General features: G+C 70.9%; 54 protein-coding genes (1 of these 54 only partly in view). 33 read left to right on the forward strand and 21 right to left on the reverse strand.

Features of this window, described 5'->3' with window-relative positions:
- The first annotated feature begins 222 nt into the window (after nt 1–222).
- On the forward strand, nt 223–618 hold the full coding sequence (locus ITJ59_RS15490) for a hypothetical protein (RefSeq protein WP_194652201.1): 396 nt from the start codon (nt 223–225) through the stop codon (nt 616–618).
- Between the two features lie 103 nt (nt 619–721).
- On the opposite strand, the gene ITJ59_RS15495 is transcribed toward ITJ59_RS15490, so the two are convergent.
- The gene (locus ITJ59_RS15495; protein WP_194652202.1) at nt 722–2,107 is read right to left on the reverse strand and encodes an FAD-binding oxidoreductase; all 1,386 of its coding nucleotides are present in this window, start codon (nt 2,105–2,107) and stop codon (nt 722–724) included.
- Between the two features lie 137 nt (nt 2,108–2,244).
- On the opposite strand from ITJ59_RS15495, the gene ITJ59_RS15500 reads away from it, so the two are divergent.
- Nucleotides 2,245–3,198, forward strand: a complete 954-nt coding sequence (locus ITJ59_RS15500; RefSeq protein ID WP_194652203.1) for a manganese catalase family protein — start codon at nt 2,245–2,247, stop codon at nt 3,196–3,198.
- Between the two features lie 19 nt (nt 3,199–3,217).
- On the opposite strand, the gene ITJ59_RS15505 is transcribed toward ITJ59_RS15500, so the two are convergent.
- The 5 genes from ITJ59_RS15505 to ITJ59_RS15525 all read right to left on the reverse strand — a co-directional run bounded on the left by ITJ59_RS15505 (nt 3,218) and on the right by ITJ59_RS15525 (nt 6,844).
- Nucleotides 3,218–3,652: a VOC family protein gene (locus tag ITJ59_RS15505; RefSeq protein ID WP_194652204.1), complete on the reverse strand. Its 435-nt coding sequence runs from the start codon at nt 3,650–3,652 to the stop codon at nt 3,218–3,220.
- A 113-nt stretch (nt 3,653–3,765) separates the two neighbouring features.
- Nucleotides 3,766–4,518, reverse strand: a complete 753-nt coding sequence (locus ITJ59_RS15510; RefSeq protein WP_194652205.1) for a hypothetical protein — start codon at nt 4,516–4,518, stop codon at nt 3,766–3,768.
- Nucleotides 4,515–5,156, reverse strand: coding sequence for a hypothetical protein (locus ITJ59_RS15515; RefSeq protein WP_194652206.1), 642 nt, complete (start codon nt 5,154–5,156; stop codon nt 4,515–4,517). Before ITJ59_RS15515 ends, ITJ59_RS15510 begins: the two co-directional genes overlap by 4 nt.
- A gap of 37 nt (nt 5,157–5,193) precedes the next feature.
- Nucleotides 5,194–6,066, reverse strand: coding sequence for a DUF808 domain-containing protein (locus ITJ59_RS15520; RefSeq protein WP_194652207.1), 873 nt, complete (start codon nt 6,064–6,066; stop codon nt 5,194–5,196).
- 127 nt (nt 6,067–6,193) lie between these two features.
- Nucleotides 6,194–6,844, reverse strand: a complete 651-nt coding sequence (locus tag ITJ59_RS15525) for an Ltp family lipoprotein (RefSeq protein ID WP_228511654.1) — start codon at nt 6,842–6,844, stop codon at nt 6,194–6,196.
- A gap of 298 nt (nt 6,845–7,142) precedes the next feature.
- Between ITJ59_RS15525 and ITJ59_RS15530 the strand changes: the two genes are divergently transcribed.
- Complete coding sequence (locus tag ITJ59_RS15530) at nt 7,143–7,412, forward strand: hypothetical protein (RefSeq protein ID WP_194652209.1); 270 nt, start codon at nt 7,143–7,145, stop codon at nt 7,410–7,412.
- Between the two features lie 3 nt (nt 7,413–7,415).
- Here ITJ59_RS15530 and ITJ59_RS15535 read toward each other — a convergent pair whose 3' ends face one another.
- The 3 genes from ITJ59_RS15535 to ITJ59_RS15545 all read right to left on the reverse strand — a co-directional run bounded on the left by ITJ59_RS15535 (nt 7,416) and on the right by ITJ59_RS15545 (nt 8,999).
- Nucleotides 7,416–7,811, reverse strand: a complete 396-nt coding sequence (locus ITJ59_RS15535; RefSeq protein WP_194652210.1) for an arsenate reductase ArsC — start codon at nt 7,809–7,811, stop codon at nt 7,416–7,418.
- 7 nt (nt 7,812–7,818) lie between these two features.
- Nucleotides 7,819–8,232: a VOC family protein gene (locus tag ITJ59_RS15540; protein ID WP_194652211.1), complete on the reverse strand. Its 414-nt coding sequence runs from the start codon at nt 8,230–8,232 to the stop codon at nt 7,819–7,821.
- Between the two features lie 143 nt (nt 8,233–8,375).
- Nucleotides 8,376–8,999, reverse strand: a complete 624-nt coding sequence (locus ITJ59_RS15545; RefSeq protein ID WP_194652212.1) for a TetR family transcriptional regulator — start codon at nt 8,997–8,999, stop codon at nt 8,376–8,378.
- Between the two features lie 68 nt (nt 9,000–9,067).
- Between ITJ59_RS15545 and ITJ59_RS15550 the strand changes: the two genes are divergently transcribed.
- From ITJ59_RS15550 to ITJ59_RS15595, 10 genes are all read left to right on the forward strand, one after another.
- On the forward strand, nt 9,068–9,826 hold the full coding sequence (locus tag ITJ59_RS15550) for an SDR family NAD(P)-dependent oxidoreductase (protein WP_194652213.1): 759 nt from the start codon (nt 9,068–9,070) through the stop codon (nt 9,824–9,826).
- Nucleotides 9,827–9,954: 128 nt separating this feature from the next.
- Nucleotides 9,955–10,368 carry a hypothetical protein gene (locus ITJ59_RS15555; RefSeq protein ID WP_194652214.1) on the forward strand — a complete coding sequence of 138 codons (414 nt, stop codon included), beginning with the start codon at nt 9,955–9,957 and terminating at the stop codon, nt 10,366–10,368.
- A gap of 174 nt (nt 10,369–10,542) precedes the next feature.
- Nucleotides 10,543–11,370, forward strand: coding sequence for an ABC transporter ATP-binding protein (locus ITJ59_RS15560; protein ID WP_194652215.1), 828 nt, complete (start codon nt 10,543–10,545; stop codon nt 11,368–11,370).
- A 13-nt stretch (nt 11,371–11,383) separates the two neighbouring features.
- Nucleotides 11,384–12,226 (forward strand): ABC transporter permease, encoded by an 843-nt coding sequence (locus ITJ59_RS15565; RefSeq protein WP_194652216.1) that lies wholly within the window; start codon nt 11,384–11,386, stop codon nt 12,224–12,226.
- Nucleotides 12,227–12,394: 168 nt separating this feature from the next.
- Complete coding sequence (locus tag ITJ59_RS15570; protein WP_228511655.1) at nt 12,395–13,531, forward strand: ABC transporter substrate-binding protein; 1,137 nt, start codon at nt 12,395–12,397, stop codon at nt 13,529–13,531.
- 48 nt (nt 13,532–13,579) lie between these two features.
- Complete coding sequence (locus ITJ59_RS15575; protein WP_194652217.1) at nt 13,580–14,644, forward strand: LLM class flavin-dependent oxidoreductase; 1,065 nt, start codon at nt 13,580–13,582, stop codon at nt 14,642–14,644.
- Nucleotides 14,641–15,351: an isochorismatase family cysteine hydrolase gene (locus tag ITJ59_RS15580; RefSeq protein WP_323749525.1), complete on the forward strand. Its 711-nt coding sequence runs from the start codon at nt 14,641–14,643 to the stop codon at nt 15,349–15,351. The genes ITJ59_RS15575 and ITJ59_RS15580 overlap by 4 nt, the downstream gene beginning before the upstream one ends.
- Nucleotides 15,348–16,682, forward strand: coding sequence for an NtaA/DmoA family FMN-dependent monooxygenase (locus ITJ59_RS15585; protein WP_194652218.1), 1,335 nt, complete (start codon nt 15,348–15,350; stop codon nt 16,680–16,682). The genes ITJ59_RS15580 and ITJ59_RS15585 overlap by 4 nt, the downstream gene beginning before the upstream one ends.
- Nucleotide 16,683: 1 nt before the next feature.
- Nucleotides 16,684–18,408, forward strand: coding sequence for an MDR family MFS transporter (locus tag ITJ59_RS15590; RefSeq protein ID WP_323749526.1), 1,725 nt, complete (start codon nt 16,684–16,686; stop codon nt 18,406–18,408).
- Nucleotides 18,409–18,422: 14 nt separating this feature from the next.
- Nucleotides 18,423–18,923: a flavin reductase family protein gene (locus ITJ59_RS15595; protein ID WP_194652219.1), complete on the forward strand. Its 501-nt coding sequence runs from the start codon at nt 18,423–18,425 to the stop codon at nt 18,921–18,923.
- Nucleotides 18,924–19,027: 104 nt separating this feature from the next.
- On the opposite strand, the gene ITJ59_RS15600 is transcribed toward ITJ59_RS15595, so the two are convergent.
- Together ITJ59_RS15600 and ITJ59_RS15605 are read right to left on the reverse strand one after the other, a co-directional pair.
- A complete protein-coding gene (locus ITJ59_RS15600) occupies nt 19,028–19,615 on the reverse strand; it encodes a TetR/AcrR family transcriptional regulator (RefSeq protein WP_194652220.1) in 588 nt (195 codons plus the stop codon).
- A gap of 74 nt (nt 19,616–19,689) precedes the next feature.
- The gene (locus ITJ59_RS15605) at nt 19,690–21,879 is read right to left on the reverse strand and encodes an MDR family MFS transporter (RefSeq protein ID WP_194652221.1); all 2,190 of its coding nucleotides are present in this window, start codon (nt 21,877–21,879) and stop codon (nt 19,690–19,692) included.
- Between the two features lie 96 nt (nt 21,880–21,975).
- Between ITJ59_RS15605 and ITJ59_RS15610 the strand changes: the two genes are divergently transcribed.
- From ITJ59_RS15610 to ITJ59_RS15620, 3 genes are all read left to right on the forward strand, one after another.
- Nucleotides 21,976–22,440 (forward strand): MarR family winged helix-turn-helix transcriptional regulator, encoded by a 465-nt coding sequence (locus tag ITJ59_RS15610; protein ID WP_194652222.1) that lies wholly within the window; start codon nt 21,976–21,978, stop codon nt 22,438–22,440.
- 106 nt (nt 22,441–22,546) lie between these two features.
- Nucleotides 22,547–24,346 carry a DEAD/DEAH box helicase gene (locus ITJ59_RS15615; RefSeq protein WP_194652223.1) on the forward strand — a complete coding sequence of 600 codons (1,800 nt, stop codon included), beginning with the start codon at nt 22,547–22,549 and terminating at the stop codon, nt 24,344–24,346.
- A gap of 218 nt (nt 24,347–24,564) precedes the next feature.
- Nucleotides 24,565–25,920, forward strand: coding sequence for a fibronectin type III domain-containing protein (locus ITJ59_RS15620; RefSeq protein ID WP_194652224.1), 1,356 nt, complete (start codon nt 24,565–24,567; stop codon nt 25,918–25,920).
- A 171-nt stretch (nt 25,921–26,091) separates the two neighbouring features.
- On the opposite strand, the gene ITJ59_RS15625 is transcribed toward ITJ59_RS15620, so the two are convergent.
- Complete coding sequence (locus ITJ59_RS15625) at nt 26,092–26,982, reverse strand: NAD-dependent epimerase/dehydratase family protein (protein ID WP_323749527.1); 891 nt, start codon at nt 26,980–26,982, stop codon at nt 26,092–26,094.
- Between the two features lie 161 nt (nt 26,983–27,143).
- Here ITJ59_RS15625 and ITJ59_RS15630 point away from each other — a divergent pair, with 161 nt between their 5' ends.
- The 7 genes from ITJ59_RS15630 (at nt 27,144) to ITJ59_RS15660 (ending at nt 36,133) form a co-directional block, all read left to right on the forward strand.
- Nucleotides 27,144–27,866, forward strand: a complete 723-nt coding sequence (locus ITJ59_RS15630) for a TetR/AcrR family transcriptional regulator (protein ID WP_194652226.1) — start codon at nt 27,144–27,146, stop codon at nt 27,864–27,866.
- A gap of 322 nt (nt 27,867–28,188) precedes the next feature.
- The gene (locus ITJ59_RS15635; RefSeq protein ID WP_194652428.1) at nt 28,189–30,138 is read left to right on the forward strand and encodes a glycosyltransferase; all 1,950 of its coding nucleotides are present in this window, start codon (nt 28,189–28,191) and stop codon (nt 30,136–30,138) included.
- The gene (locus ITJ59_RS15640; protein ID WP_194652227.1) at nt 30,135–30,545 is read left to right on the forward strand and encodes an ATP-binding protein; all 411 of its coding nucleotides are present in this window, start codon (nt 30,135–30,137) and stop codon (nt 30,543–30,545) included. Before ITJ59_RS15635 ends, ITJ59_RS15640 begins: the two co-directional genes overlap by 4 nt.
- 17 nt (nt 30,546–30,562) lie before the next feature.
- Entirely contained in the window at nt 30,563–33,046 is a 2,484-nt protein-coding gene (gene opgC, locus ITJ59_RS19690) for an OpgC domain-containing protein (RefSeq protein ID WP_194652228.1), read from the forward strand.
- A 71-nt stretch (nt 33,047–33,117) separates the two neighbouring features.
- Nucleotides 33,118–34,158 (forward strand): LacI family DNA-binding transcriptional regulator, encoded by a 1,041-nt coding sequence (locus ITJ59_RS15650; RefSeq protein ID WP_323749528.1) that lies wholly within the window; start codon nt 33,118–33,120, stop codon nt 34,156–34,158.
- A gap of 230 nt (nt 34,159–34,388) precedes the next feature.
- The gene (locus ITJ59_RS15655; protein ID WP_194652229.1) at nt 34,389–35,033 is read left to right on the forward strand and encodes a 2'-5' RNA ligase family protein; all 645 of its coding nucleotides are present in this window, start codon (nt 34,389–34,391) and stop codon (nt 35,031–35,033) included.
- Nucleotides 35,030–36,133 carry a LacI family DNA-binding transcriptional regulator gene (locus tag ITJ59_RS15660; protein ID WP_194652230.1) on the forward strand — a complete coding sequence of 368 codons (1,104 nt, stop codon included), beginning with the start codon at nt 35,030–35,032 and terminating at the stop codon, nt 36,131–36,133. The genes ITJ59_RS15655 and ITJ59_RS15660 overlap by 4 nt, the downstream gene beginning before the upstream one ends.
- On the opposite strand, the gene ITJ59_RS15665 is transcribed toward ITJ59_RS15660, so the two are convergent.
- Nucleotides 36,055–36,879, reverse strand: coding sequence for an inositol monophosphatase family protein (locus tag ITJ59_RS15665; protein ID WP_228511656.1), 825 nt, complete (start codon nt 36,877–36,879; stop codon nt 36,055–36,057). The genes ITJ59_RS15660 and ITJ59_RS15665 overlap by 79 nt on opposite strands.
- 240 nt (nt 36,880–37,119) lie before the next feature.
- Here ITJ59_RS15665 and ITJ59_RS15670 point away from each other — a divergent pair, with 240 nt between their 5' ends.
- From ITJ59_RS15670 to ITJ59_RS15680, 3 genes are read left to right on the forward strand one after another with little or no spacing between them, the layout of a single operon-like run.
- Nucleotides 37,120–38,070 carry a carbohydrate ABC transporter permease gene (locus ITJ59_RS15670; RefSeq protein ID WP_194652231.1) on the forward strand — a complete coding sequence of 317 codons (951 nt, stop codon included), beginning with the start codon at nt 37,120–37,122 and terminating at the stop codon, nt 38,068–38,070.
- Nucleotides 38,070–38,900, forward strand: coding sequence for a carbohydrate ABC transporter permease (locus tag ITJ59_RS15675; RefSeq protein WP_194652232.1), 831 nt, complete (start codon nt 38,070–38,072; stop codon nt 38,898–38,900). The genes ITJ59_RS15670 and ITJ59_RS15675 overlap by 1 nt, the downstream gene beginning before the upstream one ends.
- 41 nt (nt 38,901–38,941) lie before the next feature.
- Entirely contained in the window at nt 38,942–40,291 is a 1,350-nt protein-coding gene (locus tag ITJ59_RS15680) for an ABC transporter substrate-binding protein (RefSeq protein WP_194652233.1), read from the forward strand.
- 131 nt (nt 40,292–40,422) lie between these two features.
- On the opposite strand, the gene ITJ59_RS15685 is transcribed toward ITJ59_RS15680, so the two are convergent.
- From ITJ59_RS15685 to ITJ59_RS15705, 5 genes are all read right to left on the reverse strand, one after another.
- Nucleotides 40,423–41,535 (reverse strand): Gfo/Idh/MocA family oxidoreductase, encoded by a 1,113-nt coding sequence (locus tag ITJ59_RS15685; protein WP_323749529.1) that lies wholly within the window; start codon nt 41,533–41,535, stop codon nt 40,423–40,425.
- The gene (locus ITJ59_RS15690) at nt 41,532–42,377 is read right to left on the reverse strand and encodes a ThuA domain-containing protein (protein WP_194652234.1); all 846 of its coding nucleotides are present in this window, start codon (nt 42,375–42,377) and stop codon (nt 41,532–41,534) included. The genes ITJ59_RS15685 and ITJ59_RS15690 overlap by 4 nt, the downstream gene beginning before the upstream one ends.
- 47 nt (nt 42,378–42,424) lie before the next feature.
- The gene (locus ITJ59_RS15695) at nt 42,425–43,315 is read right to left on the reverse strand and encodes a carbohydrate ABC transporter permease (protein WP_194652235.1); all 891 of its coding nucleotides are present in this window, start codon (nt 43,313–43,315) and stop codon (nt 42,425–42,427) included.
- Entirely contained in the window at nt 43,312–44,172 is an 861-nt protein-coding gene (locus tag ITJ59_RS15700) for a carbohydrate ABC transporter permease (protein ID WP_194652236.1), read from the reverse strand. The genes ITJ59_RS15695 and ITJ59_RS15700 overlap by 4 nt, the downstream gene beginning before the upstream one ends.
- Nucleotides 44,173–44,320: 148 nt before the next feature.
- Entirely contained in the window at nt 44,321–45,532 is a 1,212-nt protein-coding gene (locus ITJ59_RS15705) for a sugar ABC transporter substrate-binding protein (RefSeq protein ID WP_194652237.1), read from the reverse strand.
- Nucleotides 45,533–45,706: 174 nt separating this feature from the next.
- Here ITJ59_RS15705 and ITJ59_RS15710 point away from each other — a divergent pair, with 174 nt between their 5' ends.
- Nucleotides 45,707–46,726 carry a LacI family DNA-binding transcriptional regulator gene (locus ITJ59_RS15710; protein WP_194652238.1) on the forward strand — a complete coding sequence of 340 codons (1,020 nt, stop codon included), beginning with the start codon at nt 45,707–45,709 and terminating at the stop codon, nt 46,724–46,726.
- Between the two features lie 193 nt (nt 46,727–46,919).
- On the opposite strand, the gene ITJ59_RS15715 is transcribed toward ITJ59_RS15710, so the two are convergent.
- The gene (locus tag ITJ59_RS15715; RefSeq protein WP_194652239.1) at nt 46,920–47,366 is read right to left on the reverse strand and encodes a MarR family winged helix-turn-helix transcriptional regulator; all 447 of its coding nucleotides are present in this window, start codon (nt 47,364–47,366) and stop codon (nt 46,920–46,922) included.
- Nucleotides 47,367–47,481: 115 nt separating this feature from the next.
- Between ITJ59_RS15715 and ITJ59_RS19695 the strand changes: the two genes are divergently transcribed.
- Nucleotides 47,482–48,465 (forward strand): helix-turn-helix transcriptional regulator, encoded by a 984-nt coding sequence (locus ITJ59_RS19695; protein ID WP_194652240.1) that lies wholly within the window; start codon nt 47,482–47,484, stop codon nt 48,463–48,465.
- 4 nt (nt 48,466–48,469) lie between these two features.
- On the opposite strand, the gene ITJ59_RS15725 is transcribed toward ITJ59_RS19695, so the two are convergent.
- Complete coding sequence (locus tag ITJ59_RS15725; RefSeq protein ID WP_194652241.1) at nt 48,470–49,501, reverse strand: LacI family DNA-binding transcriptional regulator; 1,032 nt, start codon at nt 49,499–49,501, stop codon at nt 48,470–48,472.
- A gap of 145 nt (nt 49,502–49,646) precedes the next feature.
- On the opposite strand from ITJ59_RS15725, the gene ITJ59_RS15730 reads away from it, so the two are divergent.
- From ITJ59_RS15730 to ITJ59_RS15745, 4 genes are all read left to right on the forward strand, one after another.
- Nucleotides 49,647–50,945 (forward strand): ABC transporter substrate-binding protein, encoded by a 1,299-nt coding sequence (locus ITJ59_RS15730; RefSeq protein WP_194652242.1) that lies wholly within the window; start codon nt 49,647–49,649, stop codon nt 50,943–50,945.
- A gap of 2 nt (nt 50,946–50,947) precedes the next feature.
- A complete protein-coding gene (locus tag ITJ59_RS15735) occupies nt 50,948–51,970 on the forward strand; it encodes a carbohydrate ABC transporter permease (protein ID WP_194652243.1) in 1,023 nt (340 codons plus the stop codon).
- Complete coding sequence (locus tag ITJ59_RS15740) at nt 51,970–52,851, forward strand: carbohydrate ABC transporter permease (protein ID WP_194652244.1); 882 nt, start codon at nt 51,970–51,972, stop codon at nt 52,849–52,851. Before ITJ59_RS15735 ends, ITJ59_RS15740 begins: the two co-directional genes overlap by 1 nt.
- Nucleotides 52,852–52,958: 107 nt before the next feature.
- Nucleotides 52,959–55,415, forward strand: a complete 2,457-nt coding sequence (locus tag ITJ59_RS15745; RefSeq protein WP_194652432.1) for a glycoside hydrolase family 3 N-terminal domain-containing protein — start codon at nt 52,959–52,961, stop codon at nt 55,413–55,415.
- A gap of 41 nt (nt 55,416–55,456) precedes the next feature.
- On the opposite strand, the gene ITJ59_RS15750 is transcribed toward ITJ59_RS15745, so the two are convergent.
- Entirely contained in the window at nt 55,457–55,951 is a 495-nt protein-coding gene (locus ITJ59_RS15750; protein ID WP_194652245.1) for a GNAT family N-acetyltransferase, read from the reverse strand.
- 52 nt (nt 55,952–56,003) lie between these two features.
- Here ITJ59_RS15750 and ITJ59_RS15755 point away from each other — a divergent pair, with 52 nt between their 5' ends.
- Nucleotides 56,004–56,145: the beginning of a TetR/AcrR family transcriptional regulator gene (locus ITJ59_RS15755; RefSeq protein ID WP_323749530.1), read on the forward strand. It continues 446 nt past the right edge of the window; 142 of the gene's 588 nt are visible here — the first part of the coding sequence; its start codon is at nt 56,004–56,006; its stop codon lies beyond the right edge, outside the window.

Here is a 56,145-nt window from a genome sequence, read left to right on the forward strand (position 1 = left end):
AACACACCCTGGTGCAGGGTGGAGAACCAGCGATGTGCGGCTGGTGAGCGCTCCGGGTGATTCCCGGCCTGTGCAAGTGATTCGGGGACCTCGGCGAAAGGGTTTGGACCGGTTTGCTGTCGTTACCGCTCTGTGACCTTTCGGCCTGTCCGGACAGGTCCGCCGTGCGCATGTACGTTCGCTGTGTGGCCGCTGGACGCGGCCGAACGAGAAGGGCTCACCATGGCAAACACGAACAGCCGTCCGACCAGCGTCACCGTTTCATTCGTCATCTGGCTGGTGGTGGTCCTGGCGAACATCCTGCAGGGCATCATCAGCCTCACCTCGGGCAGCTCCTCCGACGTGGCATCCAGCGTCGGCACTGCTCCGCTCATCGGCGGGGCGATCTTCGCCTTCATCCTCGCCGTGATCGAGCTCATCATCGTCTTCAAGATGCGCGACGGTCGCAACTGGGCCCGCATCGTGCTCACCGTCCTCGCGATCCTGCAGGTCATCGGCGTGGGCGTCGGTGCGGCCTCGGGTGGCAACGCCTTCGGTTGGATCGGTGGCGTCGCCGTGCTCGTCGCGACGATCCTGATGTACGTCGGTGGCGCGAACGGCTACTTCCGCCGTCGCTGAACGCATCTGCGTGACGCATGCCGGTCGCTGAACGCGACCAACGGACGGACGGGAGGCCCGGTGCCAGCTGGCACCGGGCCTCCCGTCCGTCGTCTTCGTGCGTTCAGAACGCCTTGCCGGGATTCAGGGTGCCCGCCGGGTCCAGGGCGTCCTTCACCGACCGGTGCATAGCGAGGACGCGGTCGCCGAGCTCCTGCCGCAGGCCGGGCAGCTTGAGCAGGCCGACGCCGTGCTCGCCGGTGACGGTCCCGCCGAGCGCCAGGCAGTCCGCCACGATCTGGTCGAAGGCCTGCTTCGCCCGCGCCTTCGCGACGTCGTCACCCTCGGGCGCGATGATGAGCGGGTGCAGGTTGCCGTCGCCGGCGTGGGCGATGTTCGCGATCGTGACCTCGTGGGCCGCCGCGGTCGACTGGATCCGCCGGAGCATCTCGGGCACCGCGCTTCGGGGCACGCAGATGTCCTCCGTCAGCACCGGCCCGAGCCGTTCGAGCGCCGGGTACGCCAGGCGCCGTGCCTGGAACAGCCGGTCGATGTCGTCCGGGTCGGTCGCCCGCTCGACGTCGGTCCCGCCCGCCTGCGCGAAGACGTCGGCGACCTGGTCGGCGATCTCGTCACCCGCGGCGCCGCGCTCGTCGACCCGCGCCAGCAGCAGGGTGTCGACGTCGGACGGCAGCCCGAGGTGCATCCAGTCGTCGACGGCCCGCAGGCACGTCCGGTCGACGATCTCGAGCGCGGCGGGGATGATGCCGGCGCGCGAGATCGCGGCGACGGCGTCCCCGGCGGCACTCAGCGAGGGGAAGTACCCGATCACCGCACGTTCGTCGCGTCCGGCCAGGGGGAGCAGCTTCACGGTGACCGACACGACGATGCCGAGCGTGCCCTCGGACCCGACCATCAGACCAGCCAGGTCGTAGCCGGCGACGCCCTTCGCCGTGCGGCGACCGAGCTCGACGACGGAACCGTCGGCCAGCACGACGGTCAGCCCGAGCACGTAGTCGCGGGTGACCCCGTACTTGACGCAGCAGATCCCGCCGGCGTTCGTCGCGACGTTGCCGCCGATCGTGGAGATCGCCGAGCTCGCCGGGTCCGGCGGGTACCAGAGTCCGTGCTCGGCGACGGTGGCCCGCAGCGCGTCGTTGATGACGCCGGGCTGGGTGACGGCGTAGCGCTCGTCGGTGTTCACCTCGAGCACCGCGTCCATCAGCTCGAGCGACAGCACGACCGAGTCGGCCACCGCGTTCGCGCCGCCGGACAGGCCGGTGCCGGCGCCGCGCGGCACGACCCGGACGCCCGCCGCAGCGGCCCACCGGACGGTGGCGACGACGTCATCGGTGCTGCGAGCGAGGACGACGGCGAGCGGTGCCGTGGAGTCGGCCCACTCGGCGTCGTCGTGGCTGTACCGCTCGAGCGAGACCGGGTCGCGGAGCACCTGGCCCACGCCCAGCAGCTCGTCGAGGGTGGTGGTGTCGACGTCGGAGCTGACGGTCATCGGGATGGGTGTCCTTCCGGGCGCTGCGGTGCGCGGTCGACGATACCGCGCTCAGCGGACCACCCGTGTCGGCTGCCAGCCGCCCCGGACGACGGTGAGGCGCGCGGCGGACCCGTCGCAGGGAGCAAGGAGCATCCATGTACTTCCACGCACAGACCTGGATCAACGAGATCGCCGACGGGGAGCCCGATCCCGCGGCCGCCAATGCCCTGCAGGAGGGGCTCGGCGGGCAGTTCGGCGAGATGCGCACGATGATGCAGTACCTCTTCCAGGCGATGAACTTCCGCGGCCCGGCGGCGAAGCCGTACCGCGACCTCATCCAGGGCGTCGGCACCGAGGAGATCAGCCACGTGGAGCTCATCGGCACCACGATCTCCCGCCTGCTCGACGGCTCGCCGGAGTACACCGGCAAGCTCACCGACCCACTCGACACTCCCGGTGCGAAGGGCGCGACCCCGCTCAGCATCGCGCTCGACACGAGCAACATCCACCACTACCTCGTCGGCGCCCAGGGCGCCCTGCCGGTGGACGCTGCCGGCAACCCGTGGAGCGGCAGCTACGTCTACAACTCGGGCAACCTGCCGCTCGACCTGCTCTACAACCTGATGCTCGAGTCCACCGGCCGGTTGCAGAAGTGCCGGATCTACGAGATGACGGACAACCCCACCGCGCGAAGCACCGTCGCCTACCTGATCGTCCGCGACCAGGCGCACGAGAACGCGTACGCGAAGGCGCTCGAGACGCTCGGTGTCGACTGGAAGACACTGCTGCCGATCCCGAAGACCAACGCGGAGCGGTTCCCGGAGGTCAAGGAACTCGTCGACCTCGGGCTGCAGAGCAAGCAGTACAGCTTCGACCTCGACGGGGCGTCCGAGGCGGGCAAGATCTTCCGCGGGGCATCGCCGTCGAAGGACGGGACGGAGCTGTCCGCGACCGAGCAGGCTCCGGCTGGGGTGCCGTCGTTCATCGCTCCGGAGCGACTCGAGGAGTTCGCTCCCGGGCTCGACGCGGATCTGCTCGCGCTCATCCAGGCGACGGCTGAGCTGGAACTCGACGTCGCGGAGACGCCTCTCTACGGGCCGGTGGCCTGAACCTGCGCGGGCTCGCGGATCAGTCGAGGCAGAACTCGTTGCCCTCGACGTCCTGCATCACGATGCAGGACTCGTTGACCTGATCCGCGAGCATGCGGCGGAACTGCGTCGCGCCGAGCGCGACGAGGCGGGCGCTCTCCGCATCGAGTGCAGCAAGGCGCTCCTCGCCGACCATCCCGGTGCCGACCCGCACGTCCAGGTGCACGCGGTTCTTCACCGTCTTGCCCTCGGGGACGCGCTGGAAGAAGAGCCTCGGGCCGGCGCCGGTCGGATCGACGCAGGCGAAGGCCGAGCCCTGGTGCTCGGGCGGGAGCGAGGCGTTGAACGCCTGCCAGTCGTCGAACCCGGGCGGGGGAGCAGGGACCTCGTAGCCGAGGACCTCGCACCAGAACCGGGCGACCCGCTCCGGTTCGGCGCAGTCGAACGTTACCTGGACCTGTCGCACCGTTGCCATGCGCGCCAGGGTAGGCGGGTGGTGCGGGCGGCGCACCCGTTCTGCGACGGCCCACGAGTCGTTCGACGCGTGGGCCGTCGGAACACTCGTGTACCGATGGCGGAACAGAAGTGTCAAAGCGCGCCGATGACGAACTGCTCCCGCACGACCGCTACCGTCGCTGCGTCCACCCCGGCAGTCAGGTGGAGAGCCGGCCGGCCGAGGACCAGTCCGAGCGCAGACCGGACTCGAATGATCTCGGTCCTGGTGAGGCGATCGCCCACCCTGTCTCGCCGGGTGACGAGGGACGCGAGGATCGCGAGGTCGTTCAGGTGTCTGTCCGCGCGTGCACCTTCGCCGATGAGGAGCGCGGACGCCTTGGCGATCAGCGCTCCCTGCAGGGTCGGTCGGTTCACACGCCCCGTCCGGCCCGAGACCTCGACGTCGATCGTCTCCGATCGGTCGAGTGCCCCTTGACCGCCCGGCGCTGCGATCGTCCGACCACCCGTCACGCCGACCCGGTTGTCCGCTCGCTCGCCGAGGAAGCGTGGGATGAGGACGTCGATCTGGGCGTCGCCCTTCAGCCATCGGTGTTGCACGCCACGTGTCCCCTCGAGCACGGGTGGTGCTTCGCCGGCAGACTCGAACCCCAGCGCGCTGAGCACGGCGGTGAAGTCGTGGAGGACTCGCGGTCGTGCGCGGACGTCGAGCACGGCGTCAGCGTCCTGAGTGGGCCGGGGCGGGACAGCGCCTCGCTCCCAGCACAACGAATGCACCATCTGCCCGCCGACGAGTGCCCATCCACTCGGGTGGCGTTCGTGGACCTGGAACAGCGCGTGCCACGCTGCTGCCTGGGCCGACGTCATGGCCGGTGCGACGATCGTCACGACGCGGCCTGGAGGAGTGCCGCGACCCGGGACCGTTCGCGGATTCCGTCGTGCACCGCGAGGTCGACCAAGAGCAACCCGAGCGGAAGCGGCGACGGGGGTTTCTGCTCAGAGACGTGCAACAGGACGTTGGGCTGGTCGGAGGGGCGGAGGAGGTAGTCACGCCGGAGCGCATCGGCGTCGCTGGCCGCGATTCGAGCCTCGAGTTGCCCCGCCGCGGCGATCTCCGAGCGGGGATCGCTGAAGCCCGACTTCACCAGGCGACCGTCGGCGGCGAGGTCCTCGAGGTCGGCGTCGGCCGCTCGGAGACGAAGCGCGGGGACCGGGCGGATCCAGGCTCCGAGGATGCGGTCCGGTTCGGCGCTCCGCACGAGTTCGTCCCGGTAGCGGCGAAGACGGGCTCGCTCCGGCGCGGAGAGGCCATCGATCGGCTGACCGGAGAGCGAGGCCAGCAAGTTGCTGCGCATCCGTGCACCGAGCGGCCGACTCGCGGCAGGACGATGTTCCGACGATTGGTCGACGAGCCACTGGCCGCCGACCTGGCGTGCACGGATCGATCCCCCTTCGATCAGCGCCCGCACGCGTCGCGGTGACAACCCCGCGCGGACCGCGAACTCGGCGACACTCTCCTCAGCCATGCACACAAGTGTACCGATGGCGGAATAGAAGTGTAAGTCAGTGCTTTCCGCGGAGGCGGCCGATGCCGAGGACGATCGCCACCACGACCATGCCGAGGACGACGCCAGCGACCGCCGAGACCGCGGTGTCCACGATCCAGGTCACCACCGGGCCAGCGGCCTCGATCGCGTGCTCGATCGTGTGCAGCAGGTCGTACGGGCCGTGCCAGAAGGTCTCGGCGAGGTTCGCGATGACGAGGTGCCCGCCGACCCACAGCATCGCGACGGTGCCGATGACGCTGATGACCCGGAAGACCGTCGGCATCGCCCGCACGATCCGGGCGCCCGTGCGACGGGTCCGCCGGACCGAGTTCTTCATCATCTGGAGACCGACGTCGTCGATCTTCACCAGCAGGGCCACGGCGCCGTAGACGACCGCCGTCATGACGAGCCCGATCACGATCAGTGCGCCGAGCGTCGGCCAGAGCCCCAGGTCCGGATCGAGACCGGCGAGGGCGATGAGCATGATCTCGGTGCTCAGGATGAGGTCGGTGCGGATGGCGCCGAACACGAGCTTCGGTTCGGTGACCGAGTCGTCGGACTCTGCCCCGTGGTGGACACCGAACCACTCGGTGACCTTCTCGGCGCCCTCGAAGCACAGGTACGTCCCGCCGATGAGCAGGAGGTACGGCAGGACCCAGGGCGCGAACGCGGTGAGCAGCAGCGCCAACGGGATGATGATGACGAACTTGTTGAACAGGCTGCCGAGCGCGATGCGACCGACGACCGGGAGCTCTCGGGCTGGTGCGAGTCCCTGGACGTACTGCGGGGTGACCGCGGCGTCGTCGATGACGACCCCCGCGGTCTTCGCGCTCGCCTTCAGGGCCGCGGAGAGGATGTCGTCCACCACGGCGAGCAATCCGACTGACATGACTTCGTTCTCCGCTCGTCCGGGCCTGTGACGGTGCTCAGCGTAGTGGGCGTCCGCGGTGGTCTGACGCCACTGCCCGCGCGCGACGAAGGCCCCGTCCTGGAACGGGGCCTTCTCATCGGGTGGGTCAGCCGTTGAGGTGCGCGATGGCGAAGTCCGCCTCGGCAGGGGTGAACTTCTCGCCGTACTCGCTGACGAGCTGGTCGCGGATCGCGGCCGGAGACATCGACATGTTCGCCTGGTAGTCCTTGGCCTTCGCCAGTGCGTTCGCGTTCCAGTCCGCCTTGATCGTGTCGATCGCGTACTGGGCTGCCTCTGGCGAGAACTGCTCGCCGTACTCCGAGGTGAGCTGGTCGTACAGCCCGGCCTTGCTCATGTGCATCATCTCGGAGTAGCTCTCCGCCTTGGTCAAGGCCGAGGCGTACTCCACTGGCGTCGCGGGCTTCTCCGGAGCCTCTTCGGTCGACTCGGATTCCTCTTCGGCGGGCTCCGCAGCGGCCTCGGAGGGCTTCGTTGCTTCCGACGGTTCCTCGGCCTCGGCGGCCGCGGTCGGTTCTGGTGACTCTGCGACGACTGCGGACTGCTGGGTTGACTCCGAGCCGCTGACGACCGCGCCGATCCCGGCCGCGACGCCGATGGAGCTGAGCGCGGCGACGATTCCGAACACCAGACCGGTCACGGCCAGGCCCTTCGGCTGTTGCTTCCGGAGGGCGAGGACTGCCAGCACGATGGCGACCGCACCGACGATCGCACCGAAGACCGGAACGAGTCCGACCAAGAAGGCGCCGATCCCGACGAGCAACGCAGCGAGGGCGAGTCCGGAAGTTCGTTTCGGACTGAGCGGTGCTCCCGGGTACGGAGCGAACGTCAGCTGTGGGGCGCCGGCGGGTTGTGGATACGGGGGAGGGGTCTGTGACGTGCCGCCCCCCTGCGGCTCGGGTGTTGTCATAGTCTCAAGTATCTCAAAGGTGAGAATCACCTCAAGATTTGCCTCAGAACTGCTGTGCCCCAGTTCGGGTGTCGTCCTGATGGGCCGACCCTGAACGCCGCCGCTTCGCCGTCCGTAGGCTGATGCCATGGCTGACTTCACCGCTGCACAGGCCGCCGTCGTCCGGATCGAACGCGCGGAGGCGGGGCGCTGGGACCTCACGGTGATCAGCGACGCCGGCGTGAAGATGGGGCACGGCGTGTACCTCTTCGACGCCGCGCACGACGATGCCGAGGACGAGCAGGCAGCGGCCCTCGACTTCGTTCGCGAGTACGGCTTCCGCTTCGAACGGGACGCCGTGCAGGCCGACGGCCCCGATGCGCTCTGGGCGCCGCTGCTGCCGTCCGACCAGCAGTAGCGGCTACAGCGACGCGATCAGCCGCTCGACCCGCGCGCGGATCTCGTCGCGGATCGGTCGGACCTGCCCGATCGGCAGACCGGCCGGGTCGTCGAGTGCCCAGTCCTCGTACCGCTTGCCGGGGAACACCGGGCAGGCGTCACCGCAGCCCATGGTGATGACGACGTCCGACTCGCGGACGGTCTCGGTCTCGAGCACCTCGGGCTGGGCGCCGGCGATGTCGATGCCCTGCTCGGCCATGGCCGCCACGGCGACGGCGTTGATCCGGTCGGCCGGTTCGCTGCCCGCCGAGAAGACCCGGACACGGTCGCCGGCGAGGTGTCGCAGCCATCCGGCGGCCATCTGCGAGCGGCCGGCGTTGTGCACGCAGACGAACAGGACTGCAGGGCGATCGGTCATGGACCCATCATCTCAGCGCTGACGCCTCGAACCCGATCAGCCACGTGACGCCGAACGCATCGCGCACGGTGCCGTCCCAGTCGCCCCAGGGCCGCTCCTGCAGCGGGTCGACGACCGTGCCGCCCTCGGCGAGCTGGTCGAACCACCTGCGCAGGACATCCGGCTCGTCGGCGCCGAGGAGCGAGAACAGCAGGCCGGTCGCCGCGAACGGCTCGTCGGTGCCGCTCGCGTCGGCGGCGAAGAGCTGGAGCCCGCCGGTGAGCTGCCCGTGCGCCACCGCGTCGGCCGGGCCGTCGGTCCGTGAGAAGTCGGCGTAGGTCGCGATCCGGACGTCACCGCCGAAGACGCCCTGCCAGTGCTCGAGGGCCTGCCTGGCGGTACCGGCGAACTGGAAGTACGGCGACGGTCCGGTGGCGTTCATGCCCGGACGATACCGCTGGACGAGGGCGCGCGCACCGACGCGCTGTCGCGCGACGTCCGCGGGGAGCGCGCGATGGGTTGAGCCGAGCCAGGTGACGGCCGCCCCGGGCCTCCCGTCCGTCTCGCCCGCGTCCAGGGCGCGTGTCAGGTGAGCAGGGCGAGCGCGCGGTCCACTGCGTCCTCCGGACGGCCGTCGCCGTGCAGTGCCCACCAGGTGAGGGCGGCGCTCGCCGCGGCTGCCAGGGCGTGTGCGCGCACCGACACTGCGAAGTCGTCGGGCGTCGCGCCGTCCCGTTCGGCCACGAACCGGACGATCGCGTCGGTCAGGGCCGTGACCGTGGCTGCCCCGACGTGCTCGAGCGAGGGGTTCGCCCGGATGACGCGGAGTCGGTGGCGGGTGACCTCGACGGCGTCGTCGGGGAAGGTCGCGCCGATCCGGTACGCGGCGCGCAGGGCGATCGACGACGACTCCGAGGTCGGCCGTGCGCGCAGTGCCTCGCCGAACCGCGTGGCGAACTCGTCGAGCCCGCCCCAGACGAGTGCCGCCTTGTTCGGGAACAGCCGGAACAGCGACCGACGACTGACCCCGGCGGCAGCGGCGACGTCGTCCATCGAGACGGCGTCGAAGCCCTGCTCGTCGAACAGTCGCAGCGCCACGAGGGACACCGCGTCCGGGTCGATCGTGCGGGGGCGCCCCGTCGGTCGGTCGTTCGACGCGCGGTCGTTCGTCGAGCCGGCGTTCGTCGAGCGGGCGTTCGTCGAACCCATGGAGTCCTTTCGGCACTGAGTGCTATAACCATCATGGCGCAGCGAGCGCCTCTCACTGAGGAGACGACATGACCGACACCACCGCCGGACGGTTCACCGGCAGGACCATCATCGTCACCGGGGCGGGTTCCGGCATCGGACGCGCCACGGCGACCCGGATCGCGAACGAGGGCGGGCGGGTGATCGCGACCGACGTCGTCGCCGAACGCCTCGACGCGCTCCGCTCCGAACTCGAGGGCCTCGAACTCGAGACCGTCGTCGGCGACGTCGCCGAGACCGAGACGATCGACGCGCTCATCGCTGCGGCGGGGGAGCGCATCGACGGGTTGGCGAACGTCGCCGGCATCATGGACGCCTTCCTGCCGCCGAGCGAGGTCGACGACGCCACCTGGGACCGCGTGTTCAGCGTGAACGTCACCGGGCCGATGCGCCTCACCCGCGCCGTCCTGCCGCACATGATCGCCGCCGGTCGCGGCGCCGTCGTGAACGTCGCGTCCGAGGCCGCACTCCGCGCCTCAGCCGCGGGTGCCGCGTACACGGCGTCGAAGCACGCCATCGCCGGGTTCACGAAGAGCGTCGCGTTCTTCCACGGCCCGCAGGGCATCCGTGCCAACGCCGTCGCGCCGGGGGCGGTCGCGACGAACATCGAGGCGCCGATGCGCAGCGAGTACGCCGCCAGCCGGGTCGGCCCGATCATGCAGGTCGCGATCCCGCCGGTCGCGCAGCCCGAGCAGCTCGCCGCGGCGATCACCTGGCTGCTGAGCGACGACTCCGCCAACGTGAACGGAGCCGTGCTGCCGAGCGACGGCGGGTGGTCGGTCGTCTGACGCGGGAGTCCCTCGAGACGCCGTCGTCGTGTCGAGACGCCTCGGAAAACGGCGGCGTCGCGAGCATTCGGCGGCGTCTCGGTGAGACGACGGCGTCTCGAGATGTCTCGCCCGCCTACACTGCCGACATGACCGAGGTCCCCGCCGCGCGCTCCGAATGGGGCCGATTCGCCCCCGACTCCGTCGAACGCCGGATGCTCGGGGACACCGGGACCGCGCTCGGGCTGGTCCTCCGCCCCCGCACCGTCGTGCTCGACCGTGCCCGGGTCGAGGTCGAGGGCATCGACGACGCCGACCGCGTGGTCGTGCAGCTCGTCGCGAACCAGGGCGCCTACAAGCCCGCCTGGCGCAACAAGGTGATGGCGGACCTGTTCAAGCTGCTCTGGCTGCGGCAGTCGGTCCCCGGGGTCGAGCGGGCCGTGCTGGTCGTCGCCGAACCTGCGGCGCGGGCGCTCGCCGGATGGGTCGCGGTGGCCGCCGAGGACCTCGGCATCGAGGTGCTCGTCTGGGACGGACACACCGCGGTGGCGCCGCCGCGCTGACCCGCGCACGCGTTCACACGTTCGCAACACATGTGGTCCGACTCCGTAACACGGGCGTCCTAACCTCGTCACCAGCAGCGGATTTCCGCGTCGCAGACGAACCCGAGCTCGCGACGCACGCTCTCCGCCATACGAGACCGAGCCTGCGTGCTCGCCGACGGTATGGAGGAACGGATGACCACATCAGCGGTCCGCGTGGACGCGGTGCGCAAGGTGTACGGCAGCGGCCCGAGCGCCATGGTCGCGCTCGACGACGTCGAACTGACGATCGAACCCGGGAAGTTCGTGTCGCTCATCGGCCCGAGCGGCTGCGGCAAGTCGACGCTGCTCCGCCTGGTGGCCGGGCTCGAGCCCGCCGACCGCGGTGACGTCCGGGTGCACGGTGTCACCCCGGCGCAAGCGTGCGCAGCGAAGCTGATCGGCCTCGTGCCCCAGACACCGGCGCTGCTGCCCTGGCTCACCGTGCTGCAGAACGTCTCGCTCGCCGGTCGCGTGAACCCGGGAGCCGGCCGACGTCGTGCCGCCATCGAGGACCTCGAGGAGCGCGGCACCGGCGCCGGCCCGGACATGCGCGAACTGCTGCGGATGGCGGGACTCGGCGAGGCGATGGACAAGCTCCCCGCGCAGCTGTCCGGCGGCATGCAGCAGCGTGCCGCGATCGTCCGGGCCTTCGGCCTGCGCCCCGACGTGCTGCTGATGGACGAGCCGTTCTCGGCGCTCGACGAGTTCACCCGCGAGAGCCTGCAGGACCAGCTGCTCGACCTGTGGGACGAGCTGCGTACGACGGTGCTGTTCGTGACGCACTCGGTGTCCGAGGCGGTCCGGATGTCGGACACCGTCGTCGTGATGGCACCCCGCCCGGGCCGGATCGTGGACGTCATCGACATCGACCTGCCGCGGCCGCGCAACCAGCGCCTGTTCGAGGAGCAGCGCTTCCACGAGTACGAAGACCTGGTCCGGACCCGCTTGCACAGCGCCTGGCGCACGGCCGATGCGGCCTGAGGGAGACGGCACCATGAGCGCGACCACAACCTCCACGCCCGCCGCGACCGCCACCACGGCCGACGCCGAACGCCGCACCACTCGCCGACCGGTGCCGGGCTGGATCCGACCGACCGTCTGGCTGCCCCTCGTCGTGATGCTCGCCGTCCTGGCGGTGCTCTGGCAGATCGGCGCGACGGCCATGCCGTACCTGCTGCCGCCGTTGCCCGCAGTGGGGGAGACCCTCGCCACGCAGCTGCCCTACTACCTGCAGAACGCCGGCATCACCCTGGTGGAATCGCTCGTCGGCCTGGCCATCGGGTTCCTCGCCGCCTTCGTGCTCGCGGTGCTGACGAGTGAGCTGCCGATCGTCCGACGAGCGGTCATGCCGATCGCGATCGTGCTGAACGTCACACCCCTCGTCGCGATCGCCCCGGCCCTGGTCGTGGCGTTCGGGTTCGGACCGCTGCCGAAGCTCGTCATCACGGCCCTCATCTGCTTCTTCCCGATCCTGATCAACACCGCCGCGGGTCTGCGATCCGTGCCGCAGCCCGTGCTGCAGGTCTACAAGACGATCGATGCGTCCCGGTTCGAGATGCTCGTGCACCTGCGCATCCCGAACGCCCTGCCGTTCGTGTTCGCGGCGCTGCGGATCGTGTTCCCGCTGTCGATCATCGGCGCGGTCGTCGCGGAGCTGTCCGCCTCGGGCTCCACCGGGGGACTCGGCACCGTGATCAGCACGGCGTCGTCGATGAACCAGCTCGAAGTCGTCTACGCGGCCATCGCGATCCTCGCGGTGATGGGCGTGGTCCTGCTCGGACTCATCACGGTCGTCGAGCGCCGCGTCCTGCACTGGCACCGCACCGCGAACGACTGACACGCGGCCTGCCGGCCGCACCACGCGGCCGCCCCGCGGCCCTGCCGCACCACCCGCCGGCGCGAGCCTGCCCGCGCGACGTCAGCCGCGCCTCCAGGCCGACGTCCGGCGACCACCGACCCACCCGCACCCGCCCTGCACCACCCATCCCTTCCCACAGGAGTGACCATGCAGCACAGCACCATGCAGCACAGCACCACCCGCCGCACCAAGGCCGCACTCGCGGCCCTCGCCACCGCCGTCGTCGCCCTCGCGCTCACCGGCTGCAGCACCGGCTCGAGCGCCGGCACCACATCGTCCGGGGGCAGCGCGATCTCGGCCGAGCGGTGCAAGGAGAACAAGGCCGCCGGCACGATCACCTACCTGTCCGGTTACCAGTACCAGTCGTCGGCGTCGATCCTCGAGTACATCGCCGCGGACGAGCTCGGGTACTTCAAGGACCTCTGCCTCGACGTGACCCTGAAGCCGGGCTCGGGTGACACCGCCCAGAACACGAAGCTCCTCGCCAGCGGCCAGGCCACCGTGTCCGCCGTCGCCGAGCAGGACCTCATCCAGGCCCGCGCGAACGGCATCGACATCACCGGGATCTCGTCGTACTCGAACGCCGGCCTCGACGTCCTGATGACGAACCCGGACATCACGAAGCTGCCCCAGCTCGACGGCCAGGTCGTCGGCCACAAGGGCTACGTGCCGGCGTCGGTCCGGGCGATGATGGAGAAGGCCGGTGTCGAGTGGGACTCCCTCACGCTCGTGAAGGAGGGCTACGACCCGTCCGTCCTGCCGCGCAAGCAGAACGGCCTCGAGGCGCTGACCGGCTTCGTGTCGAACGAGCCGAACCTGCTCAAAGCGGCCGGTGACGACGTCACCGTCTGGCAGCCCGTCGACTACGACATCCCCTCGTCGATCGGCGCGATGGCCGTGAACCCCGCCTTCGCGAAGGCGCACCCGACCGCAGTCGAGGACGTCCTGCGCGCAGCCCTGCACGCCTACGACTTCTGCTCCGCGAGCGAGGCGAAGACGAAGCAGTGCGTCGGGTACGCCGCGAAGCTGTCCGGCGCGACCTACGACGTGGCCCAGAACACCAAGATCTGGACCACCGAGACGAAGGTCATCGCGGACAACCCGACGCCGGACCAGCCCCTCGGCGGGATCGACCCGGAGAACGTGACGAAGCTCGTCGACATGCTGCACCGGTTCGACATCGTCAAGAGCTCGGTGACCGCCGACGACGCGAAGGGCTGGTTCACGAACGAGTACATCGACGCCATCACGAAGGACGGCGAGACCGTGTGGCCCGCACCGTGAGCCCCTTCGTCACCGAGTGTTCCGCAACGACCAGAAAGGCGGCGTGAGATGCCCGCGAAGGAGTACGGGATCTTCCTCCCGATCGGCAACGGCGGGTGGATGCTCTCCACCACGGCACCCCACCCCGAGGCGACCTACGCCTGGAACAAGCGCGCAGCGCTCCACGCCGAGACGATCGGCCTGGACTTCGTGATGTCGATGGCGAAGTGGCGCGGCTTCGGCGGCTCCACCGACCACTGGGGCCGTTCGCTCGAATCGATGACGATGATGGCCGGCATCGCCGAGGCCACCGAGCGGGTCAAGATCTGGGCGACGATGCACGCGAACGTCCACAACCCGGCGGTCGCGGCGAAGATGTACACGACGCTGCAGGACATCTCCGGCGGCCGGGCCGGCATGAACATCGTCAACGGCGCCTACGCGGCCGAGTTCGAGCAGTTCGGGATCTGGGACGCGGCCCTCAGCCACGCCGACCGGTACCGGATGACGGAGCTGTGGACCGAGGCGGTCACGCGCCTGTGGACCGAGGACAGCGTGACGATGCACACGCCGTACTTCGACCTCGACGCGTGCGAGTCCCGCCCGCACCCGGCATCGCGGCCGACCATCATCAGCGCGGGCAAGTCCGAAGCGGCGCGGGCGTTCCAGGCGAAGCACGCCGACGGAGCCTTCCTGGCAGCGGACAGCCTGGACGAGATGCGCGACCTGTCCCGCGACGTCCACGACCGCGCCGCCGTCGAGGGACGCGAGTGCCGCACCTACTCGATGCTCACGGTGGTGCAGGGCGAGACCGACGCCGCCGCGCAGCGGAAGGTGCGCGAGTGGGGCGCCGGCGTCGACCGTCAAGCGCTGGCGTCGATGCGGGCGTCGTGGGGTGTGCCCGCCGAGCAGGCGCGGGCCTGGGCGGACGGCGCCGCCGGTGAGGACGCGTTCCAGACCGCGTACGTCGCCGGGTCGGCCGAGACCGTCACCGAGCACATCGAGTACATCGTCGACCGGGGCGAACTCGACGGTCTGATGCTGATCTTCCCCGAGTACGACCAGGACATGGTGCTGTTCGGGGAGACCGTCCTGCCGGCGCTCCGCCAGCACGACGCGGCGGTCGTCCGGTGACCGGGGGACTCGACGCGGGCCTCGACCCGCGGCTGGCACAGCTGGTGTCAGCAGCGCTCCCGCCCGCGCTCGTCGTCGTGGACGTGCAGCGCGACTTCGGTGAGTCGGCACGGATCGCACCGTACGGACTCGACGACCGCGCGTCCGTCGCGGTGGACGCCGCCGTCACCCGCATCGACTCGCTCGTCGACGAGGCCCGCGCAGCGGGCGTCCCCGTCGTCTGGGTCGAACTCGGCAGCGACCCGGCCCGGCCGTGGCGCTCCAGCACGTGGCTGCGCGGGGGTGACCCGGACGGACCGATGCCGGACGACGAGCCTTGCCGGATCGGCACGGAGGGCGCCGAGTGGTACCGCACGGCGCCCGCGCCCGGTGAGACACGCGTCGTCAAGCGCGGCTACAGCGGGTTCCTGGGCACCGACCTGGAGGCCCGGCTCACCTCCGCAGGGATCGGCTGGGTCACCGTCGTGGGACTCACGACCGAGTGCTGCGTCCTCGCCACCGCACAGGACGCGATGCAGCTCGGCTGGCCCGTGGTGGTCCCGCAGGACGCCACCGCCGCGTACGACACCGACGTGCACGACGCCGCGCTCACCCTGATCGACCTCAACGTGGGCGTCGTGACCGACGCCGACGAGACGGTGGCACTGTGGCGAGCGTCCGCCTCCGCGTCTGCGGCCGCGTCCGCGTCGCCGGTGGGTGTCCGATGAGCGGCATGCACCTGGCCTACGACCTGTCCTTCACCCACACCGAGGGGCGGTGGGCAGCGGCCGGCAGCTGGGTCGGCCAGGACTTCCCCGACGTCCGCATGTACATGGAGGTCGCCAGGACCGCCGAACGCGCGGGCGTCGACATGCTGTTCTTCGGCGACGGGTCCGGCGTGCCGAGCACCTGGCGCGGCAGCATCGACCCGGCGGTCGAGTGGGGGATCCAGTGGCCACGCCAGGACATGTCGCCCGTGATCGCCGCGATGTCGACCGTCACCGAGCACATCGGGTTCGGGCTGACCTACTCGTCGACCTTCACGCACCCGTTCTCCGTCGCGCGGCTGCTCAACTCGCTCGACCACGTCACCGGCGGCCGGATGGCGTTCAACGTCGTCGCCTCGTCGCGGGGTGCCGACGCCGCGAACTACGGGTCCGACCACCTGATCGACCACGACCTGCGCTACGAACGGATGGAGGAGTTCATCGGCGTCTGCCGTGCGCTCTGGGACTCCGTCGCACCCGACGCGATCGTCCGCGACCGCACGACCGGACGGTTCGCCGACCCGGCCGGGGTGCACCCGATCGACCACGACGGCCGCTTCTTCAAGGTCCGCGGGCCGCTCGCGAGCGTCCCGAGCCCGCAGCGGCACCCCGTGGTCGTGCAGGCCGGCAACTCGCCCCGCGGCATCGCGGCGAGCGCGTCCTTCGCCGACCTGGTGTTCGGCTTCGGGGCGAGCGTCGCCGGACAGCTCCGGCACCGGAACGCCCTCGACGCAGCGCTCACCGACGCCGGGCGCGACCCGTCCGGCGTCGGGATCCTCTGGGCGACCCAGGTCATCGTCGGTGCCACCGACGCCGAGGCCGCCGCCCGCCGCGACTCGCTGCTGTCGTTCTGGAACCGCGAGGCCGTCGGCACCTTCATCTCGCACAACGCCGGGTACGACTTCTCCACGCTGCCGGCGACGTTCCGGCTCGGTGAGCTGCGTGACGAGATCGTCGCCGCGCAGGCGAGCCCGGCCGGCCTGGTCGGCAGCCTGGTGACCGAGTTCGGCGAGGACCACACCATGGACCGCGACGACTTCTTCGAGCACGGCTGGCGCGCCGCGACGGGCCTCGACCACATGCTGGTCGGCGACGCCGCGGGGGTCGCCGACGCCCTGCAGGAGAACTTCGGGGCCACCGGCGGCCGCGGCGGCTACATGCTGTCCAGCCCGCTCGGCATGCCCGCCGGGTTCGCCGACCTGAGCGAGCTGCTCGTGCCGGAGCTGCGCGCCCGCGGCGCCCTGGCACCGCGGTACCCGGGGTCGACGCTCCGCGAGAACCTGGCGGTGTGAGGTGACCCCGGTCCGTCGGTGGCTCGCGCTCGGCGGGCTCTGCCTCGGCTTCTTCATGCTGCTGCTCGACAGCACGATCGTGTCCGTCGCCCTGCCCGACATCGGCAGCGACCTCGGGGCCGACCCGTCCCTGTCGGTGTGGGTGAACAGCGCCTACCTGTTCGCGTTCGCCGTGCCGCTCCTCGTCGCCGGGCGGCTCGGCGACCGGTTCGGGCACCGCCGGGTGTACCTGCTCGGGCTCGCGGTGTTCACCGTCGCGTCGGTGGGCTGCGCGTTCGCACCGGGCATCGGCGCGCTCATCGCCTGGCGCGCCGTGCAGGGTGTGGGCGCCGCGCTGCTGACGCCGCAGTGCCTGACCGTCATCCGTTCGCTCTTCGACCCGCCCCGGCTCGCCGTCGCGCTCGCCGTCTGGAGCGCCGGCGGCGGTGCGGCGACCGTCGCCGGTCCGATCGTCGGGGGCGTGCTCGTCGAGTCCTGGGGCTGGCCGTCGGTGTTCCTCGTCAACGTGCCCGTCGGCATCGTCACCGCGATCGCCGTCCTGCGGTTCGTTCCGGTGTCCCGACGGATCGCGGTACCCCTGCCGGTGCTCGCCGTCGTCGGGGTGACCGCCGGCGTGTTCGCGGTGGTCGTCGGCGTGCAGGGGGCCGGCGACGGGGTGCTCGCCGCACCCCTGCCGCGGGTCGGGCTCGTCCTGTTCGGAGTGATCGTCGTCGCCGCGGTGCTCACCCTGCAGCGCCGGGCGGGCGACCGAGCCCTCGTCCCGCTCGGGCTGTTCCGCGACCGCGGGTTCGTGACCGGATCGTGGGGTGCGACCGCCGCGTCCTTCTGCGTCGGCTCCGCGCCGATCCCGCTCATGCTCGACCTGCAGGACGGACGGGGCCTCGGCGCCGGAGCGGCCGCCCTGGTGCTCGTGCCGATGGGGATCGCCTGCCTGGCCGCCGCCCCGTTCGTCGGGCGCATGACGAACACCGCCGGCCCCCGGGCGACGGCGTTGGTCGGCGCCGTCCTGCTCGTCGTCTCGGTGGCGGTCACCGCCGTGCTCGTCGGGACCGCTGCGCCCCTGTGGACGATCGCCGCGGCGTTCACCGGCTTCGGCGTCGCGAACGCGTTCGTCTGGTCCCCGTTCTCCCTGGCAGCGGTCCTCGGGGCGGGGCCGGCGACGATCGGCGCGGCGTCGAGCACGTTCAACACCGTGAAGCAGCTCGGTGCGGTGCTCGGCAGTACCATCACCGCGGTCCTGCTCGCGGTCTCGACGGACTCGGTGGCGCTCGGCGTGCTGGCCGTGGCAGCGCTGGGCTCGGTGGTGGCTGCGGCTTCCCTGCGAGGGCGTCCGGGGGGACGGCGTGCCTCGGCGGTGCTGTCCGGCGCGGTCGTGCACGGCGCCGGCGTCGGGCACGGGCTGGGGTTCCCGACCGCCAACCTGCTGCCGGACGACAGCAGTGCGGTGCCGGCGGACGGTGTCTACGTCGGTTGGCTCGCCGCGTCGACCTGGTCCGGTGCCCGCGAGGCCCTCGTGTCGATCGGCAGCAACAGCACCTTCGCCGACCGGACGCGCACCGTCGAGGTCCACGTGCTCGACTTCGACGGCGACCTGTACGACACCCCTGTCGAGCTCACCGTCGGCCGTCGGCTCCGGCGGCAGCGCACGTTTCCCGGGCCGGACGCCCTCGTCGCCGCCATGCGTGCCGACGAACGCCGCGCCCGCACCCTGCTCGCCCGCTCCTGAACGAAGGAACCCCCATGCAGCACGACTTCATCGAGGACCCGCTCGACATCCGTGAGGCGATCGCCGAGGTCCCCTCCGTCGTGGCCGCCATCGCGGCCCGGGTCGACGGCGAGCCGGTCGTCATGGTCGCGACGTCGTTCACCGTCGGGGTCTCGTACGACCCGCCCCTCGCGACGATCGCCGTGCAGCACTCGTCGACGACCTGGCCGGACCTGGCGGCGGCGCCGGTGCTCGGCATCTCCGTGCTGGCCGAGGGGCACGCGGCGCAGACCCGGCAGCTCGCCTCCCGCGACCGGGCACAGCGGCTGGTCGGCGTGCCGCACGTCGACACCGGGTCGGGAGCGGTGCTGCTTGACGGCGCCCACTCGTGGCTGGAGTGCTCGGTCGAGGCCGTCCACCGCGCGGGCGACCACGACATCGTGGTGCTGCGGGTGCTCCGCTTCGCCCGCGACTCCGCGAACGCAGCGCTCGTCTGGCACCGACACGCTCGGCGGCGAGTGAGCGCCACCACCTGACGTTCTTTCCCAGAACGCGTGCGGTGGGAAGCGGAACCGGGCGTACCTGGTCAGAAGTTCTGACCAGGTACGCCCGAAACGACTCGGTACGCGGCACGACCCCGTCAGGCGGCCAACGCCGCCATCTCGCGCACCACCGCCCGGAGCCGCACGGCGAGCTCGTCGTTGGTGCGCACGGAGTCGCGGTGGGCGGCCTCGCTGAGCGCCGACATCACGAGGGTCACGGCCGTGCGGGCGGTCTGGTCGTCGGTCCTGGTCCCCACGACGCTGAGCAGGGACTGACGCGACTCGGCCATCCACTGCATCACCATCGAGGACATCTCGGGTCGGAGCACGAGCAGCTCCTTCATCCGACGGCGGTCCTGCGACAGCGGCACGGTCGCGGCGACGAGGGTGCAGAGGTCGTCGACCAGTCCACCGTCGGCCTGGGCGAACCAGGCCGCGGAGTGTTCAGGGACCTCGACCGAGTCGAGGCCGAGGGCGGCGTGCGCCTTCGACGAGAAGTAGTTGAAGAAGGTCCGCGGCGAGACGTCGGCATCGGCGCAGATCTGCTCGATGGTGACGCCGTCGAGCCCGTGCGCGGAGACAAGGGTCAGGGCGGCATCGTGGAGCGCCTGCCGGGTCTGCTGCTTCTTGCGTTCCCGCAGGGTGCACGGCTCCGTCGCCACTGCAACTGCCGGGGTGCTGATCACGGGGACTCCTGGTGGTGGTGGGTGGGAGGGCCGCCCGTGCCGGAAAGGGGGCACGGCACGGACGGCCCGGTCGGTCACCGACGGTGCGTCGGTGTGGATCCGGTCGAACCCGATCCGGTCGGCACGGACCCGGTCATCGGCCCGGTGAACGAGCCGGCCTCGGCCGCGGCGAGACCGGCGTCGGCCTCGAGCTGGGCCTCGGCGGACAGGTCGGCACGCTCCTGCAGGGCGGAGCGCTGGCGCAGCGGCGGCACCCGGAAGAACCAGGTGAGCACGAACGCGAGCAGGATCACGCCGAGGCCGACCCAGTAGATCGTCACGGACGAGGCGTTGAAGCCCGCCATGAACGGCCGGGTCAGGCGGCTGTCGGCACCGGTCAGGAACGACGTGTCGTTCGTGCTGGTGGCGCTGTCGCTCGTGGTGTTGCCGTCGTCGATCTTCTTCGCGAGCTCCGGGGTGAGCTCGTCGACCCAGTACGCGCGCTGCGAGGCGTTCGACCAGTCGACGGACACGGTGCCGTCCTGCACGCTGGCGTGTGCCTGGTCGGCGACCTGCTCGAGGGCGGACTGCTCGGCCGCGGGCGTGGCCGCTGCGACCTGCTGGTCGATGACGGCCTGCGCCGAGGCGGCGGGCACGGCACCGGCGGTGACCTGCTGCTGCACGGCTGCGGTGACCTGCTCGGTGACCGCGGCGTCGGCGGCCTGCTTCGCCTTCGCCGACGCGGCGTCCAGCTGCGACTGCACGGTCTTCGTCAGCGGGGTGACGACGGGCGTCCAGATCTTGTCCATGGCACCCTGGTTCGCCGCCGCGCTGGCGACGGTCGGGTTGAGGGCGGCGTCGAGCGCCGGGCCGAGGTCCTTCTCGTTCGCGGTGGCGTGCAGGATGTTCGCCGGCATCACCGAGAACAGGATCGAGAGCAGGACCGCGGTGCCGAGCGTGCCACCGATCTGGCGGAAGAACGTGGCGGACGACGTGGCGACGCCCATGTCACGGGCCTCGACGGAGCCCTGCGACGCCAGGGTCAGCGACTGCATGACCGAGCCGAGGCCGAGGCCGATCAGGAACATGCCGATCATCAGGAACCACAGTGGCTTGTCGATCGACATGAAGGTCAGCACGACGTAGCCGGCGGAGACGAGTGCGGTGCCGATGACCGGGAAGATCCGGTAGCGGCCGACGCGGGCGACGATCTGACCGCTCGTGATCGAGGCGATCATCAGCCCGCCGACCAGGGGCAGCGTGGCGAAGCCGGACTCGGTGGGGGTGAGCCCGACGACGATCTGCAGGTACAGCGGGATGGTCAGCATCGCGCCGAACATCGCGAAGCCGACCAGGAACCCGATGACGGTCGCCATCGAGAAGGTGCCGGACCGGAAGAGCTTGAGCGGGATGATCGCCGCGTCGCCCATCTTCGACTCGATGAGCAGCAACCCGACCAGGCCGACGACACCGACGACGTAGCAGGCGATGGCGGCGGGGGAGCCCCAGCCCCAGATGCGACCCTGTTCGGCGACGAGCAGCAGCGGCACGAGGGTGACGATGACGGCCGTCGCGCCCCACCAGTCGACCTTCGGCTTCGCGTCGTCGGCACCGTGCACCTTCGGCAGGTGCAGGAACACGATGACCATGAGCAGCGCCGCGACGCCGATCGGCACGTTGATGAGCAGCACCCAGCGCCAGCCGGTGATCCACAGGATCTCGGAGGAACCGGCGAGCAGACCGCCGATGAGCGGGCCGATGACGGACGAGATGCCGAAGACGGCGAGGAAGTAGCCCTGGTACTTGGCGCGTTCGCGCGGGGCGAGGATGTCGCCCATGATCGCGAGCGGCAGCGACATGAGTGCGCCGGCACCGATGCCCTGCACGGCGCGGAAGGCCGCGAGCATGAGCATCGACGTGGACATCGACGACAGGACGGCGCCGAGGATGAACACCACGATGCCGAAGATGTAGAGCGGACGACGGCCGAAGATGTCGGAGAGCTTGCCGTAGATCGGCGTCGCGATGGTCGAGGTGATCAGGTAGGCCGTGGTCACCCAGGCCTGCTGGTCGAGGCCGTGCAGGTCGTCGCCGATGGTGCGGATCGCCGTGCCGAACACCGTCTGGCCGAGGGACGACAGGAACATGCCCGCCATCAGGCCGTAGATCACCAGGAGGATCTGGCGGTGGGTCATCAGGGGCTGCTGGCCGGTCCCACCTGAGGCTGCTGGGGCCTCGGCGGTGTGCCGACCGTGCTGCACCTGGACGGGTGCGGTGGCGGTCATCGAACTCCTTTTTCTGGCTGTGTAACTTTGCAGACCGCGCAACGATACATCTGTTGCTTCCAGCAAGCAACTAAATGTGGCCACTACGCTGGACTCATGTCCGACGACCGGCGTGCCGCCGAGCGACTCCTGCGATCCCAGCTCGACCGGCTGTGGGTCCGGCAGACCCTGCGTTCCTCGCTCATCGAGTCGAGCGGGGGACTCGATCCGACGGCACGCGTGATCCTGCGGGCCGTCGCCGGTCACGGTCCCGTGCGGGCGACCGCGATCGCCGACGCCACCGGCCTGTCCCGTCCGGTGATCAGCCGCCGGGTGGCCGCGCTGGTCGACGCCGAGCACCTGGTCGGCTCGCCCGACCCCGCCGACGGCCGGGCCACCCTGGTCTCGCTCGCACCCGCCGGCAAGCGGCTGCTCGACCAGCTCGACGCGGCCGGTGCCGAGGTCTTCGACGACCTCACCGAGGAGTTCGCCTCGGACGAGCTGCGCTCGCTCGCCGAGATGCTCACCCGGCTGAACGACCGGGCCGACGCGGTCCTCGGGATCGGCACCACGCGCCCGTGACGTGACCACGCTGAGGCCGGGAGGCCCGGGGCGGGCCCGCCCCGTTCCTCCCGTCCGCACGCCCTCCGGTCACTGCGGAGCGCGCATTCGAGATACCGTTGGTGGTATGAGCACGGATACCACCCCCACCACTGAGACCCTCGACGACGGGCCCGTGGTGACGTTCGCCGATCTCGGCCTGAGCGATGCTGTGCTCAAGGCCGTCAAGGACATCGGTTACGAGACCCCTTCCGCCATCCAAGAGGCGACGATCCCCACGCTGCTCGCCGGCCGCGACGTCGTCGGCCTGGCGCAGACCGGCACCGGCAAGACCGCGGCCTTCGCGCTGCCGATCCTGTCCCGAATGGAGTCCGGCAGCAAGAAGCCGCAGGCGCTCGTGCTGTCCCCGACGCGTGAGCTCGCACTGCAGGTGTGCGAGGCGTTCGAGCAGTTCGCGTCCCACATGAAGAACGTCCACGTCCTGCCGGTCTACGGCGGCCAGGCGTACGGCGTGCAGCTCTCCGCCCTGCGCCGTGGCGTCGACGTCATCGTCGGCACCCCCGGTCGCATCATGGACCACCTGGCGAAGGGCACGCTCGACCTGTCCGAGCTGAAGTACCTGGTGCTCGACGAGGCCGACGAGATGCTCAAGATGGGCTTCGCCGAGGACGTCGAGACGATCCTGGCGGACACCCCCGACGACAAGCAGGTCGCGCTCTTCTCGGCGACGATGCCCGCCCAGATCCGCCGCATCTCGCAGCAGTACCTGACGGACCCCGCCGAGATCACGGTCAAGACCAAGACGAAGACCGCCGCGAACATCACGCAGCGCTACCTGATGGTCTCGTACCCGCAGAAGGTCGACGCCCTGACCCGCATCCTCGAGGTCGAGGACTTCGAGGGCATGATCATCTTCGTCCGCACCAAGAGCGAGACCGAGACCCTCGCCGAGAAGCTCCGGGCCCGCGGGTACGCCGCCGCCGCGATCAGCGGTGACGTCGCCCAGGCCCAGCGTGAGCGCACGGTCAACCAGCTGAAGTCCGGCAAGCTCGACATCCTGGTCGCCACCGACGTCGCCGCCCGTGGCCTCGACGTCGACCGCATCACGCACGTCGTGAACTTCGACATCCCCGTCGACATCGAGTCCTACGTGCACCGCATCGGCCGCACCGGTCGCGCCGGTCGTTCCGGTGACTCGATCAGCTTCGTCACGCCGCGCGAGCGTCGCCTGCTGTCCGCGATCGAGCGCCACACCAAGCAGCCGCTCACCCAGATGCAGCTGCCCACGATCGACGACGTCAACGAGACGCGCCTGACCCGCTTCGACGACGCCATCACCGCGGCGCTCGAGGACCAGGGCCGGATCGCGGCCTTCCGCGACGTCATCGCGCACTACGTCGAGCACCACGACGTCCCCTCGGACGACGTCGCCGCCGCCCTGGCCGTCGTGGCGCAGGGCGACTCGCCGCTGCTGCTCACCGCGGCCGACGACGCGCTCCGCTCGCAGATGGAACGCGACGCCCGCCGCAGCGAGCGTGACGACCGTGGCGGTCGCGACGACCGCGGTGGCCGCAGCGACCGTGGCGGCGACCGCGACCGTGGTGACCGCGGCGACCGTGCCCCGCGTCGTTCGCAGCCGATGACCGCCTACCGCATCGAGGTCGGTCGTCGGCACCGCGTCGAGCCGCGCCAGATCGTCGGTGCACTCGCGAACGAGGGCGGCCTGCGCCGCGACGACTTCGGCGCGATCCGCATCCAGCCGGACTTCTCCATCGTGGAGCTGCCCGCCGACATGGACACCAGCGTGCTCGACCGCCTGACCGACACCCGGATCAGCGGCAAGCTCATCGAGATCCGTCCGGACCGCCGTGGTGGCGGCCGCCGCGACGACCGCGACGAGCGTCCGGAGCGCAAGCCGCGCTACTGACGCGACCCCCTGTGGACGGGAGGCGCGGTGCCAGCTGGCACCGCGCCTCCCGTCCGTGTGTGTGGTGACGTTCCGTGCGTGGGGTGACGTTCCGGCTCCACGCTTGCGGTGCGGGGAACCGCACATCACGCCCGAATCCGTTCCCCTCGGCTCCCGAGCGGTGCTGTGATACCTGGAGCCGCGACGCAGGGAGCCGCGGAGAAGGCAGGGGAACGCACGTGTACCGAGCACTCATCACCGTCGCCGCAGCGGCGGCGCTCGTCATCGGGGGAGTGGCGCCGGCGACTGCAGCCTCCTCGTCCCCGTCCTCGGTGCCGGGGGCACCGACCTCCGTCCGGGTGTCCGGTGCCGCCGACAGTGCGACCCTGACGTGGGGCGCTCCGAAGTCCGGTGCGAAGGTCACCGGGTGGAAGGTCACGATCGCCCCCGCGCAGCAGCAGCCCGACAACGGTGTCGACCGGCTGCCGGCGAAGGCGCGGTCCGACCGGTTCGGTGAGCTCAGCCCGAAGACGACCTACCGGTTCTCCGTCCGGGCGATCGGCGCGAAGAAGACCGGACGCACGATCCTGGTCCGGTACACCACGCCGTCGATCGTCACCACGACGCAGTCGCTGTACGCGCTCGACGCGTCGGGCAACGTCGTGCGGTTCGGGACGGACGGAGCCGACGCCGGCACGGAGGGCGCTGGCACGGTCGTCGCGTCGAACGGCGTCGGCTTCGCCGCGGACGACGTCGGCGACGTGTTCACCCCCTCGGCGGACCTGACCTCCATCCTGTTCCACCCCGCCGACGGCGGCGCGACCCGGACCCTGGCGACCGGACTGCACCTGACGCCCGACCTGCGCACCGACGTCGCGGGCAACCTGTACTGGATCGACTCGGTGTCCGGGGCGGTGCAGAAGCTCCCCGTCGGCGGCGCCACCGCAACGACCGTGCTCGACCTGGGCGGCACGGCGAGCGGCAGCGACCGGCGTTACTGGACGGTCACCCCGGACGGCAAGGTCGTCGTCTTCGGTGGGCCCGCAAGCAAGATGTACGTCAAGGGCACCGGCATCGCACCCCGCTCGCTCACCTCGATGTCCGGTCTCGGCATCGGGTACCCCGCCGCGGTCCTGGCCGACTCGCACGGCAACGTCTACCTCGACATCCTTTCGCCCGGCGCCGCCGGGTCGTGGGCCTGGTACCTGCTGAAGCCCGGTGCCACGGCGCCGAGCGTCATCGAGCCGCGGCTGGCGTTCGAGTACGGTGCCGCCAACGCCGACGGGTTCTCGCTGCTGCAGTCCGCCGAGTGGTGCGCTGCCCCCGCCGAGTACCCGACCAGCCACACCGGCTGCAAGGTGGACCGTTCGATCCCGGACATGCTCGTGACCGGCGCCGAGGGGACGTCCACCGTGCCGGTGACGGGTCTGACCGCGGGATCGCGGGGACCGAACACGGGAGCCGCTGCGGACGACGGGGACGTGTTCGTGGACATCGACAGCGGGCCCTCGGCCGGGCTGTGGCGCGTGCCGGCCGCCGGCGGGGCTGCGCAGCAGTTGTCGTCGGCGCAGTACTCGCGGTTGCTGGTGATCTGACCGGGCGGGGGGGGCGAGGTTCCGAAATCTCGGAACCTCGGCGCTCCCTCAGCCCGTCCGTGGAACCTCGGCGGCACACACGCGGCGTGTTGTGGAACCTCGGCACGGCACCCGGCACCCCGCACCCGGCACACGGCACCCGGCACCCCACACGCCGCACCCCGTGCCGCTTCACGACACCCCGGCGACGGTCCGGCGGCACACCTCGTCCCACGGGGTCGGCTCGATGCCGAACCTCGTGCGGCTCTCGGCGTCGTCGACCACGTACGGCGCCGTCCACTGGTAGCTCATCTCGGCCAGCTCCCGCATCATCGGCGACACGAACCCGAGTGCACGGACCACCCCTGCGGGCATCCGCCGAACGGGCACGGGTGCCTTGCCGGCGGCGGCGAGCACCTCGGTCAGCGCCTGCCGCTGGGTCCTCGGAGCGTTGCTCGGCACCATCCACGTGCGGCCGTGCGCGCGCTCGTCCGAGGCTGCCGCCACCAGTGTCCTGGCGACGTCGAGCACGTCGGTGAACGTGTGCGGCAGGTCGGTCCGGCCGATCATCGTGACCGCCTTGCCCCGCAGCGCGGCGGGCAGCACCCGGGTGACGTGCCCGTTCGCGCCGATGCCCGGGCCGACGTAGTCCGACGCGCGGACCTCGACCGCACGGACACGTCCGGCACGGTGCGCTGCCAGCGCATCCGCCCAGAGCCGTGCGCGGAGGATCCCCTTGTGGTCCGTCGCAGCGTCCGGGGTGTCCGGACGCATCGGGCCGTCGACCGGGCCGTACGGGTACAGGTTGCCGGTGATCGCGTAGGCCGCGCCGGTGCGTTCGGCCGCGGTGAGCATCGACGCCGCGAGTGGCGGCCAGGTGCGTTCCCACTGGGTGTAGTCCCCGGGGTTGGCGCAGTTGTAGAGCACGCTGGCGCCGTCCGCGGCCCGGGTGAGCGCGTCGACGTCGGAGGCGTCGAGCGCGACGTGGCGGACCCCCTGCAGGCCGGTGTCGCGACCGGACCGGGTGGCGACCGTGACCTGCTCGCCGCGTTCGGCGAGCAGCGCGGCGACGTGGCGGCCCACCGGGCCGGCGCCGATGACGAGGGTGGTGGTGCGACATGGGTTCCTGCTTCCGTCGGTTTCCGAGAGCACTGCTCTCACAACCAGGATGCACGCCGTCGACCAGGAATGCAAGAGCACCGCTCTCGTTTGTGTGCGGTGCTCTCGTGTGGCAGGGTGACCGGATGGCACCGACAGCACGCGAGCTCGCCCGCCAGACGGTCCTGGCAGACATCCTGGCCGCTGCCCGCATGCGCCTCACGGACGAGGGCCCGGTGGCGCTCAGCCTGCGAGCCGTCGCCCGCGACGTCGGGATGGTCTCGTCGGCCGTGTACCGCTACTTCCCGAGCCGCGACGACCTGTTGACGGCCCTCCTCATCGCCGACTACGACGAGCTCGGTGCAGCGGTCGAGGACGCCGACGCCGCAGCCGGCCCGGTCCCGGGCGCCCGCTGGGTCGCCGCGTGTCGCGCGATCCGCTCGTGGTCCGTCGCCCACCCGGGCGACTTCGCACTGCTGTTCGGGTCGCCCGTGCCGGGCTACGCCGCGCCGCGCGAGACGGTCGTACCCGCCGCGCGGACAGCGCTCGCCCTGGCGCGCGTGGTGGCGGATGCGGTCGCGTCCGCGTCGGGGGCGGACGGGAGGCCCGGATCACCGAGCGCGCCGACGGCGGCTCCCGGGGCGGCCGGCCCCGCAGTCGCTGACGCTGTGACGACCCTGCGGTCGTTCGGCATCGAGCTGCCCGACGAGGTCCTGGTCCGCACACTGATGGCCTGGTCGACGGTCTTCGGGACGATCTCGTTCGAGCTCTTCGGGCACTTCGTGAGCTCCGTGTCCGACGGCGACGCCTACTTCGACCAGGTGATCGCACGGCTCGCCGACGACCTGGGGTTCGCCGCCGCGTTCTGATCCCCTCGGATCCACGCCACTGTCCCCAGATCGCAATCGTCGCCTGACAGCGTGCCCGCCCGTGCGGTAGACAGGTCACACGCCCGGGTCGTGCCCGACGACCGGAGCGGACGACCGGCACGGTGACCCCCTGGATCACCAGTCGGGCGGAACCACACCCGGGCGCGCGCTGCGGCCGGGGCCGCGCGGATCAGGAGGCACGCTTGCGACGCAGCACGGTGGACCACGCCGCCGACGGGGCGACCCGGTGACCGCACTCGACCTCAGTCGGCAGGACCGCCGCCGCCTCTCCACCGGAACCGCTCGACGTCGTCTCGTCACGGTGCGGACGGTCGCGCTCCTTGCCTCGATCGCCGGCCTGAACTACATCGTGTGGCGCTGGGCCGCTTCGGTGAACTGGCACTCGTGGTGGATCGCCGTGCCGCTCGTCCTCGCCGAGACCTACAGCGTCATCGACTCGCTCCTGTTCGCCTTCGGTGCGTGGCGGCTGCGGGAGCGCGGCGAGCCGCCGACGAAACCGTCGTCGGACGTCACCGTCGACGTCTTCATCACCACCTACAACGAACCGGTCGAGATGGTCGTGCGCACTGCCCGCGCGGCGAAGGCGATCACGCACCCCCACACGACCTGGATCCTCGACGACGGCAACCGCCCCGAGATGCGTGCGGCCGCCGAGTCGCTCGGCATCGGGGTGATCACCCGCGGCGCCGACTGGATCGACCGGCCGCGGCACGCGAAGGCCGGCAACCTCAACAACGCCCTCCTCGCCACCCAGGGCGAGTTCCTGCTCATCCTCGACGCCGACCAGGTACCCGAGCCAGCGATCCTCGACCGCACGCTCGGCTACTTCAAGGACCCGGCGATGGCGCTCGTGCAGACGCCGCAGTGGTTCGAGAACGTGCCGGACGAGGACCTGCTCGGCAGCCAGGCGCCGTTGTTCTACGGGCCGATCCAGCAGTCGAAGGACGGCTGGAACGCCGCGTTCTTCTGCGGGTCGAACGCGATCCTGCGGCGCGAGGCCCTCATGCAGCTCGGCATCTCCCGCTACGTGCGCGAGGTCGAGGCCTCGGTGCAGCGCACGATCACGACCTCGCGCAAGCTCCTGGCCCGTTCGCGCGAGACGGAGACCGACCCGCGCGTGCTGAGCGCCCTCGACGACGCCGAGACCGTCGTCGACCGTGCTCGCGACCAGGTCCGGGACGGCGAACCGCTCGGTGACGTGACCTACGCGTTCCAGCGCGGGATCGACACGATCGCGTTCCGGTTCGCCGCCGCCGACCTCGAGGCGGTTCGCAACGACCTGCAGGAGCTCGCGGCGATGTCGACGGACGCCAACACCTTCGCCGGGCTCGACGACGCCGCCCTCGACGTCCTCGGTCGGCGTGATGCCTCGCCGGTGGCAGCCATCGAGTCGATCGCCGTGCTCGCCCGGGCGCTGGACGTCAACCGCGACGACGAGGCGCAGCCGATCATGCCGCTGGCGACCATCTCGGTGACCGAGGACATGGCCACCGCGATGCGCCTGCACGGCCTGGGCTGGAAGTCGGCGTACCACGACGAGATCCTGGCGAAGGGCCTCGCGCCCGAGGACCTGCCGACGATGCTCGTGCAGCGACTCCGCTGGGCACAGGGCACCATGCAGGTGTTCTTCCGCGAGAACCCCCTGGTGCAGAAGGGGCTGTCGTGGGGGCAACGCCTGATGTACTTCTCGACGATGTGGAGCTACCTGTCCGGGTTCGCGGCGATCGTCTACATCGCGGCCCCGGTGCTCTGCCTGTCCTTCGGGGTCGTCCCCGTCCAGGCCTACAGCGTCGACTTCTTCGCCCGGCTGATCCCGTTCCTCGTGCTGAACCAGCTGCTGTTCTGGGTGGTGGCCGCCGGCAGACCGACGTGGCGCGGGCAGCAGTACTCGCTCGCGCTCTTCCCGGTGTGGATCGAAGCGGTGACGAGCGCGTTCGAGAACGTGTTCCGCGGCAAGCCCCTCGGGTTCCGCGTCACGCCGAAGGTGCGCGACGAGACCGAGCACACGCCCCGGTGGGACCTGGTGAAACCGCAGCTCGTCGCCATGGGTGCGCTCGTCGCGGCGCTGGTCCTGATCGGCATCCGTTACCTGACCGGCCAGGCCTCGGGGATCGCGCCGCTCGTCAACACCGCCTGGGTCGTCTTCGACCTGTGCATCTTCAGCATCGTCATCCGGGCCGTGCTGTACCGCGGCCCGAGCAGCGGAGTCCAGTCAGAACACGAGTCGAGCACCGCCGGAGGACCACTGTGAGCACCGAGACCACCTTCGACGTCGCCGCGACGCCCGTGTCGCTCGACGAGGTCCAGGACCGCTTCGGTGCCTGGTGGGACGGACTCGGCATCGACGACCTCCGGCTCCGGTTCGCCCTCGAGACCGCACTGGCCGAGGTCGCCGCGAACATCGTCGAGCACACCGCCCGGTCCGACCAAGAGGCCGGCCGGCGGTACACCGTGCGCCTCGATGCGACCGATCGGAGCGTGACCGCCGAGCTCACCGACAACGGGCTGCCCGTCGACATCGACCTGAGCGCCGTGACGATGGCCGACGTCGAGCAGGAGAGCGGGCGCGGCCTGGCGCTGGCGATCGCCGCCCTCGACCGTCTGGAGCACCGGCACGAACTCGGACACAACGTCTGGACGCTGGTGTGCGACCGGTGAGGCTGCAGGTGGCCCGCGTGGTCGCCGTCCTCGTCACGATCACGACCCTGCTGCTCGGCGGTGCGTTGCCGGCGTCCGCGGTGACGGTGCACGCGGCCGGGGCAACGGAGCCGAAGAGCGGCACCACGTGGTTCGGACCGGACCTCGACTGGGGTGACGACTCACCCGCCGGGTACGAGGGGCGGCTCGGTGCGACGCCGTCGATGTACGGCGTCGAGATCGACTACCCGCTCGACCGCTCGGCCCGGCGGGAACTGCTCCGTGCCACCCGGGCCGCGGCCACCCAGGGTGCCGTCCTGGTCGTCAGCCTCGAGCCGGGGCAGTCGCTCCGTTCCCTCGACGCGGCCGATGCCCGCGCCGCGAACACCGTCTTCCAAGCGGTGCACGACCAGTACGACACCCAGGTGCTCGTGCGGTTCGCTCCGCAGATGAACGGCACGTGGGTGCGCTGGGGCCAGCAGCCGACGCAGTTCGTGCAGGCGTTCCGCACGCTCGCGACCGCGGTGCACGGCGGCGACTCCGACGCGCTCATGGTCTGGTCGCCGTCGTACGGCGCCGGGTACCCCTTCGGTGAGTCCGCCGGGCGCCTGGCGGACCTGTCGGCCACCGACGTCGCGAAGCTCGACACGAACGGCGACGGCGAGCTGACCGCGGCGGACGACCCGTACGCGCCGTACTGGCCGGGCGACGACTCGGTCGACTGGGTCGGGTTGTCGATGTACTCCTTCGGCAAGGGCAAGTCCACCGAGGCTGCCGGGCGGGACCTCCCCCTGACCCGGAACGACGTGCCGGAGCGTGGCGAGGTCGAGTCCCGGTTCGACGAGACCTGGGGCTACGACCAGCAGCAGGCCGACAGCTTCTACGACCGGTTCGCCGTCGACGGTGATCGCTCGATGCTCCTCGACACCGGGGCGCTCTACGACCACACCCTCCGCGGTGACGCCGAGCTGTCGATCAAGCAGGGCTGGTGGCGACAGGTCATCGCCGCGGTCCAGGACCGCCCGCTCGTCCGGGGCGTGACCTTCCTCGAGACGAACCGCCGCGAGCCCGAGGCCGGCAACCGCGTCGCGGACTGGCGGGACACCGCGGTGCCGGGCATCGCGGGGTCGTTCCGCACCGACCTCGAGCGGAGCGGCCACTTCGCGTTCGGCCCGGTCACCGAGCGCGTCACCACGCAGCAGGGCAACGCCGCCACGAACCAGCAGTACGACACCGGTGGCGACCAGATGGCGTGGATCGTCTGGGTGGCGGTCGGTCTGGCCGTGGTGTTCCTGCTGAGCGGGCTGTTCGGGCGCCTGCTGCCGAGTTGGCGGTACCCCGACGACGGCAAGCCAGGGCGTGACCTGCGCCTCGACCTGTTCCGCGGGTTCATCATCCTCGCGGTGGTGATCACGCACATCGAGATCGGCGGCCCGTACTCGTACCTCACGCTGCACGCGGTCGGCGCGATCACGGGCGCCGAGATGTTCGTGTTCCTGTCCGGCATGGTCCTCGGCATGACGTACCCGTTCGCCATCGCGAAGTTCGGTGAGTGGGCGGCAGCCATCGGGGCGTGGAAACGTGCGCGCAAGCAGTACCTCGTCACGCTCGTCGTCATCGCGGTGGTCTTCGCGCTGAGCTTCGTCCCGTTCCTGAACACCGACGCCATCACGACGTTCACCGACCGGGGGACCGGTACCGGGGGCGTCGGAGCCGAGGGCCGGGTCTACGACCTGTACCCGAACGCGATGCAGCTGCTCGGCTACCCGCCGCCCTGGTACGCCATCCGGCAGTTCCTGCTGCTCGAGATGGGGCCGTGGCCGTTCAACATCATGGGGTTGTTCGTGGTGCTGAGCCTGTTCATCCCGCCGCTGCTCTGGCTGATCCGCCGGGGCTTCTGGTGGGTGGTGCTCGTCGTGAGCTGGGCGCTGTACGTGTTCCAGGCGCTGACCCCCGAGTTCCGGCCGCTCAACTCGCAGTTCGAAGCGGTGTTCCCCCTGCTCACCTGGCAGGTCGTGTTCACCCACGGCCTCGTGCTCGGGTACTACCGACGGCAGATCATCGGGGCACTGACCGGACGCCTGGGCAAGGTCCTGCTCGGCATCGGGATCGGCGGCTACGCGGCGTTCCTGGTGTACGTCTGGGCCGCGAACCAGGCCGGGTTCACGCCGGTCCCGTTCCCGGCGTCGATGTACGACGACCTGTACAACACGGCCTACCAGCGGGTCGACCTGCAGTGGGGCCGGCTGGTCGACATCGCGTTCTTCGCGATCGTGTCGTACGCGATCCTGACGGTGTTCTGGAAGCCGATCTCGAAGGCGATCGGCTGGCTCTGGATCCCGATCGGGCAGGCGAGCCTCTACGTGTTCGTGTGGCAGGTCTTCTTCGCACTGGCCATCGCGTCGATCCCGGGCGTCGACTGGGGCAACGGCTGGATCGGGTTCGCGACGCACACCGTGCTGATCCTGCTGGCCTGGTACATGGTCCGGAAGAAGTTCCTCTTCTCGGTCATCCCGCGCTGACGCGCCCGCCCGGGCGCGGCGCGGGCGGGGAGCGGGGGCCGCGCCGTGCCGTGGCCGGTAGCGTGGCCTGCGTGCAGAACGGCATGGGCCACCACGACTCCGCCCCGACCATCCACGACGTCGCCGCGGTCGCCGGTGTGTCGAAGTCCGTGGTGTCGCGCGCCCTCGCCGGTTCCTACGGCGTGGCGCCGGCGACGGTCACCCGGGTCAAGCGCGCGGCCGCCGAGATCGGCTACGTCGCCAACGCGAACGCCCGCGGCATGTCGGCACGCCGCACGCACACCCTGGGCGTCCTGGTCCGCGACGCATCGACGCCCTTCTACGGACACCTGCTCACGGCCTTCCAGCTGCAGGCCGCGGCCCGTGGCTACCGCGTGGTGACGGCGACGGGGGCCGGGTCCTTCCCGATCGAGGACGAACGCCGTGCCCTCGAGACCCTGGTGTCGCTCCGGGTCGAGGGGCTCATCGTCTGCAGCGGTGCCCTTCCGGTCGAGGACGTCCTGCCGTTCGCCGGACGCATCCCCACCGTGATCGCGGGCCGGCCGGAGGCGAACGCCTCGGTCAGCAGCGTCTACTGCGACGAACGTGGCGGCGGTCGTGGGCTCGCGGACCACGTGGCGTCGCTCGGACACCGCCGGGTCGCGGTGCTCACGGTCGCGCCGTCGGCCTCGATCACACAGTCCGCCCGGACCGACGCGATGGTCCGCCAGCTCCGGAAGCACGGGGTGGACGTGGTCCGCATCCGCTCCGAGGACCACGGCGCCGACCCGCACGACGTCGATTCGTTCGTGGAGCACGTCGTCGGGCTCGGCGGGGTCACGGCGATCATGGCGCCCAGCGACCTGTGGGCGATCGGCGTGCTCGAGGCGATGGCCCGCCGGGGACTCCGTGCGCCGCAGGACTTCTCGGTGACGGGGTACGACCACGTGTGGCCCTACGCCACCGAGCTCCTCGGCATCACGTCGTGGCGGCAGCCGCTCGACGTCATCGGGACGCTCTCGGTCGACGACGTGGTGGACCAGATCGACGGTCGGTCGAGCGGCACCATGCACCGTGCGATCGACGGCGAGCTCGTGCCCGCCCGCACCGCCGGGGCACCGACGGTCCGCTGACCCGGGCCTCGCTGCCCCGCGCACCGTGCGAGGTCGCACCGTGCGAGGTCGCACCGTGCGAGGTCGCACCGTGCGAGGTCGCCCCGCCCCACCGCTCGCCCGACGCCGCCCAGCTGCCCGTCACCCACCGTTCACCCGCCCGTCGCCGTCCATTCGGGTGCGCCCCGGCCGCCACCCGGACACGATAGGGAACGTTCCCTACTGCCTGCTCCCGACGACAAGGACCCCCCATGGCCGCGAAGACCCCGCGCGACGACAGCGACCCCTACCGCTACGGCATCTACCTGCGCCCCGACGCCCGCACCTGCCGCGCCGTCACCGTCGTCACCGACCAGCTCCGCGCCCAGTACGACCTGCGCTCCGCCGGCGCGTTCCCCCCGCACGCCACCCTCGTCGGCAGCCAGCCCTTCGGCCACTCCGAGCCCGAGGTCGTCGATGCGCTCAGCGCGCTCCTGGCCGGCCGCCCGGCGTTCGACGTCCACAACGCCGGGGTCCGGGCACGGGGCATCGGCTACGTCTACGAGGTCGGCCTGCACCCCGACGGCTCCGTGAACGAGGACTTCGTCCGACTCGCCGCCGACGTCGACCGCGTGGTCGCCCCGTTCCGCCGGCCGATGGGCTCCCCGGAACCGAACGATTACGACCCCGCCCAGTACGGTCCGCACCTGTCCCTGGCCTCGCACGACCTGTACGTCCGCCCGGACCTGCACGACGAGGTGGGCGACTTCATCCACGAACTCGCCCAACCGGTGCCGGACGGCTTCCGTGGCGACACCGTCGTGCTGTACCGCACGGCCTGCCCGGACTGGTCCGGTCGCTGGTGGCAGACGATGACGTGGGAGCACGTGCGCACCTGGAAACTCGGCGTCGCATGACCGCGACCCTCCGCGACGTCGCCCAGCGCACCGGCTTGTCGCGGTCGCTGGTCTCCCTGGCGCTGCGGGGCGACGACGGCGTGTCCCAGCCCCGTCGTGCGCTGGCCGTGCGCGCGGCGGGTGAGCTGCGCCTCCCGGTCGGTGCCCTGGCGAGGCGGCGCGCGGAGGGTGGGCCACTCGTCCTCGGCGTGCTCGCGACCGAGGTCGCGAACCCGTTCCACGAGGCGGTGCTGCACAGCGTCTCCGCGACCGCTGCGACGCTGGGGTTCGCGTTGCGGATCGTCGACGGCCGGCGGGACGGCGCACGGTTGGCATCCTGCCTGGAGGCCCTGCACGCGTCGCGGACGTCGGCCGACGGCGTGCTCGGGGTCGCGGTCCTGAGCAGTCGGCTCGCGTCGTCCGCACTGGCCGCTGTGGCGACCGACCTGCCGGTCGCGGTGCTCGGGTCGAGTGGCGACGACCTGGCGGGGCTCGGACTCGACACGGTGCGCTCCGACGAGGAGGCCGGGGTCCGCGACCTCATGCTGCACCTGGCCGCGATGGGGCACCGACGCACGTGCTTCGTGGCGGAGTCCGACCACCGGTCGTCGACGCGTCGGGCCGCCGCCCACGCGGCGTCGGCCGGCTGGCTGTGCCCGGGGGACCAGCTCCGGGTCGACACCGTCCGGGCCCTGGCCGCGGATCCGTCGCGGATCGCGCGACACCTCGGTGACGGCGTGACGGCGTTCGTCGCCGCGAACGACGCGACCGCGGCCCTGCTCGGCACCGCGGCCCGGTCGGTGGGACTCCGCCTGCCGGGGCTGGCCGCGGTCACCGGGTTCGACGGCACCGACCTGGCCGCGCGCCTCGACCTGACGAGTGTCGTGCAGCCGCACCGGCGGATGGGGGCACGGGTGATCGAACTCCTGGTGGAGCGGCTCCGTGGTCGCCGTGGTGACCGACACGAGGTCCTGCCGACCCTGCTCGACCCGCGCGGGTCGACGGGCACCCCGGCGCCGGTGGTCCGGGTCGTCCCGGCCGCTCAGCCGACCGTCGCGGACAGCGTGCGGATGCGCTCGGTCAGCGCAGCGTGCTCGTTGCCCGCCCCGCCGGCCAGGTAGTCGTCGGCCCGGTGCGGGAGCGCCACGGCGTCGCCGTGCCGGAACCCGCGGAACCAACCGCCGGCGCGCTCGAGCACCAGGGCGCCGGCGGCCACGTCCCACGGGTGCGTCGCGAACCCCATCGTCACGTCCGACCAGCCCGCGGCGACGTGGACCAGGTTGAGTGCCCCGCTGCCCGTGCTGTGGTGGTGCCGGTAGCGGATCGTCAGGTCGCGGACCAGGTCGAGGGCGGCGTCCTCGCCGAGCAGCTCGAAGTCCTGCTGCACGGGGAAGCTCGTCAGCACGGTCGACTCCCGGTCCGTGCCCGAGGTCGCACGGATCGGTGTGCCGTTCAGCCACGCGCCGTCGTCGTCGGCCGCGAACAGGTGGTCCGCCATCGGGTCGAACACGACGCCGGCGACGATCACCCCGTCGCGCTCCGCGGCGATCGAGACGCACCAGTAGGCCAGCCCGCGGGCGAAGTTCGCGGTGCCGTCGATCGGGTCGACGATCCAGCGCAGCGGCGCGTCGCCGGTGCTGCCGCCCTCTTCGCCGAGGACCACCGAGCCGGGGGCGGCCCGGGTCAGGGTCTCGGTGATGGCGCGTTCGGCGGCCCGGTCGTGCTCGGTGACGACGTCGTGCGCGTCACGCTTGAGCGAGACGGCGACGTCCGAGCGGAAGGCGCTGCGGAGCGCCGGGGCGACGGCACGGGCGGCGTCCTCGGCGATCAGGCGGAGGTCGCAGGGAGTGGGTTCGGGGGTCGGCATGCACCCGGTCTACGGCACGGCGCGGGCTGGACGCCGAACGGTGTCGGTCCGGCGGCCGTCCCGCTGGTGAAGCCGTCGGGTCACCGGTCGGGGGAGCGACGGCGGACCGGGGGAGCGTTGAACGCGACGTGAACGATCGGCGGCGGCTCGTCGACCGTCCTTGACCCGCTCGGGATGCCCACCGCACAGTGGAACCCGTTCCCGGATAGGGAACGTTCCCGAACCGAAGGTCCTCGCCCCATGACGATCTCCGTCCGGCCCACCGTCCTGGTCGGCCCGAACCGCCCGAACCGCCCGGCCCCGTCGTCGCGGTCGTGGCTGCGGTCCGACCGGCGCGTGGGCGTCGCCCTGCTGCTGCCCGCGATCATCGTGTTCGCGGTCTTCGTCTTCTACCCGCTCGGGCGCGTGCTGGTGCTCAGCGTGCAGGGCACCGACATCTTCGGGCAGCCCTCGAGCTTCGTCGGGTTCCAGAACTACGTCAGGACCTTCACCGACCCGACGTTCGGTTCGACGATGCTGAACACCGCGCTGTTCTGCGCCGGGGTCGTCGCCGGCCGGATCGTCTTCGGGTTGCTCATCGTGGTGCCGCTCACGGTGAAGCTGCGCGGGATGCCCGTGTTCCGCGCGCTCCTGACCTCGCCGATGGTCGTCTCGGTGTCGGCCGCCTCGGTCGCCTTCGCCGCGCTGCTCGCCCCGGGCACCGGGTTCGTCAACACGGTGATCACGAACGCCGGCGGCGAACCGATCCCGTGGCTGACGAGCACGCACTGGGCGCTGCTCAGCGTCATCGTCGTGACCGTGTGGGGTTCCCTCGGCTTCACGGTCCTGCTGCTGCTCGGCGCGTTCGGCGCCATCGACCAGGACGTCGTCGAGGCCGCGCACCTCGACGGTGCCGGGTCGTTCCGGACGTTCTGGTCGATCTCGCTCCCGCTGGTCACGCCGACGATGTTCTTCATCGTCGTGACCGGCACCGTCGAGGCGCTCACCACGTTCGGTCAGGTGCAGATCCTCACCGGGGGTGGTCCGGCGAACTCGTCGCGCACCCTCGTCTACGCGATCTACCAGCAGGCCTTCGGCGCTGCGAGTGCGAACTTCGGCCTCGCCGCGGCACTCGGCGTCGTGCTGTTCCTGCTCGTGCTCGGGTTGTCGCTCGTGCAGTTCGGGGTCCTCGAGAAGCGGGTGAACTACTGATGCGTCCCTCCACCCTGCGTCGGCTCCGTGCTGCCCTGGTCTACGCCTGGCTCGTCGTGGCCGTGATCGTCGTGTGCTTCCCGCTGTACTACGTCTTCGAGGGTGCCCTGACGCCGTCGAAGTACCTGGCGCAGGGCCTTCCCGGGCTCCTGCCGATCCACCTCGACCTGGGCAACGTGATCCGGGCGACGCAGGTGATCCCCCTCGGGCAGCAGTTCCTGAACAGCATCGTGGTCACGCTCGCGCAGACGGTGCTGCAGGTCGTCATCGGCATCATGACCGCCTACGCCCTGGTGTTCTGCCGGCTCCGAGGCGCCCGAGCCGTCTTCCTGGTCCTGCTCGCCAGCCTGATGATCCCGGGGGAGACCACCCTGATCGCGAACTACCTGACGGTGTCGTCGTGGCACCTCATCGACACCCTGCTCGTGGTGTTCCTGCCGTTCATCGCCTCGGCCCTGGCGATCTTCCTGTTCCGCCAGGCGTTCCTGAGCTTCCCCGAGGAGCTCCGCGAAGCCGCGGTCCTCGACGGCGCCGGACACTTCCGGTTCATCCGCTCGATGCTGCTCCCGATCACCCGGCCGACGCTCGTCTCCGTCACGCTCGTCAGCGCCACCGCGGCGTGGAACGGGTTCTTCTGGCCGCTGCTCGTCACCAACTCGCCGGAACACCGGACCGTGCAGGTCGGCATCGCCCAGCTCTCCAGCAGCGAGGCGACCGACGTCGGCGTCGTGCTGGCCGGCGCCGCGATGGTCACCCTGCCGGTCCTCGTCCTGGTGCTCCTCGCCCAGCGGTTCCTCGCCGACGGGCTGACGGCCGGCGCCCTCAAGTGACACCGACCTCCCTCCCCCTCCCCACGCACAGGAAGAGAACCATGTCGATCCGACGCTCCACCACCCTCGCCACGATCGCGGCCGGTGCCGCCGTGCTCGTCGCGCTCTCCGGCTGTTCGGCCTCGGGCAGCGCCGCTCCCGACGGCTCCACCGGTCCCGCCACGGTGCAGTTCTGGCACGCGATGTCCGGCCCCGCCGCGACCGAACTCGACCAGCTCGTCGCACGGTTCAACTCCACCAACACCGACGACATCACCGTCAAGGCGTCGTTCCAGGGCACCTACGCCGACGTGCAGACGAAGTACACCGCAGCCGTGCAGTCGAGCACCACGCCGGACCTGCTGATGATGAACGACACCTCGACCGGGTTCATGGTCGACTCCGGCCAGATCGCTCCGGCGGCGGACTTCACCGAGAAGGACTCGTCGTCCGACGCCGGGGACATCGCAGCGGCGGCGAAGCAGTACTACAGCGGGACCGGAGGGCTCGAGGCGATGCCGTTCTCGGTCTCCACCCCGGTCTTGTACCTCAACAAGGCGATCATCCGGAAGGCCGGACTCGACGTCACGAAGCCGCCGAAGACCCTGGCCGACGTCGCCCGCTGGGCCGAGCAGATCCACGCGAAGACCGGGCTCTACGGCATGAGCATGAACATGTCCGACTCGTGGATGCTCGAGGAGCTCTCCGCCGCCGGCGGCGAGGACTTCTGCACCCCCGACAACGGCCGCGGCTCGGGCAAGGTGACCGGCGTCTCGCTCACCTCGGACACGCAGGTGCAGTTCATGACCCGCCTGCAGAAGCTCTACCAGGACGGCTCCGCACTCAACCCCGGCACCGACCCGACCGTGCAGAACTCCGCGTTCACGAGCGACAGGGTCGGCATGGTGATGACGTCGTCCGGTGCCTACACGACCCTGGACCCCGACGGCACGAAGTCCGTCGTCTCGACGTTCCCGACGACGTCGGACTCGAAGGACGCCGGTCCGGTCATCGGCGGCAACGCGCTCTGGATCTCCGGCAAGGGGCACTCCGCCGCGCAGCAGCAGGCGTCGTACACGTTCGCGAAGTGGCTGCAGTCGCCCGAGGTGCAGGCCGAGTGGTCGAAGGCCACCGGGTACCTGGCGATGAACACCCGCGCCGCCCGGACGACGGTCGGCAAGGAGTCCCTGGCCGACCCGAACATCCGGGCGATGTACGCGCAGCTCGCCGCCGACCCGTCGAGCACCGCGTCGGCCGGCTGCGTCACCGGAGCGATGCCGACGGTCCGAGCGACGGTCATCGGCGCGTTCAACAAGGTCGTCGAGGGCTCGGACGTCGCGTCGACGATGGCCGACGCCGAGCAGCAGGCCACGTCGCAGATCGCCTCGTACAACCAGGCCGCCGGCAAGTAGCGCTCGGCCTGCGCCCGGCCGTGGGCCGGACCAGCTGACGGACGGGAGGCGCGGTGCCAGCTGGCACCGCGCCTCCCGTCCGCCCTGTGCGCTCGCCCATCCCGAAGGGCTCCTGCCGACGAAACGCGCGCTCAGACGGCGGGTGCCTCCGCGCTCTGCGCGGCGAGTGCGGAGCGCACCGAGCCCCACGCCGCCAGCCGGTCGCGCACGGCGTCGTGCCGCTCGGCGGTGAGTGCCTCGGCGTGCGCGCGTTCGAGCACCTCGTCGATGACGATGCGCTGCCCGGTGCGGGTCGAGGCGATCGCGGCCTCGACCATGGCGAGGCTCATGACGTTGCCGTGGACCTCGCCGTCCGGTGTCTCGCCGGAGCGGACGGCGCGGACGAACGACGTCAGCGCGCCGGCGATCTCGTGCCCCACGCTCGCCGCGGGCGACGGCGCCCCCGTGGTGCCGTCGAGGTCGCTCGACGGGTCGTGGTCGCCGTCCCACAGCGCGGTGCCGTCTGCGCCCGAGGCCCGCCAGTCGCCGTTCCACGAGGTCTCGGCACCCGGCGCACACCACGAGCCGTCGTACACGTAGCGGACGTCGTCCTCGAAGGCGAAGACCGCGGCCGCTGCAGCATCGCCCCGGTACCAGGACCACGACGGGTTCCACGACTCGCAGTAGACCGACACCGGGTCCCGCTCGAGCACGTAGCGGGCGGAGTCGAACGCGTGGATGGCCATGTCGAGCAGCAGGACGTCGTCCATCTGCTCGCGGAAGCCGCCGAAGTGCGGGGCCTTGGCGAACCGGGTGCTCAGGCCGCCGATCGCCCCGAGGCCGCGCACGTGCTGGCGGAACGCGACGAGCTGGTCGTTGTAGCGCCGCGACTGCGACACCATGAACAGCTTGCCGGTCGCCTCGGCGGCGGCGGCGAGCGAGAGTGCCTCGGCGACGGTCTGCGCTGCCGGCTTCTCGCCGAGGACGGGGAGTCCGGCGTGCAGGGCCTGCAGCGTGACCGGGTGGTGGGCGACCGGGACGGTGATGTCGAGGACGGCCTCGGCGCCGGTCTCGGCGGCGAGCTCGGTCAGGTCCGTGCCGACGGGGATCGTCGGGTCGCCGGCGTGCGCGGCGCCGGCCCGTGCTGCGTCGAGGTCGAGGTCGACGATGCCGACCAGCTCGACGTCGGGGTCGGCGGCGACGGTGCCGAGCCAGGCCCGACCCATACCGCCGGCACCGACCTGCAGCACGCGGAGCGCGGTCACGCCTGCGCCCCGGCGTGGTCGGACGCGTCGGCGTCGGCGGGGCGGGTGGGCTCGGCGTCCTGCTCGTCCACGGGCGCGTCGTCGAACGGTCCGCGGTAGTGCTGGCCGTCGAAGTACTCACCCAGGTCGTAGCGGCGGAGCGTCGGGATCTCCCGCTCGCGCTCGGGCCGTGCCCACTCCGTCGCGTTCGCGATCACGCGGCGGACGTCCTCGTGGTGGTACACGGGGAAGTCCTGGTCGCCCGGTGAGAAGTAGAAGATCTTCCCGAGGCCGCGGCGGTACGTCATGCCGCTCCGGAAGACCTCGCCGCCGGTGAACCCCGAGATGAACACGAGCTCGTCGGGGGTCGGGACGTCGAAGTACTCGCCGTACATCTCCTGCTCGGGGATCACGATCGGGTTCGGCACGCCCCGGGTGATCGGGTGCTGCGGGTTGACGGTCCAGACGAGCTCCTGGTCGTGCTCGCTCCGCCAGCGCAGGGTGCACGTGGTGCCCATGAGCTTGCCGAAGATCTTCGACCAGTGGCCGGAGTGCAGGACGATCAGGCCCATGCCGGACAGCACGTGCTTGTGCACCCGGTCGACCACGGCGTCGTCGACGTCCTGGTGCGCGGCGTGGCCCCACCAGGTCAGGACATCGGTCGCGGCCAGGACCTCGTCGGTCAGGCCGTGCTCGGGTTCCTGCATGGTGGCGGTCCGGACGACGGCGTCGGGCAGGTTCTCGCGGATGCCGTCGGCGATCGCGCCGTGCATGCCCTCGGGGTAGCGCTCGGCGACGTGCTGCTCGACCTGTTCGTGGACGTTCTCGCCCCAGACGGTGATGCGCAGCGGGGTGGTGGTCATGGTGTGCCTTTCTGGCTGGGGTGCGTGGTGGCGTCGGTCCGGGGCCGTCACTTGACGGCACCGCCGAGGGCACCAGCGGAGATGTACTTCTGCGCGAAGATCAGCAGGACGGCAGCGGGCAGGGACGCCAGCACCGAGGTCGCCATGACGGGCCCCCAGTCGGTGACGTTCGAGCCGATGTAGTTGTAGATGCCGAGCGTGATCGGTCGCACGGCGGTCGTCGACGTCAGGGTCAGTGCGATGAGGAAGTCGCCCCACGCACCGAGGAACGTGAAGAGCGCCGCGGTGACGATCGCGTTCCGGCTGATCGGCACGACGATCGACACGAACGCCCGGAAGTCGCTGGCACCGTCGACCAGGGCGGCCTCGACCAGGCTCGGCGGGATCGACTCCATGAACGCCCGCATGAGCAGGATCGCGAACGGCACCTGGACCGCGCTGTCGGCCAGGATCAGCCCGACGTAGCTGTTGAGCAGCCCGATGTTGTTGAACAGCGTGTACAGGGCGTTCGCGATGACGATCGCGGGGATCATCTGGGTGATGAGCAGCACGAGCAGGAACGCCCGGCCGCCGCGCATCCGGAACCGTGCCAGCCCGTAGGCCGCCGGCGTCGCGATGGCCAGCGTCAGCAGGACGGTGCCGAGGCCGATGATCATGCTCGACAGGAAGTTCTGTCCCTGCTGGGCGAACGCCGCCTGGTACCCGGCGAAGGTGGGCGAGAACGGGAACCACGTCGCCGTGGCGGCCCCGGACGTCGCCTGCAGGCTGGTGTTCACCATCCAGTAGACGGGGAACACCATGATCGCGAGGAACACGCACCCGAGGATCGTGAACGGGATGCCCTTGGCGGAACCGCGCGGGCGGGGTGCCCGCGCCGTCCGCTTGGTCGTGATCGCGCGGGTGGCGGTGACGGTCTGGTTCGCGAGTCCGACGCTCATTCGTCGACCGCCTTCCGTGAGATCGCGATGTAGACCATCGCGAAGACGAACGAGACGACGATGAGCACGTTGCTCACCGCGGCTCCGATGCCGAACTGGAAGTTGATGAACGACTGGTGGTACGCGTTCGTGGCGAGGGTCTGCGTCGAGTTCGCCGGGCCGCCGCCGGTCAAGCCGAGGATGATGTCCACGACCTTCAGCGTGTACACGACCCCGAGCACGACCACGACGCTGACCACCGACCGGATGCTCGGCCACGTGATGTACCAGAACGCCTTGAACCCGGTGGCCCCGTCGAGCGAGCCGGCCTCGTAGAGCTCCGGTGGCACGGACTGCAGGCCGCTGTAGAGGATCGTCGTGTTGAACGGGATGCCGAGCCAGACGTTGACGCCGATCACCGCGATGAGCGCGAGGCTCGGGCTGACCAACCACGGGACCGGGGCGATGCCCACCACGCCGAGCAGCTGGTTGAGCGCACCGCTGTCCTGGTCGAGCAGCCACTTCCACACCGCGCTCGAGGCGATGAGCGGCAGGAGCCACGGCAGGAGCAGGAGACCGCGCAGGAAGCCGGACAGCGGGAAGTGCCGCCGGAAGAACAGCGCGAGGGCCAGGCCGATGACGAACTGCAGGATGATCGAGCCGGCCGTGAACAGGGCCGTGTTCACGAGGCTCGTCGTGAAGACCGAGCTCTTGAACACCGAGATGTAGTTGCCGAGCCCCACCCAGGGGGCCTCGCCCGTGAAGAACGTCGCCGTCGTGTAGTCCTGGAAGGACATGATGACGTTCTTCACGACCGGGTAGCCGAAGAAGACGGCCACGAAGAGCGCCGCCGGCACCACGAAGAGCCATCGGGTCATGCCGGATCGGAAGCGGGCTCGTCGCTGCCCGGGTCGGGGTGTCGCCACGGGCAGGGTCGTCCGTGGTCGTGTCTGTGTCGAGGCGCTCACGCCGGGGTCCTTTCCTCCACGCCGGAGGGAGCCGACCGGTCGGCCGGCTCCCGGAGTGCTACTGCTCTTGCGACTGCGCCTGCTTGAGCGCTGCCTCGGGGCTGGCCTTGCCGGTGAGGGCGAGCTGGACGGCGGTGTAGATCTTCGTGGCGGCCTTGGGCCAGTCGGGTCCGAGCTCACCGGTGCGGGCACGGGCGGTCTGCACGGTGGTCACGAAGGAGGCGACCTGCGGGTGGTCCTTCGCCCAGGCGGCGCCGGCCTCGAGGTTCGTCGGCACGTTGCCGCTGACCTCGGACAGGGTCTTCTGCATCTTCTGCGAGTGGAGGCAGCCGACGAACTTGCCGGCGAGCTGCATCTTGTCCTTGTCGCCGGTCTGCGGGACGGTGAACGCCTCGCCGCCGAGCGGTGCGACCGTGGCGTCGCCGGTGCGCGTCGGGATCGGGACGCTGTCGAACTCGAGGCCCTTCTTGGCGTTGAGCGCCGGCAGCTGCCAGGGACCGTTGATCATCATCGCGGCCTTGCCGGCCAGGAACTGGTTGTTGACGTCCGCCTGGGCCCAGTTGATCGAGCTCTTGGACATCGAGCCGTCGTCCTGCAGGTCCTGGACGAGCTGCAGCGCCTGGGTGGCGTCCGCCGTGGCGATGTCCTTCTCGTCGCCGCCGTTCGACCAGAAGAACGGCAGGAACTGCCAGGTGCCCTCGTACGTGTTGATGTTGCTCATCGCGAAGCCGTACGTCGACCCGGAGGTCAGCTTCTTCGCGGCGGCCTTCAGCTCGTCCCACGTCTTGGGTGGCTGGACGCCGGCGTCCGCCAGCAGCTTCTTGTTGTAGTAGAGCGCGATGGAGTTCGTGTTCGACTGCAGGCCGTAGAGCTTGCCCTTGTAGGTGCTCGCTGCCTTGACGCCGGGCACGTCGCCGTCGGCGTCGAGGCCGTACGTCGACAGGTCGGACAGAGCACCGGACGAGGCGATCTGCTGGACGTCGGGGTTGTCGAGCATGAGCACGTCGGGCAGCGTCTTCGACGATGCCTGCTGCAGCACCTTCGCGATGAGGCCGGCGCCGGCGACGTGGTTGATCGTGACGGTCGCGCCGACCTCCTTCGCGCACTGCTTGTAGACCGGGTTGTAGTTCGCGTCGTAGTAGTCCTCGATCGTCAGGGCCTTGCTGCCGCCCGACGACGCCGATCCGGAGCCGGAGCAGCCGGACAGGACCAGGGGGATCGTGGCGACGACGGCGACTGCGCCGACGAGGGCGCGCGTCCGGCGGGACATGGAGGGGAATCTTTGCTTCATTGCAGAGCTCTTCTCTTGACGGATGCTGGGGCAGGCACGCATCGACGAGGCCGCTGACGTCATCGTCGCTGTGCTCCTGGGGCCAGAAGCTAACAGATAAGCGCTTCACCTGTAAAGCGCTTTTCTGCCATCGCGACCGCTAGGATCACCGACATGGCCACGATGCAGCAGGTCGCCGATCGGGCGGGGGTCTCGATCGCCACCGTGTCCTTCGTGGTGAACGGCACCAAGTACGTGACACCCGGCACCACGGCGCGGGTGAAGACGGCGATGCGCGAGCTGAAGTTCCGCGGCAACGTCGTCGCCCGTGCGCTGGCGAGCCGCCGGACCCGGATCATCGCGCTGCTGTTCCCGACCACCGGCAACCGCTTCAGCCCGACCACCTCGCAGTTCTTCATGAGCGCAGCGGAACGGGCGTCCGAGCGCGGGTACCACCTGGTGCTCTGGCCTGTGGACCCGGCCGGGGACGACCTCGACGACCTCGTCTCGGGCGGCCTCGTGGACGGGGTCATCCTGATGGAGGTACGGATGGACGATCCCCGCGTCGCCGTCCTCACCGACCTCGACGTGCCGTTCACCCTGATCGGCCGGACCCGGGACAGCAGCGGTCTGCCCTTCGTCGACATCGACTTCGAGACGACCATCGAGGACAGCCTCGACCACCTCGAGGCGCTCGGGCACCGTCGGTTCGGCCTCGTGCTCGAGGACCTCGAGGGCACCCCGATGGCCGGCTACGCCCCGCACCTGCGCGTCGAGGACACCTTCCGGCGGGCCGTCGCCGACCGGGGGCTCACCGGCACGGTCGTCACCGCGGGGCCGGGCAGCGACGGCGGGCGGAAAGCGGCGAGCGACCTGGTCGAGGCCGCCCCGGACGTCACGGCCGTCCTGATGATGAAGGACGACTCCTCGGCGGGGCTCCTGGTCGGGCTGTACACCGCCGGACGACGGGTCCCCGAGGACGTCTCAGTGCTCAGCATCGCGTCGTCCGAGGCCAACGCCGATCAGCACTACCCCCGGTTGTCGACGATGGTCGCCCCCGGCCAGGAACTCGGGATCCGGGCTGCCGACGCGCTCATCGACCAGCTCGACGGCACGTCGGACGACCTGCCGCACTTCCTGCTGCCGTGCACGATCCGCACGGCCGAGTCGACGGCTCCCGCGCCGACCCCCTGACTCGCGCCCACCCGAGAATCGGCGCGCGCCCGTGACGTGGCGCAGTGGCGGACGGGAGGCGCGGGGCGGGCCCGCCACGGGCCTCCCGTCCGCCACCCGGCGACGACCACGGCGCGAGATAGGTCGGGATGTTACCCAACTGCGCATGGCGGACAATCGTCCGGGCCGCTTGCCGAGCGCCCGTAGCCTGCCGTCAGGGGTTCGGAGCGCCGAGGTCGACGGCCGCGACGATGCGATCGACGATCCGGACGAACCGGACCCGGTCACGCTCGGAGAAGGAGGCCATCAGCTCGTGCAGGTGATCGTCCGTGCGGTCCATCGCGCTCGTGTAGTCGCGGCGGGTGGACTCGGTCAGTTCGATGTGCCGACTGCGACCGTCGGCGGGGTTCGGCACGCGGCTGAGGTACCCGCCCTGTTCGAGTCGGTCGATCGTGCCGGTCACCGCGGGGCCGGTCAACCCGACGTGCTTGGCGAGGTCCTTGACGCGCACGGTGCGGCCGGCTTCCTCCGCGCGGGCGATGTACTGCAGCACGGTCAGGTCGGCACCGGACACGCCCAGACGGTCGCGCAGCCGTGCGCGCAGCGCGGACACCGCGGTCTCGAGGCGTGTCAACGCCGCGACGAGGTCGAGATCGCTCACACGAGCGCCCCCTCTGCACCGATCGGGTCCGCGCGACCGGTCGCCGCGCGCACCGGGTCAGCGTATCCGCCCAGCAGGTGCGATGGTCACCTTCCGGTGGCGGGGGTGACGGCGGGTGGCTGATCCGATCGACTCCCCGCAGGCGGGCGGGCGCGCGGCCGGATCCGTGCGGTTCGAGGTGTCCGGCAACGACCCGGCGTCGGCGGCGCGCGACCTCGCCACCGTCCACGGTGCCGACCAGTGGTCCGCGCAGCGCGGGGAGGACGGGTTCGCCTACCGGTACACCGCCCTCGGGGACACCGACGTGAGCATCCGCCGCTCGCAGATGCGCGGCGTCCTCCGCGGTGGCATGCCGATCGGCAGCCACTACATCGTCGCCTGGATGACCAGCGGACGGGCCCACCTGGACGTCGCGGGGGAGCGGGTGGACCTGCGCCGGAACGTCCCGACGCTCCTGCCGTGCGACGCCGAGTTCGTCTTCGCGGCCGAGGACCACGACCAGCGCCTGGTGCACTTCGACCGGGGGCTCGTGCACGGGTTCGCCGCCGACCAGCTCGACCTGGGGGACCGACCGCTGCGCTTCGACCACGCGCGCGAACCGGACACCGCGGCGTTCGGGCGGTGGCAGTCCGTCCTGACGACGCTGTCCCGCGCGCTCCGCCTGGGCGGACCCGGCTCCGATGCCTGGCTCGAGGCGAAGTCGCTCGCCGTGGCCGCGTTCCTCGACACCTTCCCGCCCCGGATCGACGGCCTGCCGGCTGCGCTGGGGCTGCCCCGGAACGCGCGACTGCGTACCGCCGTGGAGTACGTCCACGCACACGCCTCGAAGCCGATCACCATCACCGACCTGGCGGCGGTCACCGGACTGAGCGTGCGGTCCGTGCAGGAGGCGTTCCGGCGGGTGTTCGACGAGTCCCCGCTGACCTACCTGCGCGACGTCCGCCTGGACCGGGTGCGCGGCGAGTTGCTCGAGGCCGATCCGCAGGCCGGCATCATCGGTGACGTCGCTCGGCGGTGGGGGTTCGCGCACCTCGGGCGGTTCTCGGCGACCTACGCGGCACGGTTCGGCGAGTACCCGAAGCAGACCCTGCGCCGGTAGCCGGTCAGTCCCGCGGGACGGGGCCGCTGCTGGAGCGCACCCGGAGTGTCGTCGACAGGCGGACGTGGTCCGTCGCGGCCTCGCCCCGCAGCATCGTCAGCAGCAGTTCGACCGCGCGCGATCCGAGCTCGGCGAGCGGCTGGGACACAGTGGTGAGCGGGGGCACCGTGATCGAGGCCTGGGGCACGTCGTCGAAACCGACCACGGACAGGTCCTCCGGCACCCGCAGGCCGAGGTCCGTCGCCGCGCGGAGCACACCGATCGCCGACGAGTCGTTCGCGGCGAACACCGCGGTCGGTCGGGCGACCAGCGTGAGCAGGTCCCGCGCGGCGGATGCGGACTGCTCCTCTTGGTAGTCGCCGTCGCGGACGAGTCGTTCGTCGACCACGATGCCGGCGGCCGTCAGCGCCGAGCGGTACCCGGCCTCGCGCAGCTGGGCGGACGCCAGGTCGGCGCGGCCCCGCAGGTGTGCGATCCGGGTGTGTCCGAGTGCGAGCAGGTGCTCCACGGCCTGGACGGCCCCACCCTCGTTGTCGGCGTCGACGGTCGCGTGCCCCTCGGGCCCGGTGTGCGGGTCGATGGCGACGACGGGGATCGACGAGCTCGACAGGGCGGTGGTCGGGGTGACGACGATGGCACCGTCGATGAGCGTGCCGGACAGGCGCGACAGCGACCGGCGTTCCCAGCCCGGACGGTCGGCTCCGGTCATCAGGCCCGCGTAGGCGAGCAGCTCGTAGCCGGTGCCGGTCGTCGCGCTCGAGATGCCGCGCAGCAGCTCGGTCGAGAACGGTTCGAACTCGGGCACCAGGATGCCGAGGACCCCGGTGCGCGAACTCCGCAGGCTCCGGGCGACCAGTGACGTCTCGTACCCGAGGTCGGCGACGACCTGCTGCACGCGGGTCATCGTGGCTGCGGCGACGCCGTCTCGCTGGTTGATGACCTTCGACACGGTGGGGATCGAGACCCCCGCGGCACGAGCGACGTCGCCGATGGTCACCCGGCCGGCACCGGGACGTGCACCGAGGGCCGAGTCCATGTGCTCACCGTACCGCTGATGTGTGCCGGAATCAGCGTAGAAAACGTTATCGATATCGATTGACAAGCGGTAGGAGCAGCTGGCACGCTCTCCGCAGCGGCAGTCGATGTCGCTGCATGTCAACGACGACACGAGGAGTTCCACGATGACGAGGAAGATCCGTGCCGCGGCAGCCATCGCGCTGATCGGGGCGACAGCACTGGTGGCCTCCGGCTGCTCGGCAGGCGGCAACGCGGCCGACGACGGCACCGGCAAGGTCACGATGACCTTCTGGCACAACTCCACCACCGGACCCGGCAAGGCCTACTGGGCCTCGACGGTCAAGGCGTTCGAGGCGAAGTACCCGAACGTCACCATCAAGACGCAGGCCATCCAGAACGAGGACCTCGACGGCAAGCTCCAGACCGCGCTCAACTCGGGCGACGGGCCGGACGTCTTCCTGCAGCGCGGCGGGGGCAAGATGGACGCGATGATCGCCGCCGGGCAGCTCATGGACATCTCCGACTCCATCAGCGCCGACGCGAAGAAGTCCATCAGCGCCGGCACCTTCGCCGGCTACGAGAAGGACGGCAAGACCTACGCCATGCCCGGTGCCGTGCTCCCCGAGGGCATCTGGTACTCCAAGGACCTGTTCCAGAAGGCCGGCATCGACCGTACCCCGACCACGATGGACGAGCTGAACGACGACATCGCGAAGCTCAAGGCCGCCGACATCGACCCCGTCGCCGTCGGCGCGAAGGACGCCTGGCCCGCCGCGCACTGGTACTACAACTTCGCCCTGCGCGAGTGCAGCCAGAAGACGCTCGAGGGCGCGGCGAAGTCGCTCAAGTTCGACAACGCCTGCTGGACGAAGGCCGGCGAGCAGCTCGAGGACTTCACCAAGACGAAGCCGTTCAACGACGGGTTCCTGACGACCGCTGCCCAGCAGGGCGCCGGCAGCTCGGCCGGACTCATCGCGAACCACAAGGCCGCCATGGAGCTCATGGGCGCGTGGGACCCGGGCGTGATCTCCTCGCTCACCCCGGACGGCAAGCCGCTGGCCGACCTCGGCTGGTTCCCGTTCCCCACGATCGACGGTGGCAAGGGTGACCCGAAGTCGATGATGGGCGGCGTCGACGGCAACTCCTGCTCGGCGAAGGCCCCGAAGAAGGCGTGCACCGACTTCCTGAACTTCATCGTGCAGAAGGACAACCAAGAGGCGTACTACACGGCGTTCCAGGCCATCCCGGTCAACAAGGACGCCCAGTCGGTCGTCGACGCGGACTACCTGAAGTCGGCGCTCGCCGCCTACCAGGACGCGCCGTTCGTCTCGCAGTACCTGGACACCCTGTACGGCCAGAACGTCGGCAACGCGCTGAACACCAGCGTCGTCGACCTGCTCGCCGGCAAGGGCAGCGCGAAGGACATCGTGGACACCACCAACCAGGCCGCGGCCAAGGGCTGAGCATGACCCTCGACACCTCGCTCGGCACGCCCCCGACCACAGGGTCGGACACGGCCGCGGGGACGTCCCCGGCGGGAAGCGGTACGCCGCTCCCCGCCGGTCGGCGGTCCACGCGCCGCATCGCGGACTGGCGGAAGCGCGTCGAGATCGCGGTGCTCGCCGGCCCCGCGGTCATCGTCTTCGTGACGTTCGTGATCCTGCCCGTGGGGCTCGCCGCCTACTACGGGTTCTTCAAGTGGCAGGGCTACGGCCCACCCACCGACTTCGTGGGGCTGCAGAACTACCTGATCATCTTCCAGGACAAGGCGTTCCACGCGGTCCTGCTGCACAACGGCTTCATCGTCGTGCTGTCCCTCGTGCTGCAGGGGCCGATCGCCATCGTGCTCGCCCTGCTGCTCAACCAGAAGATGCACGGCCGCGGGCTCGTCCGCGTGCTCGTGTTCGTGCCGTACGTCATCTCCGAGGTGATCGTCGGCACCGGGTGGAGCCTGATGCTCCAGTCGAACGGCGCGGTGAACGACCTGCTGCAGGGCATGGGGCTCGGCGGGCTGCGGGCCGACTGGCTGTCCAACCCGGACATCGCGATCTGGACCCTGCTCGTGATCATCTCGTGGAAGTACATCGGCTTCGCGGTGATCCTGTTCCTCGCCGGCCTGCAGAGCATCCCCGAGGAGCTGTTCGAGGCGGCGGCGATCGACGGCGCCGGCTACTGGCAGATCCAGCGGCGGATCACCCTGCCGCTGCTCGGCCCCACCATCCGGATCTGGGCGTTCCTGTCGATCATCGGCTCACTGCAGCTGTTCGACCTCGTCTACATCATCTGGGGGCAGTACATCTCGTCGACCGCTGGCACCTCGACCATGGCGACGTACATGGTCGCCAACGGTCGCACCTCGGGCAACTTCGGCTTCGGCAGTGCCGTCGCCGTGGTGATGTTCGTGATCTCGCTCGCCGTCGCCCTGGTCTACCAGCGCTTCGTGCTCCGCCGCGACACCGCGGGTGCACTCACCGAGAGGAAGAACTGATGGCCACCACGAGCATCGTCGCCCCCGGGCGACGGGCCACGCGGGAGCGGCGGTCCAGCGCGGCGATCGGTCGCGCGAACCCGCTGACCTACCTGGTGGCGATCCTGTTCGTCGCCGCGAACCTCGCCCCGGTGCTGTACATCGTGCTGGGCGGCTTCCGGACGAACTCGCAGATCACCACGAGCCCCGCCGGGCTGCCGGCGCCGTTCGAGCTGGGCAACTACGGATCCGTGCTGTCCAGCGGCATCTTCTGGCAGCAGCTCGGCAACTCGACGATCAGCGCCGTGACCACCACCGCGGGCGTCGTCGTGCTCGGCCTCATGGTGAGCTTCGTACTCGCCCGCTACCGGTTCGCCGGCCGCGGGGCGCTGTACGCCCTGTTCGCCGCCGGACTGATGTTCCCGATCACCGTCGCGATCACGCCGCTGTACCTGCTCGTGAAGGACCTCGGTCTCACGAACAGTCTGGTCGGCGTCATCCTGCCGCAGATCGCCTTCGCCCTGCCGACGACGGTCATCATCCTGGTGCCGTTCCTGCGGGCGATCCCGGACGAGCTCGAAGAAGCTGCGTCGATCGACGGTGCGAGCCGGCTCGGGTTCTTCTTCCGCATGGTCGTCCCGCTGTCGCTGCCGGGGGTGGTCACCGTCGGCATCCTGGCGTTCATCGCGAGCTGGAACAGCTACATCCTGCCGCTGTTCATCCTGAACAACGAGGGCAGCTACACCCTGCCCCTCGGCGTGCAGGCGTTCTCGTCGCAGTATTCGGTCGACACGGCCAAGGTGCTGGCGTTCACGTCGATGTCGATGATCCCGGCACTGGTGTTCTTCACCATCTTCCAACGCCGCATCGTCGGCGGGCTGACCGGGGCGGTGAAGGGGTGACGACGACGGACTCGACCCGGGACACCGGACGCCAGCCGCGCCTCCAGGACGACCACGACGCACCCGACGTGACCGGACCCGACCGCGCCACCACCCTGCTCGCCGCCATGACCCTCGACGAGAAGGCGGCGCAGCTCGTCGGCTACTGGCTCGACCAGGACGGTGTGGTCGCACCCATGCAGGGCGAGATGGCGGCGGCCGCCGACGGCCGCACGCTGGCGGACATCACCCGCGACGGCATCGGCCAGTTCACCCGCGTGTACGGCACCCGCCCCGTCGAACCCGACGAACGCGCCGCCTGGCTGTGGGCGGAACAGCGGCGACTCAAGCGCGAGACCCGACTCGGGATCCCCGCGCTCGTGCACGAGGAGTGCCTGACCGGCCTCGCCGCGTGGCAGGCCGCGACGTTCCCCACCCCGCTGGCGTGGGGTGCGGCCTTCGACCCGGACCTGGTCGAGCAGGTCGGCGCCGCGATCGGTGCGTCGATGCGCCAGCTCGGCGTGCACCAGGGGCTCGCACCGGTGCTCGACGTGATCCGTGACCCGCGGTGGGGCCGGGTCGACGAGTGCATCGGCGAGGACCCGTACCTGGTCGGCACCGTCGGGACCGCCTACGTGCGGGGGCTGCAGTCGGCCGGAGTCGACGCGACCCTCAAGCACTTCCTGGGGTACTCGGCCTCGCAGGCGGGGCGGAACCACGCCCCCGTCCACGCCGGACCGCGGGAGGTCGCCGACGTGTTCCTGCCGCCGTTCGAGATGGCGCTGCGCGACGGGGGCGCCCGGAGCGTCATGAACTCGTACGCCGAGATCGACGGGGTGCCGATCGCCGCGAACGCTGCCCTGCTGACCGGGTTGCTGCGTGACGAGCTCGGCTTCGAGGGCACCGTCGTGGCGGACTACTTCTCGGTCGCGTTCCTCGAGGTCATGCACGGCATCGCCGCCGACCGGGGTTCTGCCGCAGCCCTGGCGCTCGAGGCTGGGATCGACGTCGAGCTGCCGACGGGGGACGCCTACCTGGCGCCGCTCGTCGAGCGCGTCCGTTCGGGGCTGCTCGACGAGGCGCTCGTCGACCGCGCGGTCCTGCGGGTGCTGCGGCAGAAGGAGCGCCTGGGGTTGCTCGACCCGCGGGCGTACGAGGACGATCCACCCACCGGCATCGACCTGGACACCCCGCTGCACCGGTCGTTGGCGAAGCAGCTGGCGGCGCGGTCGCTGGTGCTGTTGTCGAACGACACGGTGCGCGCTGGCGCTGGTGCTGGTGCTGGTGCTGGTGCTGGTGCTGGCGCCTCGGCTGCTGCCGGGGCACCGGCCGCCGCCCCGGTCCTGCCGCTGCGCGCCGGTGCGTCCGTCGCCGTCATCGGCCCGAACGCCGACCGCGCCGAGGCACTGCAGGGGTGCTACTCCTTCGCGAACCACGTGCTCGCGTCGCACCCCGACCTGCCGCTCGGCTTCGCGATCCCGACCGTCCGCGAGGCGATGGTCGCCGCCCTCGGTGCCGACGCAGTCCGGTTCGCCGAGGGCTGCGCGGTCACCGGGACCGACCGTGACGGGTTCGCCGATGCCGTCGCGGTGGCGTCCGCGTCGGACGTCGCGGTCGTCGTCGTCGGCGACCAGGCCGGACTGTTCGGCCGCGGCACCGTCGGCGAGGGGAACGACACGGAGTCGCTCGACCTGCCCGGGGTGCAACGCTCGCTCGTCGAGGCGGTCGTCGCGACCGGCACCCCGACCGTGGTGGTGCTGCTGACAGGGCGGCCCTACGCGATCGGGTGGGCGCTCGACGGCGACGGCGACGGCGTCGTCGCCGCTGGCCCGGCCGGCGCAAGCCGAGTCGCTGCTGGCGCTCGCCGACCCGCGGCGGTCGTGCAGGCCTTCTTCCCCGGCGAGGAGGGCGGCACCGCGATCGCCGACCTGCTCACCGGCGCCGCGTCACCCTCCGGCCGCCTGCCCGTCTCGCTGCCGCGCGCCGCCGGCGCGCAGCCGTACACGTACCTGCACCCGCGCCTCGGCGGCCCCTCGGACGTCACCGCCGCCGACTCGACGCCGGTGCGCCCGTTCGGCTTCGGTCTCGGGTACACGACGTTCGCGTACGACGACCTGGTCGTCGACGCGTCCGTCCGCTCCGACGCCGTCTTCGAAGCGTCGGTGACCGTCCGGAACACCGGCGCCCGCGACGGCGAGGACGTCGTGCAGCTCTACGGCCACGACGTGCACGGCAGCGTCACGCGACCCGAGATCCAACTGCTCGGCTACGCGCGCGTCACGCTCGCCGCGGGGGAGTCGACGCGGGTCCGCTTCCGCGTCCCCGTGCAGCGGTTCGCGTTCACCGACCGGCGGATGCGCAAGGTGGTCGAACCCGGGGACGTGCAGGTCTGGGTCGCGTCCCACGCGGCGGCGTCACGGCCGGGAGGCCCGGTGTCCGCAGGCGGGATCGTCGCGTCGGGCGGTGGGCCGGTTCGACGGCCCGTCCCCGGCTCCGCCACGGAGCGCGCCACGGTCGCGGTGACGGGGCCGGTGCACGAGGTCACGCCGGGCGACCCGCGAGTGGTCGAGTGGGCGGTCGGTTGATCTGACGCCGTGCTGGCGGACGAGCGGGCCGTGCGGTCGGTTCAGGACGCACGGCCCCCTCGCTCCGGCAGCTCCATCGCGAAGCAGACGGACTCGTCCGATCCGACGTACGCCCCGTACAACGGGATGGGTGCGTAGCCCTCGCGCTCGTAGAACCGCATCGCGTCGGGTTGCCGGATGCCCGTCTCCAGCACGAGACGCCGGGCGCCGAGGTCGGACGCCGCCTGCTCGAGCGCGTGCAGCACGGCGGTCGCCACGCCGGTCCCGCGCGCGGTGGGATCGGCGTACATGCGCTTGATCTCGACCACGTCCGCGCCCAGGACCGCCTCGGGCAGGGGACGGAGGCCACCGCAGGCGATCGCCGTGCCGTCGTCGTCCCGTGCCACCAGGAACACCGGGACGTCGCCGGCCGACGGCGGCGTGCCGCGTTCGTGGTCGTCGCTGCCGTAGCGGGCGTCGAGCTCGCGTCGCTGGGCCGCCCGGAGCCGATCGGCGTCGGGGTGGTCGAAGGGTGTGCGGGTGATCGTCCAGAGCATGACGGTTCCTTTCCGTAACGCTTGTTACCGTAACACCCGTTACGATGACGTCGTGCCACGGATCCGCGACCACGACGCACAGCGCGAGCGCCTGTCAGAGGCGGTCTTCGCGACCCTCGCCGAGCGCGGTGCGGGCGGGCTGACGCTCCGGGCCGTCGCCGAGCGAGCGGGGTGCACGACCGGTCTGGTCCTGC

The organism is Curtobacterium sp. VKM Ac-1393 (assembly GCF_015350995.1).
Classification (GTDB): Bacteria; Actinomycetota; Actinomycetes; order Actinomycetales; family Microbacteriaceae; genus Curtobacterium.

What these genes read in the sequence shown, in the direction of transcription:
- ITJ59_RS15550 (WP_194652213.1), top strand. Translation starts at nt 9,068, where the DNA reads ATGACCGACACCACCGCCGGACGGTTCACCGGCAGGACCATCATCGTC.
- ITJ59_RS15500 (WP_194652203.1), top strand. Translation starts at nt 2,245, where the DNA reads ATGTACTTCCACGCACAGACCTGGATCAACGAGATCGCCGACGGGGAG.
- ITJ59_RS15655 (WP_194652229.1), top strand. Translation starts at nt 34,389, where the DNA reads ATGGCCGCGAAGACCCCGCGCGACGACAGCGACCCCTACCGCTACGGC.
- ITJ59_RS15660 (WP_194652230.1), top strand. Translation starts at nt 35,030, where the DNA reads ATGACCGCGACCCTCCGCGACGTCGCCCAGCGCACCGGCTTGTCGCGG.
- ITJ59_RS15735 (WP_194652243.1), top strand. Translation starts at nt 50,948, where the DNA reads ATGACCCTCGACACCTCGCTCGGCACGCCCCCGACCACAGGGTCGGAC.
- ITJ59_RS15530 (WP_194652209.1), top strand. Translation starts at nt 7,143, where the DNA reads ATGGCTGACTTCACCGCTGCACAGGCCGCCGTCGTCCGGATCGAACGC.
- ITJ59_RS15690 (WP_194652234.1), bottom strand. Translation starts at nt 42,377, where the DNA reads ATGACCACCACCCCGCTGCGCATCACCGTCTGGGGCGAGAACGTCCAC.
- ITJ59_RS15575 (WP_194652217.1), top strand. Translation starts at nt 13,580, where the DNA reads ATGCCCGCGAAGGAGTACGGGATCTTCCTCCCGATCGGCAACGGCGGG.
- ITJ59_RS15700 (WP_194652236.1), bottom strand. Translation starts at nt 44,172, where the DNA reads ATGACCCGATGGCTCTTCGTGGTGCCGGCGGCGCTCTTCGTGGCCGTC.
- ITJ59_RS15495 (WP_194652202.1), bottom strand. Translation starts at nt 2,107, where the DNA reads ATGACCGTCAGCTCCGACGTCGACACCACCACCCTCGACGAGCTGCTG.
- ITJ59_RS15695 (WP_194652235.1), bottom strand. Translation starts at nt 43,315, where the DNA reads ATGAGCGTCGGACTCGCGAACCAGACCGTCACCGCCACCCGCGCGATC.
- ITJ59_RS15615 (WP_194652223.1), top strand. Translation starts at nt 22,547, where the DNA reads ATGAGCACGGATACCACCCCCACCACTGAGACCCTCGACGACGGGCCC.
- ITJ59_RS15630 (WP_194652226.1), top strand. Translation starts at nt 27,144, where the DNA reads ATGGCACCGACAGCACGCGAGCTCGCCCGCCAGACGGTCCTGGCAGAC.
- ITJ59_RS15570 (WP_228511655.1), top strand. Translation starts at nt 12,395, where the DNA reads ATGCAGCACAGCACCATGCAGCACAGCACCACCCGCCGCACCAAGGCC.
- ITJ59_RS15610 (WP_194652222.1), top strand. Translation starts at nt 21,976, where the DNA reads ATGTCCGACGACCGGCGTGCCGCCGAGCGACTCCTGCGATCCCAGCTC.
- ITJ59_RS15515 (WP_194652206.1), bottom strand. Translation starts at nt 5,156, where the DNA reads ATGGCTGAGGAGAGTGTCGCCGAGTTCGCGGTCCGCGCGGGGTTGTCA.
- ITJ59_RS15505 (WP_194652204.1), bottom strand. Translation starts at nt 3,652, where the DNA reads ATGGCAACGGTGCGACAGGTCCAGGTAACGTTCGACTGCGCCGAACCG.
- ITJ59_RS15560 (WP_194652215.1), top strand. Translation starts at nt 10,543, where the DNA reads ATGACCACATCAGCGGTCCGCGTGGACGCGGTGCGCAAGGTGTACGGC.
- ITJ59_RS15585 (WP_194652218.1), top strand. Translation starts at nt 15,348, where the DNA reads ATGAGCGGCATGCACCTGGCCTACGACCTGTCCTTCACCCACACCGAG.
- ITJ59_RS15665 (WP_228511656.1), bottom strand. Translation starts at nt 36,879, where the DNA reads ATGCCGACCCCCGAACCCACTCCCTGCGACCTCCGCCTGATCGCCGAG.
- ITJ59_RS15710 (WP_194652238.1), top strand. Translation starts at nt 45,707, where the DNA reads ATGGCCACGATGCAGCAGGTCGCCGATCGGGCGGGGGTCTCGATCGCC.
- ITJ59_RS15705 (WP_194652237.1), bottom strand. Translation starts at nt 45,532, where the DNA reads ATGTCCCGCCGGACGCGCGCCCTCGTCGGCGCAGTCGCCGTCGTCGCC.
- ITJ59_RS15540 (WP_194652211.1), bottom strand. Translation starts at nt 8,232, where the DNA reads ATGAACGCCACCGGACCGTCGCCGTACTTCCAGTTCGCCGGTACCGCC.
- ITJ59_RS15555 (WP_194652214.1), top strand. Translation starts at nt 9,955, where the DNA reads ATGACCGAGGTCCCCGCCGCGCGCTCCGAATGGGGCCGATTCGCCCCC.
- ITJ59_RS15740 (WP_194652244.1), top strand. Translation starts at nt 51,970, where the DNA reads ATGGCCACCACGAGCATCGTCGCCCCCGGGCGACGGGCCACGCGGGAG.
- ITJ59_RS15730 (WP_194652242.1), top strand. Translation starts at nt 49,647, where the DNA reads ATGACGAGGAAGATCCGTGCCGCGGCAGCCATCGCGCTGATCGGGGCG.
- ITJ59_RS15595 (WP_194652219.1), top strand. Translation starts at nt 18,423, where the DNA reads ATGCAGCACGACTTCATCGAGGACCCGCTCGACATCCGTGAGGCGATC.
- ITJ59_RS15725 (WP_194652241.1), bottom strand. Translation starts at nt 49,501, where the DNA reads ATGGACTCGGCCCTCGGTGCACGTCCCGGTGCCGGCCGGGTGACCATC.
- ITJ59_RS15670 (WP_194652231.1), top strand. Translation starts at nt 37,120, where the DNA reads ATGACGATCTCCGTCCGGCCCACCGTCCTGGTCGGCCCGAACCGCCCG.
- ITJ59_RS15520 (WP_194652207.1), bottom strand. Translation starts at nt 6,066, where the DNA reads ATGTCAGTCGGATTGCTCGCCGTGGTGGACGACATCCTCTCCGCGGCC.
- ITJ59_RS15745 (WP_194652432.1), top strand. Translation starts at nt 52,959, where the DNA reads ATGACCCTCGACGAGAAGGCGGCGCAGCTCGTCGGCTACTGGCTCGAC.
- ITJ59_RS15565 (WP_194652216.1), top strand. Translation starts at nt 11,384, where the DNA reads ATGAGCGCGACCACAACCTCCACGCCCGCCGCGACCGCCACCACGGCC.
- ITJ59_RS15750 (WP_194652245.1), bottom strand. Translation starts at nt 55,951, where the DNA reads ATGCTCTGGACGATCACCCGCACACCCTTCGACCACCCCGACGCCGAT.
- ITJ59_RS15545 (WP_194652212.1), bottom strand. Translation starts at nt 8,999, where the DNA reads ATGGGTTCGACGAACGCCCGCTCGACGAACGCCGGCTCGACGAACGAC.
- ITJ59_RS15490 (WP_194652201.1), top strand. Translation starts at nt 223, where the DNA reads ATGGCAAACACGAACAGCCGTCCGACCAGCGTCACCGTTTCATTCGTC.
- ITJ59_RS15535 (WP_194652210.1), bottom strand. Translation starts at nt 7,811, where the DNA reads ATGACCGATCGCCCTGCAGTCCTGTTCGTCTGCGTGCACAACGCCGGC.
- ITJ59_RS15675 (WP_194652232.1), top strand. Translation starts at nt 38,070, where the DNA reads ATGCGTCCCTCCACCCTGCGTCGGCTCCGTGCTGCCCTGGTCTACGCC.
- ITJ59_RS15605 (WP_194652221.1), bottom strand. Translation starts at nt 21,879, where the DNA reads ATGACCGCCACCGCACCCGTCCAGGTGCAGCACGGTCGGCACACCGCC.
- ITJ59_RS15680 (WP_194652233.1), top strand. Translation starts at nt 38,942, where the DNA reads ATGTCGATCCGACGCTCCACCACCCTCGCCACGATCGCGGCCGGTGCC.